Origin of the sequence: Streptomyces sp. NPDC006610 (assembly GCF_040611575.1) — a bacterium.
Taxonomy (GTDB): Bacteria; Actinomycetota; Actinomycetes; order Streptomycetales; family Streptomycetaceae; genus Streptomyces.
This window is the reverse complement of record NZ_JBEXOP010000043.1, coordinates 1-54,773: the sequence shown is the minus strand read 5'-3', so window position 1 is coordinate 54,773 and position 54,773 is coordinate 1. Positions and strand designations below refer to the sequence as shown.

Sequence of the window (54,773 nt, the reverse complement as noted above, 5' to 3'; positions counted from 1 at the left end):
GGGTTTTGAGTACGGCGGCGGTACGGCGGCGGTACGGCCGCCCGGCCGCACCGGCAGCGCTCAGCCGGCGCTGCGCCGCCGCGGGCCGGAGTCGTCGGTGGCGGCGCCATCGGCGCCGTCACCGGGTATGAGGGGCCCGGCGTCGGCGTCGGCGTCAACGTCGAAGCCGTTCTCCTTGCGGAACGACTCGTACACCTGGAGCAGCACCTGCTTCTGCCGCTCGGTCAGCGTCGGGTCGGCCAGGATCACGGCCCGGGTCTCGATCGCGTCCCGGTCACGCTCGGCGTCGAGGATCCCGGCCCGCACGTAGAGCGTCTCGGCGGAGATCCGCAGCGCCTTGGCGACCTGCTGGAGCACTTCCGCGCTGGGCTTGCGCAGCCCGCGCTCGATCTGGCTCAGATACGGATTGGACACCCCGGCGGCATCGGCGAGCTGCCGCAGCGACAACTGCGCGTTGCGCCGCTGTTCGCGCAGATACTCGCCGAGATTGCCGACGTTGAGCGATGCCATGCCTCCACCATGCCCCGTCGCGCTAACTATTGCAAGCAGGCGCTTGCAATAGTGCGTCCCCCGCTGCCGACGCGCCACCCGGCCGGACTCGGCCGAGGAGTTCGAGGTCGAGTAGCGGATGCGGCGGGCGTCCGTCGCCGAGGGCGCCGAGGGAGTGAGGACGCCACAGGACCCGAACCGGCGCGATCGCCCCTCGGGACGCCTTTCGCGGCCCTGCCCGAAGACCTCGCTGCACCGCGTTGACGACAGCGGCGCGGCGAGCGGCCGGGAGGGGGCGCGGAGCTGGCCGTCGAGGCTGCGATCGGGCCGGCCGTCCGGGCCAGTACCCGCATTCCCCCGTACGCGCGCCCCCTTCCCGCCCCCACGCGCCCGCCCCGTGTCACACCCGGCCGCGCTATGACGTCTGAAGGGCGAGAGGGATCGTGCGCATGGGGAGGAGGAAGATCATGCGGGTGTTCGTCGCAGGCGGCAGCGGGGTGGTCGGGCGCCGGCTGGTGCCCCGGCTGGTGGCCAGGGGGCATGTCGTGACGGCCACGACGACCCGCGCGTCCAGACTGAGCCTGCTGGAGTGCCTCGGCGCGGAGGCGGTCGTGATGGACGGGCTGGACGCGGTGTCGGTCGGTGAGACGGTGGCCAGGGCCCGGCCGGACGTGATCGTGCACCAGATGACCTCGCTGGCCGGGGTGCCCCACCTGCGGCACTTCGACCGCTGGGCCGCCACCAACCGGCTGCGCACGCAGGGGCTGGACCATCTGCTGGCCGCCGCCGCGGCGACCGGTGTGTCGTACGTGGTCGCGCAGAGCTTCGGCGCCTGGAACGGTGTGCGCGAGGGCGGCTGGGTGAAGTCGGAGGAGGATCCGCTGGAGCCGGGGACGGGCACGAAGCTGGCGGAGGTGACGCAGGCGCTCCGCCACCTCGAGGACTCCGTCGTCGAGGAGGGCGGCGCGGCCCTGCGCTACGGCCTCCTGTACGGCCCGGGCGCCCTGGACGACCTGGCCTGGCTCGTGCGCCGACGGGAGTTCCCGCTGGTCGGAGGCGGTCCCGGCCACACCTCGTGGGTGCACGTCGATGACGCGGCGGACGCCACCGTCGTGGCCGTCGAGCAGCGCCCCCGGGGCGTGTTCGGCATCGTCGACGACGAACCGGCGCCGGCCTCGCAGTGGCTGCCGCACCTGGCCGCGTGCGCGGGGGCGAGACCGCCGCTGCGGACGTCCCGGTGGCCGGCCCGGCTGCCGGCCGGCGAGGTGGCGGTGGCCATGACGACCCAGGGGCGCGGCTTCTCCAACGCCAAGGCCAAACGCGAACTGGGCTGGGAACCGCGCCACCCCTCGTGGCGCCAGGGCTTCAAGGAAATGGCGGCATGAGCCGTACCGAAACGTTCGAGGAACTGCGCCCGCTGTTGTTCTCGATCGCCTACCGCATCCTCGGCAGCGTGGCCGAGGCCGAGGACTCCGTCCAGGAGACCTGGCTGCGCTACGAGGCCACCCCCACGCGGCCCGCCTCGGCCAAGGCGTTCCTGTCGGCCGTGGTCACCCGCGTCGCCATCGACGTCCTGCGCTCGGCGCGGAGCCGCCGGGAGGAGTACGTCGGCCACTGGCTTCCCGAGCCGCTGCTCAGCGACCCGTACGACGACCCGGAGCGGTCGGCGGAGCTGGCCGACTCGGTGTCGGTGGCGGCCCTGCTGCTGCTGGAGCGGCTCAGTCCGCTGGAGCGGGCGGTGTTCGTGCTGCGGGAGGTGTTCGGGTTCCGCTTCGCCGACGTCGCCTCGGCGGTGGGCCGGTCGGAGTCGGCGTGCCGGCAGCTGGCGGTGCGCGCCCGGCGGCACATGGAGGCGGGGCGGCCCCGGTACGAGGCGGACCGCAAGGAGCGCGAGGAGCTGGCGGCGCGGTTCTTCGACGCGATGCGCGAGGGCGACGTCCACGGACTGCGGGCTGCGCTGGCCGCGGACGTCCATGTGGTCGGCGACGGCGGCGGCAACGCCCCGCAGTTCGCGCGCACCGTCGCCGGCGTCGAGAAAGTCATCCAACTGCTCCTCGCGTACGGCCCCGTGCTCGCCCGCGCGGGGCTCGGCTGGCAGCCGCACGAGGTGAACGGTCAGCCGGGGGCGGTCTTCCGGGACCGGGAGGGCCTGGTGTTCAACGTCTGGACGCTCGACGTGCTGGGCGGGCGGATCCAGTCGATCCGCGCGGTGCTCAACCCCGACAAGCTCGCGCACATGGGGCCGTTGGCGGACATCTGGGCGATCGACGCCGAGGTCAGGCGGGTCCGCCGGGCGGGGAAGTGACCGGGGCGTCGGCAGCGGGCCGGGCGTCGCCGTACGGCTCCGCCTCACGGCCGGGCGGGAACAACCCCGGCGTGCCCGTGACCGGGGGCTCGGCGGCAGGCCGCGCGACCGCGCGGGCAAGCGCCACGGTCCGAGCGAACGCCACAGTCCGAGTGAACGCCACGCTCCGGGCAAGCGCCACGCTCCGGCTCCCCGTCACCGCCGAGCGCACGCCGGCCGGGCCGCAGAGGGCGGCGTCGTACCAGGGGTCGGTGAGGTCGGAGCGGTGGACGCCGAAGACATCGCAGCCCGCGGCGAGTTCGAAGTGCCGTGCGCCGGCCGTGACGGCCGGGGCGACGGCCCCCGTGTCGGAAAGTGTACGGCCGGTGGCCTTTCCGCCCCTCGTGGCCGTGGCCGGTCGCCAGCACGATGAGGCCCATGCAGTCGAGGAGTGCTGGGAGCAGAGGGGACCACCATGGATGCGGGTCGCACGGTGACGGTGTTCGGGGCGTACGGGCACACCGGCCGCTTCGTCGTGGCGGAGCTGCTGGAGCGAGGGCTGACGCCGATCCTGGTCGGGCGCGATCCCGGCAGGCTCGGGGCGTTGCTGGTGACGCTCCCCATGGGCCTGGAGGCGCGGCCGGCGTTCGTGGAGGACGCGGACTCGCTCGACGCGGCGCTGTACGGCGCCACGGCCGTGATCAACTGCGCCGGCCCCTTCGCCGACACGGCCGCCCCGGTGATCGAGGCGGCGCTGCGGGCGAGGATCCCGTACGTCGACATCGCGGCGGAGATCGAGGCGGTGGCCGGCACCCTCGCGCACTTCGACGCGCGGGCCCGCGAGGCCGGGACGGCCGTGGTGCCGGGGATGGCGTTCCACGGCGGACTCGGCGACCTGCTGGCCACGGCCGCGCTCGCCGAACTGCCGTCGGCCGACGAGGTGTTCCTCGCCTACGCACTCAGCAGCTGGCACCCCACCCCCGGCACCCGCGCGTCCGGCAGGGTCTCCCGGCAGCGCCGCGGCGACCGGCGCCCGGTCTACACGGACGGCCGGCTGGAACTGCGCACCGGCCAGGCGCCCGCCGGCCGCTGGCGCTTCCCGGAGCCGGTCGGCGAGCGGGACGTGCTGGAGGAGTTCACCACCGCGGACAGCGTGACCATCCCGCACCACCTCACGGCCCCGGTGATCCACACCTGCATGACGGTGGAGGCGGTCAGGGACCTGGCGGCGCCGGACACCCCGCCGCCGACGCCGGCCGACGCGAGCGGGCGCTCGGCGCAGACGTTCCTGGTCGACGTCGTCGTGCGCTCCGGCACCGAGCGGCGGCGCGCGGTGGCCCGCGGGCGGGACATCTACGCGACCAGCGCGCTGCTGGCCGTGGAGGCGGTCGTACGGCTGCTCGGCGGGCGGATCCGGGACGGACGGGCCCACGCGGCCGGGGCGGCGTCGGCCGGGGAGATGTTCGACGCGGTCGGGTTCCTGCGGTCGCTGTCGGGGCGGCTGTCGTTCTCACTCGTGTAGACGGAGGGCGCAGGGCCGACGGGACCGACGGGGCAGCCGGCAACGCGGCAGCGGGGCCGGCGTACCCACTTTTTTGTGGGTACTTGGCACCGCACCTGACCGGCGGAAAGCTGGTCGCAGGTGGTCAGGAGGCCGGGACGGCCTCGGCGGCGAGCCGGTCCAGGCGGCGGTGTCCCCACGCGGAGAGGGGGGCCAGCGCCTCGGACAGGTCGCGGCCGAAGTCGGTCAGGGAGTAGACGGTCTTCAGCGGCAGCACGTCGTGCACCTCGCGGTGCACGAGGCCGTCCTCCTCCATCTCGCGCAGCGCCTGGGTCAGCACCTTCTCGCTGAGCCCGGGCAGCTTCCGGCGCAGTTCGCCGGGGCGGTGCGGGCCGGACTCCAGCAGCCACAGCAGGGACGTCTTCCACTTGCCGTCGATCACCGCGATCGCGGCGGTCACTCCGCAGACGTTCGTGTCGTGCGCACGACTGCGCGCCATGACCACCCCTTTCGTCACCACTCGCCACTTCTGTTCCCAGGCTATGCAAGGGAGTTGCCGCATGTCCACGCACTTCGCGCCGTCCTCCGACGGCGCTTCCGCCACCGTCACCGTGCTCGGTCTGGGCCCCATGGGACGGGCCCTGGCCGGCGCCTTCCTGGACGCCGGACTGCGGACCACCGTGTGGAACCGCACCCCCGGCCGGGACGCCGAGCTGGTCGCCCGCGGCGCGACCGGCGCGCACTCGGCCGAGGAGGCCGTCGCCGCGAGCGCGCTGACCGTGCTCTGCGTCGTCAACTACGACGCCGGCGACGCGATCCTGCGCCGGGACGAGGTCGCCGCCGCCCTCAAAGGGCGCACGCTCGTGAACCTCAGCGCCGACACCCCCGACCGCGCGCGCGACACCGCCGACTGGGCCGCCCGGCACGGCGTGCGCTACCTGGACGGCGCGATCATGACGCCGACACCGAGCATCGGCACGCCGGACGCGGTGTTCCTCTACAGCGGACCGGCGGACGTGTACGAGGAGCACCGGCCGGTCCTGGACGTCCTCGGCGGCTCCCACACCCACCTCGGCGAGGACGTGGGGCGGGCGGCGGCGTACGACGTGGCGCTGCTCGACGTCTTCTGGACGTCGATGGCGGGCTACGCGCACGCCCTGGCCGTCGCCCGGGCGGAGGGCGTCACCGCCCGCGAACTGACGCCGTACGCCCAGGGGATCGCCGCGATCCTGCCGCCGCTGATGGAGGAGTTCGCGGGCGACGTCGACAGCGGGACCTACTCGGGCGAGCTGAACCCGATCACCTCGGCGGCCTCCACCATGTCCCACATCGTCCACGCCTCGGAGTCCCACGGCATCGACGCGAGCGTGATGCGCGCGATCGAGGGCCAGGCCCGCCGGGTCGTCGCCCTGGGACACGGCACGGACGGGTATCTGAGGGTCACGGAACTCCTCGGCCGCCGCTGACGCCTCCGCCGCGGCCGTCCGCCCGGGGCCCGACGGCCGCGCGGGCCCGCCGCCCCCCGAGCGGGCGATCCGGCCCTCCCCGAACGGCCGGTCCGGCCCCCGAGTGGCCGTCGCGGGGGGCGGACCGGCCGCTCGGGGGCCCGACGGCTTGCCACGCGGGTCCGGCATCCCCTCACCGGGCTCGCGGTGACCTTCCCCAGGGCCCGGCAGACCTCCCCGCAGTCCGGCCCCACAGAACTCTCTCCCCCAGCCGGCCGCACTGCGGCCCGCAACCCCGGCCCTCACTGCGCCAAGTGCTCCCCACCGGGGTCCTGGGTGCGGCCGTAGACGTGCGGGGCGAAGCACTGCTCGAGCCCGCGCCGGGCCAGACACGCCCGCACCGCGCGCGGCGAGTTGTTGGTCGTGACCGCCAGCCGGACCCCCCGCCGCGCCCACCCCCGCACCACGGAGTCGGCGAAGGCGGTCGGCCGCGCGCTCACCGCCGCCCGCAGTTCCTCCTGGGTGAGCCGCTCCTCCAGGTCCACCACCAGTTCCCGTCGGGACTGCCGCCCGTGCACGGCCCGCAGCACGACCCGGGGTCCGACGACCACCGCTCCTCCTCGGTGAGCAGGCCGAGCGCGCCCCGCTCGGCCAGCAGCGCGACCAGCGCGCGCGTCACCCGCGTCGCGGAGTGCCCGGCGAACAGCCGGCAGACCGGCCCGTCGAAGTCGAGAAGCACACAGCGGGCACGCGTGATCAGTTCCTGGAGGTTCTCCGTGGTGTGCGTCGTCACCGGATCAGTTCGCGGCACACCGGGACGTGGCCGGGGCCGCCGGACGCAACGACGCTAGCCCAGCGTCAACTCCGTGGTGACGGTGTTCCACAGCGCCTCGAACCACCGCTCGGACTGTTCGACGAAGGCCGCGTCACGTCGGCCGACGCCCCGCTCGAAGGAGAACAACAGCGCCTGCGAGCCCAGGACGTCGTACATCTCCAGCCCCTCGCCCTCCTCCCCCTCCTCCTCCCGGCGGGTGACCAGGTAGTACGCCATGAGGACCTCGGTCCCGTTCAGCAGGTACAGCTTCACCGGCGGGGTGAAGGGCAGCGCGCGGAACGACACGTTCACCCGGATGCCGTGGGAGTGGCGCAGGCTGTGCAGGTTGTGCCGGATGACCAGGCACTGCGCGTTGCGCCGGGCCAGCCACCGGTCGTGGAGCGTCTCGTCGTCGTCCTCGCCGTCGACCGGGACCGGGAAGGCGAGGCTGATGTTGCGCGAGGGCACCAGGACGCGCAGGTCGATCGACTCGGGGCGGATGCGGCCCTCGTGGATCAGCCGCACCGGCTCGGTCAGGGCCAGCATCAGGGTCTGGGCGGTGAGCGAGACGGCGTCCATGCGGACGTGCGGGGCCGCGAAGGCCTCCGCGAGGCGCGGGGCCAGGGCGACCGTGGCCGGCTGCGGCTCGTGGTCCGTGCGGGGCGGCTCGGCGACGCGCGGAGGGCTGCCCCGGCCGGTGTTGGCGAGCATGCCGTCCGCGTGCAGGATGCGCAGCGCCTGACGGACGGCACCGCGCTCCACTCCGAAGCCGGCCGCCAGCTCAGCCTGCGTGGGCAGCCGCTCCCCCGCCTTCAAGTCCCCGGCCCGGATCCGCTGGCGCAGGGCCTCCGCTATCTCCCGGGGCGAACTACCGCTGCTGCCGGCCACCGCCGCCACCTCCTCCGCTCACGGGAAAACGGTATGCGTCCATCCCACTTGAGAGAGATGCCCCGGAGTTGTTTATTTACCGCCGCCAAGTTGGAACAACCTAGGGGAAGTTGGCACCAACTACTGCCAAGTCCCTGGAGGGGGGCACGCCATGCTGGAGACATCCCTCTCGCCGCTCGCGCTCCTGGTCGTCACCGTCGAGGAACTCGCCCGGTGGAGGTACGGCGCCACCGGCCTGATCGCCCTCGCGCTGCTGGCCCTGGGCATCAGGTTCCGCAACCACACGTGCAGCGCGATCGGCGCCGTCACGCTGAGCGCGCTGGTCACCCGGCCCGCGCTGTGAACCGCGAACGGTCAGTCGCGCAGCGACAGTTCGGTGCTGATGGTCTCCCACAGCGCGTCGAACCACCGCCGGGACTGCTCCACGAAGGCCCCGTCGCGCACCCCGCCGCCCGGCTGCCCGAAGCCGAACAGCAGGGTGGTGGCCCCCTCCGCCTCGTACGTCTCCAGGCTGCGGTGGTCGATCTCCTGCTCGCCGCGGCTGATCGTGTAGTAGGCGAACAGCGCCTCGGCCTCGTTGAGCACGTACAGCTTCACCGGCGGGGTGAACGGCAGGGCACGGAAGTCGACCCGTACGTCGATGCCGTGCGTGCGCCGCAGGGCCGTCAGGTTGTGCTCCAGGATCATGGCCTGGGCGTTGCGCAGCCCCAGCCAGTGCCGGTGCACGCGGTCGGCGTCGTCCGGCTCGACGGGCGTGGGGAAGGCGAGCGCGATGTCCCGGGACGGCAGCAGCGCCCGGACGCGCACACTGGCCGGTTTCGACTCCCCGGAGTGGATCCGGCGCAGCGGCTCGCCGATGGCCAGGGTGAGCGACATCAGGGTGTGGCACACGGCGTCGACCCGTACGTGCTCGGCCTCGAAGGCGGCCATGACCCGCGGCGGCAGCGCCACCATGGTGGGCTCGGGCCGGGCCGCGGGGCCGCTTCCGAGAGCGTCCCGGCGCTGGGCGACGGTCGCCGGCGCCCCTCGGGACACGTTGGTGAGCAGCCGCTCCGCCTTCAGGATGGCCAGCGCCTCCCGGATGGTGCCGCGCTCCACGCCGAACTCCTCCGCGAGGCCGGCCTGGGTGGGCATCCGCTGGCCCGGCCGCAGCTCACCGGACCGGATGCGCTCCCGCAGCGCGTCGGCCACCTCGCGGTGCGTCCTCTGGCCACGCGCCCGCCCGTCCACGGCAGTTCCTTCCGGCGTCACACACGAACCGTACAACTTTGAGCCATCTTAGGGCAGTTACTTAACAGGTGGTTCCCGGACACTTCAAAGAAGGCCCAACTGAGCATAAGTTGGCAACCAACTCAATCGACATGGTCACCCTTCACCAAGGTTGGTCGTCGTCGCGGAGGGAGCACCCCATGCCGGTCATCGCCCTCGTCGCCGCCGCGCTGCTGATCGGCGTGGAACAACTCGTCCAGTCCCGCTACGGAGCCATGGGGATCATCGCCTTCGTCGCCCTCACGGTCGGCGTCAAGGCCAGGAACACCATGGTCGGCGGCATCGGAGCGGTCATCCTCGTGATGCTGCTCGCCCAGTCCGGCTGACCGGGCTCCCTTCCGGAGGGGAGCCGGGAGCCCGGTCGGTCAGCACCAACAGCACCGCCACAACCGCATAGGCACAGCCACAACCGCATACGCACAGCCACAACCGCATACGCACAGCCGCAACCGAACAGCACGCTACGGATACGTCACCCGCCCCCGCCGGGAACCCCAGCCGGGACACCGGCGGGCCCTGACGAAAGGAGCCTCAGAACAGGTCCGGGCACCAAGGCCGCCTGGACGTGCGCAGCAGGGCGTCGGCCGACCGGGCGGCGCCCGCTCGTTCTTCCCGCACCCTCCCCAGCGCCGCCAGCCGCACCGCCGACTCGTCCCCGAGCCACAGCGCTGCCAGATCGGCCACGTCCAGCGCCAGGTCGGCGCTCCGCGCGGTCGGCGCGCAGGACCCACGCCCGCCCGCTCCCGGCGCCTCCAGCAGATACCGCCCGCCGGCGAACCCGCCCGCGTCGGCGACCTCCAGCACCAGTTCCCCGGCCCCCTCGTACGTCCGCGCCTCCAGGGCCCGTACGACGTCCAGGAGCCGCACCCACAGCCAGTCGGCCTGCGTGGTGACGCGGGCGGCGCGCGGGTCGGGCAGGAAGTGCGGGAGCAGGTCGTCCGGGGCCCGCCAGCCGGTCTTCACGTACGTGACCCAGTCGATGGAGCACAGATACCGCCACAGGGCCCGCTCGGCGGCCGGGGTCGCGCCGATCAGCCAGTTCACCTCGGCGGTGTTCAGCGGCTGCTTGCCGTCGCCCCACTTGTCGTCCGCCTCGTACGACACCATGCCCTCGACCTCGCCGGACGCCGACCGGTACACCGCGAAGAAGGGCTCGGTCCAGGAGGGACCGATGCGCAGGGCGCCGGTGTTGAGCTGCCACCACAGCTCACCGCGGTCGATGGCGCCGGGCTGTCCGCGGCGCACCCGCTCGTGCAGCCCCGGACCCAGCTCGCGGACGTCCTCGGCGTCGACCAGGTCGATCCGGCCGCCGCACTCGGGCGCGGCGCCGCGCGGGTCGAGGCCGGCCCGCGGCACGTCGATCGTCCACTCGGTGGTCCAGGTCGCCGGGCCGAAGCCGTAGCGCCCGTAGATCGGGTACTCGGCGGAGACGAGGGTGGCGACGACGTCGCCGCGTTCCTTCGCGGCGGCCAGGTCGTGGGCCATCATCCGGCTGAGCAGCCCCCGGCGCCGGTGGGTGGGCGACACGCTGACGTTGGTGACGGCGTCGGCGGCGACGGCGGCGCCGCCGACCGCGGTCAGCTGCTGGGCGAAGGAGCGGAACGTCGCCACGCAGCGTCCGCCGTCGAAGGCGCCGAGCAGCCGGCCGGGCTCGAACTGGCGGCGTCGGCCGTCGAGCTGCTCCTCGGAGGCGGTGGGCGGACGCAGGAAGCCGGTGTTGAGGGCGCGGATCCAGTCGCCGAGTTCGGCTTCGTCGATCGGCCGCACGGGCAGGGCGGCGTCGCGGTGGGTGCGAGCGGGAGGGGCGGGGCGGGGGGTCGTGGAAGTCACGGGGGTCACGGTAGGCAGGACACCGCGCGGGTGTCGCGCGGATTTCCCGTGACCCCTCCAAGGAGCCGGACGCTCACATCAGCAGGTCGTCGACCTGGGCCTCCCCCTCGCGGTAGCGGCGGGCGATCTCCGCGCTGCAGCCGTCGGCCGTGTGCTGCAGCCGCTGCCGGCGACGGGACACCTGCTGCTCGTAGCGCACGAGCCGGCCGAGGGCGGCGCTCAGCTCCTGGTTTGTGCGGGCGCCGAGGTCGGACAGTTCGACCTCGGCGAGCATGTCGGCGGCCAGCCTGGAGTACTCCTCGCTGTACGGGGTGCCGAGCGTGACGTGGCGGGCGGAGGAGCGGTGCCGGGCCGGGGCGTCGGTCAGGATCTCCGACAGCCGCTCGACCACGGAGCCCTGCCGCGCCTCGACGATCGCCGGTCCGGGGCCGCTGCCGCCCCCGCGTCGGGCGAGTTCCGCGCCGAGGATGTCGATGCGCCCCTGGAGCAGCCGCCGTACGTAACTGAGGTCGGCCTCGTCGCGCTGGGCGTCCCGGCGCAGGGCGCGCAGTTCGGGCAGGCTCAGCGCGGCGAGGTCGTGTTCGGGTGGGTCCCCGGGCAGCGGTGGGCTGTCGGTGCGCTGCGCGGGCGGGCGGAGCTGCTGCTCCGGGCCTCCCGCGTCGGTCAGCGACACAGCCCCGGGCAGCCGCCCGGCACTCGGTGTTCTCATGTGTCTCTCTACCGTCCCCTCGACCGGCGTGTGGCAGCATCGTCCCACCCCGAGTGGCCACTATGTGACCGAGTGCCCCCGATCGGCCCCAGATGGGGGGTTGGGGATCAAAAAGCGCCTTGGTACGGACCAACTGCGAAGCGGGTGGTCACCGCCCGGCATGATGGTCGTATGCGTGCAGTGGTGCAGAGGGTGGACGGCGCGAGCGTCGTCGTGGACGGCGAGACGGTGGGGGCGATCGAGGGCGAGGGGCTGTGCGTCCTCGTCGGCGTCACCCACGAGGACACCAAGGAGAAGGCGGCGCAGCTCGCCCGCAAGCTCTGGTCGATCCGGATGCTGGCCGACGAGCGGTCGTGCAGCGACATCGACGCGCCCCTGCTGGTGGTCAGCCAGTTCACCCTGTACGGCGACGCCCGCAAGGGCCGCCGTCCCACCTGGAACGCCGCCGCCCCCGGCGACGTCGCCGAGCCGCTGGTGGACGAGGTGGTCGCGCAGCTGCGCGCGCTGGGCGCGACGGTGGCGACGGGCCGGTTCGGCGCGCGGATGCGGGTGTCGCTGACGAACGACGGCCCGTTCACCGTCCTGATCGATATCTGAGCCGGGCCTGATCGAGAACCGAGCCGGGTGGCCCGATCGAGAGCCCAGCCGGGTGGCCCGATCGAGAGCCCAGCCGGGTGGCCCGATAGGGGAGCCGAGCCGGCTACGGCTCGACAATGACCTCCTGCGCGGCGGCCGTGTCCCCGGCGACCAGCCGGGCGTCCACGGGCACGTTCCGCTTGACCAGGCCGAGGGCGACCGGACCCAGCTCGTGGTGGCGCACGGACGTCGTCACGAAGCCGATCTTCCGGCCGTCCGGGCCGTCGTCCGCGAGCCGCAGCTCGGTGCCGGCCGGCGGCAGATGGACCTCGCTGCCGTCCAGGTGCAGGAAGACCAGCCGGCGCGGCGGCTTGCCGAGGTTCTGCACCCGGGCGACGGTCTCCTGGCCCCGGTAGCAGCCCTTCTGCAGATGCACGGCCGAGCCGATCCAGCCCAGCTCGTGCGGGATGGTGCGGTGGTCGGTCTCGAAGCCGAGGCGGGGCCGGTGCTGCTCGACGCGCAGCGCCTCGTACGCCAGGATTCCGGCCGGCGGCCCGGCCTGCTCGGCGAACGGCTCCAGCCGCTCGCGGGGCAGGAACAGGTCCCGCCCGTACGCCGTCTCGCGTACGACGCCGCCCTCGGGGGCCTCGGCGATGGACCCGGCCGGTAGGTGGACGACGGCGACGTCGGCGGTGCGGTCGGCGACGTCGACCTTGTAGAAGAACTTCATCGACTCCAGGTACGCGATCAGCGCCTCCTGGGTGCCCGGCTCGACGTGGGCCCAGACGGTCTCTCCGTCGTCCACCAGGTACAGCGCGTGCTCGACGTGCCCGTGCGCGGAGAGGATCAGCGCCTCGGTGGCCCGGCCGGGGGGCAGGTCGCTGACGTGCTGGGTGAGCAGCAGGTGCAGCCAGCCGAGCCGGTCCTCGCCGGTGACGGTGACGACACCGCGGTGCGAGAGGTCGACGAAGCCGGCGCCCTCGGCGAGGGCACGCTGCTCGCGGAACAGGTCGCCGTAGTGGGCGGCGACGCCTTCGTCCGCCCCTTCGGCGGGGACGGCGCCGGGCAGGGACAGCAGGGGGCTCTTCATGGCCCCAAGCCTACGACTCGCCGCTTGTCGTATTTGCATCCGCGCTCGCGCCCGCGTCCCCACGGGCGTGCCGACGGGAGCAGTCCTCGCACCGTCCGAAGATCGCGAAGTGCTTCAGGTCGGTGTCGAAGCCGAACGTGGAGCGCAGCTTGGCGGTGAAGTCGGCGGCCACTTCCAGGTCGGCCTCGATGACGTTGGTGCAGTCGCGGCAGACGAGGTGGATGTGGTGGTGCCGGTCGGCCAGGTGGTAGGTCGGCGCGCCGTGCCCGAGGTGGGCGTGCGAGACCAGGCCCAGCTCCTCCAGCAGCTCGAGGGTGCGGTAGACCGTGGAAATGTTGACCCCCGACGCCGTCTTCCTCACTTCCACGAGGATGTCGTCGGGGGTCGCGTGCTCCAGGGTGTCCACGGCTTCGAGCACGAGTTGCCGCTGCGGCGTCAGCCGGTAGCCGCGCTGCCTCAGATCGCTCTTCCAGTCGGTGCTCACCACACCTGAAGTGTAGGGGTCGCCGGCTGTGCGGTGGGGTCAGCGGAAGAAGGCGATCCCGTCGTCGGGCATGTCGTCCGGGAGGGCCTTCGCCCAGCGCTCGACGTCCTCCGGGGTGACGACCTTCTTCAGGTGGGCGGACATGTAGGGGCGCAGCTCGACGTCCGGGGTCTGCTTCTCGCCGACCCACATCAGGTCGCCCTTGACGTAGCCGTACAGCCGCTTGCCGCCCGTGTAGGGGCGGGAGGCGGCGGTGCGGGCCACGGCGTCCGTGACGAGGTCGATCTGGGGCTTCTGGTGGGCCATCTCGCCGTACCAGATCTCGATGACGCCGTCGTCGCGGGTCATCGTGACCTCGACCTTGCGGTTGCCGTCGATGCGCCAGAAGCCGTGCTCGGACTCGAGCGGACGGACCTTGTTGCCGTCGTTGTCGAGCACCCAGGTGTGCGAGTGGTACTCCAGGAAGTCCCGGCCGTCGTGGGTGAAGGTGACCTCCTGCCCGAAGTTGCACTTCTCGGCGCCGGGGAAGTCGTGCACGCCCGCGCCCGCCCAGTTCCCGAGCAGGAAGGCGAGGGGGACGAGGTCCTTGTGGAGGTCGGACGGGATCTCGATCATGATCGGCAGTTCCTAGAGGGGGGTCAGCGCTGGCCCTGGTACAGCTTCTTCACGACCAGCCCGGCGAACGCGAGAGTGGCCACGCAGACCAGCACCAACAGAATTTCGAAGAAGAGTGTCACGGGGAGGCTCCTCGGTGAGCGGGTCAGCTGTACAAGGCCGGACCCCAGCTTACGCGGCCGGGGTCCGCGCCTCGGTGTGAGGTCCGGCGCAGGCGGCGGTGAGCGGTGGGGAAGTGATTACGATGCGGGCATGGCGAAGAAGCTCGTGATCAAGGTGACGGCGGGGGCCGACGCCCCCGAACGCTGCTCGCAGGCGTTCACGGTGGCGGCGGTGGCCGTGGCGAGCGGCGTGGACGTCTCCGTGTGGCTGACCGGCGAGTCCGCGTGGTTCGCGCTGCCGGGCCGGGCCGCCGAGTTCGAGCTGCCGCACGCCGCCCCGCTGCCCGAGCTGCTCGACTCCGTGCTGGCCGCCGGCCGGCTCACGCTGTGCACCCAGTGCGCCGCCCGCCGGGACATCACGGAGGACGACGTCATCGCGGGCGTGCGGATCGCCGGCGCGCAGGTGTTCGTGCAGGAGGCGCTGGCGGACGACACGCAGGCGCTCGTCTACTGACGCGGCGGTCTCTTGCCGTCCAGCTCGTCCCACCACGCGTCGGACTGCGGGTCGCCGGAGGGGTCGTCCCACCAGCGGTCGTCGGGGCCCCGGCGGTTGGCGATCACGGCGGCGACGGGCGGGATGAGCATCGCGACCACGCACATGCCGACGGCCGCCCCGGTCGACCACAGGCGTACGACGGCCCATGCCAGGACGAACAGCACCAGACAGGCGCCCATCAGGGTGAAGTACACATGACGTCGCCGCGCGTACATGTGTCCAGCGTAGGCATGGCCGCGGACACGGTGAAGGGCCGCACCGCGGGCGTACTGCCCAGGAGTGCGGCCCTTGCGCCGTACGGGTCTGTCAGACCGCGATGGCGACCTCGGCCAGCGCGCCCTTCTCGGCCACGACGACCGTGCGGTCGGCGGTGCCGCCGGGAACGAGGGCGCGGACGGTCCAGGTGCCCTCGGCCGCGTAGAAGCGGAACTGGCCCGTCGCGGAGGTCGGGACCTCCGCGGTGAACTCGCCGGTCGAGTCCAGGAGCCGGACGTAGCCGGTCACCGGCTCGCCGTCACGGGTCACCTGGCCCTGGATGGTGGTCTCACCGGGCTTGATCGTCGAGGCGTCGGGGCCGCCGGCCTTCGCTCCACACATGTCGTACTCCTGAAGGGTGTTGAAAGGTCGGTCGGGGTGGCTACTTGGCGGCGCCGAGTTCGATCGGCACGCCGACCAGGGAGCCGTACTCGGTCCAGGAGCCGTCGTAGTTCTTGACGTTCTCGACACCGAGCAGCTCGTGCAGCACGAACCAGGTCAGGGCCGAGCGCTCACCGATGCGGCAGTAGGCGATCGTGTCCTTCGACAGGTCGACGTTCTCGTCGGTGTAGAGCTGCTTGAGCTCCTCGTCCGACTTGAAGGTGCCGTCGTCGTTGGCGTTCTTCGACCACGGGATGTTGCGGGCGCTCGGGACGTGGCCCGGACGCTGCGACTGCTCCTGCGGCAGGTGGGCCGGGGCGAGCAGCTTGCCGGAGAACTCGTCGGGCGAGCGCACGTCGACCAGGTTCTGCGTGCCGATCGCGGCGACGACGTCGTCGCGGAAGGCGCGGATCGCGGTGTTCTGCGGCTTGGCCTTGTACTCGGTCGCGGGGCGCTCGGGCACCTCCTCGACCAGCTCGCGGGCGTCCAGCTCCCACTTCTTGCGGCCGCCGTCGAGCAGCTTGACGCTGTCGTGGCCGTACAGCTTGAAGTACCAGTAGGCGTACGACGCGAACCAGTTGTTGTTGCCGCCGTAGAGGATCACCAGCGTGTCGTTGGCGATGCCCTTCTTCGACAGGAGCTTCTCGAAGCCCTCCTGGTCGATGAAGTCGCGCCGGACCGGGTCCTGGAGGTCCTGGGTCCAGTCGATCTTGATGGCGTTGCGGATGTGGTTCTTGTCGTACGCGGACGTGTCCTCGTCGACCTCGACGATCGCGATGTTCGGGTCGTCCAGGTGCTCCTGAAGCCAGTCGGCGTCTACCAGGACGTCGCTGCGGCTCATGCTCTTTCTCCTCCGGGGCAGTTACGGCGGGGCGTACGAGTGCGAGGTGTGCGGTGTGCGGGCGCGGGTCGTGCCGGTCCGGTCACGGCGCGGCGCACGGACGCCCTCGGCGGGGCGCGGTGGGTGAACGCGGGAGACGGGCTCCCGCTCAGAAGGTGCGACAGAGCATGGCGGCGACGCGGCACAGGTCTACTGCCCGCCGCTTCGTGAGATCCGCCTGTCGCTTCATGGGCTCGATCGTAGGGACGGACGGGCGGGCATGTCACCGGTGTGTCGTATATTGAGACGCGATCGTCCATGATGCGGGAATACGCGTCCCGTGGGCGCCGTTCGCCCACGGTTTCCGGGCGCTTTCGTTCCGCGTCGCATCTGCGGTGCGGACCATCCGTCTCACCCACCGGACAGCAGCCGGGCCCCGGGTGTTCCGCCGGGCCGGCCGGACGTGGCTCACATGGCCGACCGGAGGTCTCCCCGCCGGGCCGGCGGACGTGGCCCCCACCGGGGCCGGCCGGACGTTTCCTACCCGGCCAGCCGGACGTCGGAACCCTTCACCGAGATCTCGACGCCGTCCTTCGCCGCCTCGACCTTGTCCAGCTCGATGCCGCCGGGCAGCTCGTTGATCAGCTGCTCGAAGTCGGTGATCGACCGGATCCGGTCCTCGGCCACCTCGACGCCGCCCAGCGAGGGCAGCGAGTCCGCGCTCACCCGCACCTTGTCGTCCTCGACGGTCACCGTGCTCAGCACGTACACCGGACGCGGCAGCTTGGCGCCGAGGACCGACGCCTCCACCGCGACCCTGATCTTCCCGTCGCCGCCGTCGGACAGGCCCACGACCTCGGCGGTGATCCCGGGCGCGACCTCCGTGGGCTCCGACCGCGCGGCCTTGAGCAGCTCCTCGTAGGAGACGCTCGCGGTACCGGTGGCGGAGCGGGCCGTGGCGGAGCTGTAGTCGGCGGCGAAGTCGACGCCCTTCATGTTCGCCCGGAGGTCGTCGATGCGGATCGTCCCGCCCTTGCCCGACGTCGCCTCGTACGTGTCGATGCCGACCTCGACGTCGTCCAGCTCACCGCCGGCGACCTGGGTGAGGAACGGGAAGCCGTTGATGGAGACGTCCGGGGTGGCGGCCAGGTTCTCGTTGGCCCGCAGCCGGTCCGCGGCCTCGCCCTCGGCGAAGTGCACGGCGATGCGGTCCGCGGCGACGAAAAGGCCGCCGAGGACCACCACGACGATCAGAAGTATTCGCAGCGCGCGCATGTTCCCCCACCTCGGCGGTCTTCCAGTCCGAGGGTCACGGTAACCCCGCCGGGCCGACAGCTCGCCGGATTGTCGATCACCTGTGACAGGGGCGGCCCGCCGGACCCGCTCAGACCAGTACCCTTCCCAGCACCCACAGCACCGGCGCCGCCGCGCTCAGCGGGAGGGCCACGCCCGCCGTGAAGTGGACGAACCGGGAGGGGTAGTCGTAGCTCGCCACCCGGTGCCCGATCAGCGCGCACGCCCCGGCCGCGGCTCCCAGCAGCGCGCCCCCGGCGCCCGCCCCGGTCACCGAGCCGAGCGCCAGGCCCGCCCCCGCCGCCGCGAGCAGCGCGACGACCACGGAGACCGGCGTCGGCAGCGGCAGCGCCCGCGCGAGCACCGCGACGGCCACCGCGCCCGCGCCGACCGTGACCGCGTCCGCCTCGGCGGCCAGATGACCGGTGGCGACGATGGCCAGCGCGGCGGAGACGACGGTCGCCGTCAGGCCGTACATCCGCTCGTCCGGATCGGCGTGCGAGCGCAGCTGCAGGACCAGCGTCAGCAGGATCCACACCCCGAGGGCGCCGAGGATCGCGGCGGGCCCCTGGTCGCGCCCGACGACCAGCAGCGCCGCGTCGGCGGTCAGCGCGCCCGCGAACGCCAGCGCGATGCCCTGCCGGGCCGGCCACATGCCGTTCAGCCGGAACCAGCCGGCGGCGGTGACCGCCTGGAGGACGACGAGCGGCACGAGCAGCGCGTACGAGCCGAGCGCCGCCGCGCCGGCGAGCAGCAGGCCGAGCACCGCCGTCAGCGCGGCGGGCTGGAGACCGGGCTCGATGATCGGGGAGCGCCCTTCCAGGCGGGCGCGCTGGGCGGCGGTGAGGGGGGCGGCAGGCGCGGCCGGTTCCGGGGCCTGGGCCGCCTGCGGCGCGTAGCTCGTGTGCGGGGCGTGAGCCGCGGGGGCCGCCTCGGGCGCGTGCGCGTGGCCGTACGGCCCCTCGGCCGCCGTCGCCCACTGCTGCCCGGTCGCGTAGGCAGGCTCCTGCCACTGCTGCGGCTGCTGCGGGTACTCGGGGTGCTGGGCGGCGTACGGCTGCCCGTACTGGTCGTACTGCGCGTGCTGCCCGTACTGGTCGAACTGCTGCTGGTACTGCGCGTACTGCTGCTGGTACCCGGCGTCCTGCTGCTGGTACGGGTCGTAGGACCCGTCCCCCTCGGGCCCCTGGTACCCGTCGTGCCCCCGGTACCCCTCGTACGGCTGGTCGCTCATCGGCCCGGTCACCCTCCTGCGAACGGCGGGAGCACCTCGACCGTGCCGCCCTCGGTCAGCCGTACCGTCTCATGCCCGCGTGTGCCCACGGGGTCGCCGTCGATCAGGAACGAGCAGCGGCGCAGCACGCGCGTCAGCTCCCCGGGGTGCCGCTCGCGCACGGCGTCGAGCGCCTCGGCGAGCGTGGCCGCGTCGTACGCCTCCTCGGCCACCCCGGCCGCGGCCTTCGCGGCGGCCCAGTAGCGCACCGTGACCTTTGCCATCTCGTCCCTCAAGTCCATCGACGGTGAGCACCCAGGCTAGCCGTCCGCACCGACGGCCCGGACGGCCCAGTCCCCGATCCTCGCGAGCAGGTCGTCGGTGGCCGCGTGCTCCGCGTGGCCCATGCCCGGTTCCAGCCAGAGTTCGCCGTGGTCGCCGGCCGCGGCGGCGAGCATCCGGGGGTGGTCGACGGGGAAGTAGCCGTCCCGGTCGCCGTGGACGACGAGCAGCGGGACCGGGGCGATGCGGGGCACGGCCTCGACCGGGGAGAGCGGGACCGGGTCCCAGTGGCGGCGGTGGATGCGGGTGCGGAAGCCGTAGCGGCCGACCAGCCGGCCCGCGGGGCGGGTGACCAGCCAGTGCAGCCGGCGCATGGGGGCGGTGCCGCGGTAGTACCAGCGGGCGGGCGCGCTGACCGACACCACGGCGTCCACGTCCCCGCGGTGCAGCGCCGCGTGCCGCAGCACCACCGAGCCGCCCATGGAGAAACCGACGGTCACCACCCGCGCGTGCCCGAGCCCACGCGCCCGCTCGACGACCGCCGCGAGGTCCAGCACCTCCCGGTCGCCGACGGTCGAGTAGCCGCCGGAGGCCCCGTGCCCGCGGAAGGAGAAGGTGACGACGGCCCCGTACCGGGCGAGCGCCCGCGCCACCCGTCGGACATGCGGCCGGTCCGCGTCGCCGGTGAAACCGTGGGCGACGACGAACACCGGGTCACCGGAAAGTGGCGCGGAGGCGTCCGCGCAAGATTCGTATACGACCCCACCCGGTTCGTATACGAAATCGATCGGAATGCCGTCGGACGTGCGCAGAAACGTCCGCAAAGGGGTGCGGCTGCCCGTCTCAGCGTTCGGACGAACGGTGGAATGTGCCGCATGACCTGCCGGACCGTTGTTCATGTGGGCTATTCTGCTCGGCAGAGGACCTGGGCAGCGTGGCCCCCGGGTCCTTTTGTGCTTTCGGAAGCGTTGTATACGGAGCGGGAAACCGCCGGTGTACGGGGCCCCGGGAACGCAGAGCAATGCCGTAGAAGTCCTCGCAGGGACCGAGGAGGAACCAGACGTATGAGTTCTCTGCTGCTCCTGACCAACGCTCTCCAGCCGTCCACCGAAGTGCTCCCCGCGCTCGGCCTGCTGCTGCACAACGTGCGCGTGGCGCCGGCGGAGGGCCCCGCCCTCGTGGACACCCCGGGCGCCGACGTCATCCTGATCGACGGACGCCGTGACCTGCCGCAGGTGCGCAGCCTGTGCCAGCTGCTGCGTTCCACCGGCCCCGGCTGTCCGCTCATCCTCGTCGTGACCGAGGGCGGCCTCGCCGCCGTCACCGCCGACTGGGGCATCGACGACGTCCTCCTCGACACCGCGGGACCGGCCGAGGTCGAGGCCCGGCTGCGGCTCGCGATGGGCCGCCAGCAGATCGTCAACGACGACTCCCCGATGGAGATCCGCAACGGCGACCTGTCGGTGGACGAGGCCACCTACTCGGCCAAGCTCAAGGGCCGGGTCCTGGACCTCACCTTCAAGGAGTTCGAGCTCCTCAAATACCTGGCCCAGCATCCGGGCCGGGTCTTCACCCGCGCCCAGCTCCTCCAGGAGGTCTGGGGCTACGACTACTTCGGCGGCACCCGCACGGTCGACGTGCACGTACGGCGGCTGCGCGCCAAGCTCGGTCCCGAGCACGAGTCGCTGATCGGCACCGTCCGCAACGTCGGCTACCGCTTCGTCACCCCGGAGAAGGGCGAGCGCGCCTCCGACGAGGGCAAGTCCAAGGCGGACCGGGCGAAGTCCGCGGGGCGCGCGGAGAGCGCCGACGAGCCCGCCGCCGTGGGCGCCGCCGAGGTCGCGGCCGAGGCATGACGGCGGCGCGGACGCCCGGACGGGCGCGAAGAAGGCTCTGTACTCCCTGCCCAGGGGCGGTCCATCCGCGTAGACTCCGCGCGTGGCCAAGGTAACCAGGGATGACGTGGCGCGGCTGGCGGGTACGTCCACCGCCGTCGTCAGCTATGTCATCAACAACGGACCCCGGCCGGTCGCCCCGGCCACGCGCGAGCGCGTCCTCGCCGCCATCAAGGAGCTGGGGTACCGGCCCGACCGCGTCGCCCAGGCGATGGCGTCCCGGCGCACGGACCTCATAGGCCTGATCGTGCCGGACGCCCGCCAGCCCTTCTTCGCGGAGATGGCGCACGCCGTGGAGTGGGCGGCGTCCGAGCGCGGCAAGATGGTGCTGGTCGGCAACTCCGACTACGTCGGCGAGCGCGAGGTGCACTACCTGCGGGCGTTCCTCGGGATGCGCGTCTCCGGTCTGATCCTCGTCAGCCACGCGCTCAACGACCTGGCCGCCGCCGAGATCGACGCCTGGGACGCCCGGGTGGTGCTGCTGCACGAGCGGCCCGAGGCGATGGACGACGTCGCCGTCGTGATGGACGACCTCGGGGGCGCGCAGGACATCGTCGCCCATCTGCTGGGCCACGGGTACGAGTACGTCGCCTGCATGGGCGGCACCGCGGACACCCCGGCGGTCGGCGACCCGGTCTCCGACCACGTCGAGGGGTGGCGGCGCGCGATGGAGGAGGCCGGGATATCCACCGAGGGCCGCCTCTTCGAGGCCCCCTACAACCGGTACGACGCCTACCAGGTCGGCCTGGAGATCCTCGCCGGCCCGCGGCGCCCCCCGGCGATCTTCTGCTCCACCGACGACCAGGCGATCGGCCTGCTGCGCGCGGCGCGCGAGCTGCGCATCGACGTGCCCGGCGAGCTGGCGGTGGCCGGCTTCGACGACATCAAGGAAGCGGCCCTGGCGGACCCGCCGCTGACGACGGTCGCCTCCGACCGCTCGGCGATGGCCCGTGCGGCCGTCGACCTGGTCCTGGACGACGCCGTGCGCGTCTCGGGCTCGCGCAAGGAGCGGCTGAAGGTGTTCCCGTCGCGGCTGGTGGTGCGGCGGTCGTGCGGGTGCGAGTGACGCGGGGCTGAGAGCTGCCGGGCTGAGGGCTGCCGGGCTGAGGGCTGCACGGCTGGGGGCTGATGGCCCCGGGGCGTTCTCGGATCGCCCGGGGCGTCTTTTACATCGGGCATACGAGGTTCTGCCGGGCTTCTCAGGGGGCGCTCAGGGTGCTCTCATGGTCCGTCGACAGGCTCGGGGACATGACCGAGAGCCCGCGTTCCATGCACCCCGAGTGGCCGCCCCCGCCCGCCCACGAGCCGGCGTCCGCCCCTCCCCCCGCCCCGTCGCCCGCCGATCCCACCCCGCTGCTCGCCGAGCCCGTCGAGCACGACGCCCGCGCGGCGCACGCGACCCGCGCCTCCCGCCGCAGGCCCGCCCGGGGGGCGGGCGCGCTGCTCGCCGCCGTGGCCGTCGTCGCCGCGGCCGTCGGGGGCGGCACGGCGTACGGCATCCAGGAACTCAGCGGCAGCGACACGGTCGCCGCCGCCGGCAGCACCGGCGGCAGCACGAGCGTCGTGCCGTCGAGTCAGAAGGGGACGGTCGCCGGGGTCGCCGCCGCGGTCGGTCCGAGCATCGTGGAGATCAGCGCCACCTCCAATGCCGGCGAGTCCACCGGATCCGGTGTGATCATCACCAGCGACGGCGAGATCATCACCAACAACCACGTCGTCTCCGGCGCCTCCGAGATCACCGTGACGACCGGCGACGGCAAGGAGTACGACGCCGAGATCGTCGGCACCGACAGCGGCAAGGACCTCGCGCTCCTCGAACTGGCGGACGCCTCCGGGCTGGCGGCGGCCTCGCTCGGCGACTCCGACGGCGTCCAGGTCGGTGACACGGTCGTGGCGATCGGCTCGCCCGAAGGGCTGACCGGCACCGTCACCAGCGGCATCGTCTCGGCGCTGGACCGCGACGTCACCGTCTCGACGGACGAGAGCCCGCAGCAGCGGCAACAGCAAGGCGGCGGCTGGCCGTTCGAGTTCGGCGGCCAGGAGTTCAACGGCGACACCGGCTCGTCCACGACGACGTACAAGGCGATCCAGACCGACGCCTCCCTCAACCCGGGCAACTCCGGTGGCGCGCTGATCGACATGAACGGGAACGTCATCGGCATCAACTCGGCCATGTACTCGGCGAGCGGCTCGTCGTCGGCCGACGCGGGCAGCGTGGGGCTGGGCTTCGCCATTCCGATCAACACCGTCAAGTCCGACCTGGACAAGCTGCGGGCCGGTGCCACCGAGTGAGGAGCGGCGACCACATGATCAAGCGCACCGTCCACATCGTCCATACCGTCCACACCGTGCCCGCCGCCGACGCGGGCGCCGCGTCCGTCACGTCGGCGCTCAGGGTGGCGTACGCACTCCACGCACCCGGCGCTTCGACTCCCGCGCCTCCTCCCGCTCCCGCCCCCGCCTCGCGCGCCCAGGAGATCGCGACCGCCGTCTCCCGGCCCCCCGCCCCGGCCAAGGCGGCCCCGACCCCCGCCCCCGCCCGGCGCTCCGCGCGCAAGGCCGACCGCCGCCGGACCGTGCCCCCGCCCGCCGGGAACGTGCGACGCTGACAAGGTCAGACCGCTCCCGCCCACCGACACCCGAGGATTCCCGCCCATGAGCCCCGCCGAGGCCGACCGTGACCCCCAGCGCATCCTGATCGTCGACGACGAGCCGGCGGTGCGCGAAGCGCTCCAGCGCAGCCTCGCCTTCGAGGGGTACGACACCCGGGTCGCGGTCGACGGAGCGGACGCCCTGGAGCAGGCCGCCGCCTACCGGCCCGACCTGGTCGTCCTCGACATCCAGATGCCCCGCATGGACGGCCTGACCGCCGCCCGCCGCATCCGGGCCGCCGGCGACACCACCCCCATCCTCATGCTCACCGCCCGCGACACGGTCGGCGACCGGGTCACCGGCCTCGACGCGGGCGCCGACGACTACCTGGTCAAGCCGTTCGAGCTGGACGAGCTGTTCGCCCGCATCCGCGCGCTGCTGCGCCGCAGCTCGTACGCGGCGGCGGTGGCGGGCGGGGCGCCCCAGGACGACGCCCTCACCTTCGCGGACCTGCGGATGAACCTGGCGACCCGGGAGGTGACACGGGGCGGGCGGCCGGTGGAACTGACCCGCACGGAGTTCACGCTGCTGGAGATGTTCATGGCGCACCCGCGTCAGGTCCTCACCCGTGAGCAGATCCTGAAGGCGGTGTGGGGCTTCGACTTCGAGCCGTCGTCCAACTCCCTCGACGTGTACGTGATGTACCTGCGCCGCAAGACGGAGGCGGGCGGCGAGCCGCGCCTCGTCCACACCGTGCGGGGCGTCGGGTACGTCCTGCGGCAGGGCGGCGCCGAGTGAACGGCGTCGCCCGCCGCGTCCGCACCCTCCCGATCCGCTCCCGGCTGGCGCTTCTGGTGGCGGCGGCGGTGGCGTTCGCGGTGGCGGCCGTGTCGGTGACGTGCTGGTTCGTGGTGCGCGGGAAGCTCTACGACGAGATCGACACCGACCTGAAGTCGTCGGTCGGCGCCGTGCAGCGCATCAACGTCGCCGCCGCGCTCGCCGCCTGCGGCCAGTCACCCGACTCCGGGCCGCTCGGCCCCGGCTCCGACAGCTACATCCAGATCGTCACGTCGGACGGGGAGGCCTGTCCCTTCCCCGGCTCCGGGGGGACGGTCACCGTCACGGACGCGGACCGGGACATGGCCCAGGACCCGCGGGGGGAGTCCCGGGGACCGCGCGACGGCAAGGACAGCGACGGCACACCGGTGCGCGTGCTGACGACGGCCCTCTGGGTGGAGGACCGGGGCAACCGCTACCTCGCCGACGACTCCGCGCTCGTCCTCGCCGTCTCCCTGAAGGGCACCCGGTCCACCCTCAACGAACTCGCCCTGCTGCTCCTGCTCGTCTCCGGCATCGGGGTCGTCGGCGCCGGCGCCGCCGGTCTCGCCGTCGCCCGCGCCGGGATGCGGCCCGTCGACAAACTCACCGAGGCCGTCGAACACGTGGCCCGCACCGAGGATCTCGCCATCCGCATCCCCGTGGAGGACGACAGCGAGGACGAGATCGCCCGCCTCTCCCGCTCCTTCAACTCGATGACGTCCTCCCTGGCCAGCTCCCGCGACCTGCAGCAACAGCTGATCGCCGACGCCGGCCACGAACTGCGCACCCCCCTGACCTCGCTGCGCACCAACATCGAACTCCTCTCCCGCAGCGAGGAGACCGGCCGCCCCCTCCCCGAGGCCGACCGCAAGGCGCTCCTCGCCTCGGTGAAGGCCCAGATGACGGAACTGGCCGCGCTGATCGGCGACCTCCAGGAACTGTCGCGCTCGGAGGGCCAGCGCGGGGAGCGCGTCCAGGTGGTCTCCCTGGAGGACACGGTCGAGTCGGCCCTGCGCCGCGCCCGGCTGCGCGGCCCCGAGCTGACGATCACGGCCCACCTGGAACCGTGGTACGTCCGGGCGGAACCCGCGGCGCTGGAGCGGGCGGTGGTCAACATCCTGGACAACGCGGTGAAGTTCAGCCCGGAGGGCGGCACGATCGAGGTGCGCCTCACCGACGGCGTCCTCACGGTCCGCGACCACGGCCCCGGCATTCCGGCCGAGGAACTCCCCCACGTCTTCGACCGCTTCTGGCGCTCTCCGTCGGCCCGCGCCCTCCCCGGCTCCGGCCTCGGCCTGTCCATCGTGGCCCGCACGATCCACCAGTCGGGCGGCGAGGTCACCCTGACCCACGCCGAGGGCGGCGGCACGGTGGCGACGATCCGCCTGCCGGGGGCGGGGGTGCCGCCGCCGGAGACGCCGTGAAGTGAGCCACCGTTCACCTCACTGCCGGAAGAGTCCCGCCACCACGATCTGCGGAGCTTCGGCTCGCCCGACGGCAACCTTTCCCCCGCCCGCGCCGACCCCTTGGTGTCCCCGCACTCCAAGGAAACGGAACCCGCACATGCGTGAGAACCGCAGCAAGCCCCGCCACCGCCGCGGGCGCACCGCGTTGTCGGTCGGTCTCCCCCTGGCGCTGACCGCCGCCGGGACGTTCGCCTACGGCGGCGACCTCGGGGTCTTCGGCGAGGACGTCCAGCGGACCGCCTCCGCCGCTGCCGCCACCTGGGCCGACGACGTCGCCGACGGCTTCGCGTCCGTCAACTCCCTCGGCCAGAACGGCACCTACGGCGGGCGCGGCGGCAGGACCGTCACCGTGCGCACCCTGGCCGACCTGGAGAAGTACGCCACCGCAGCCGAGCCCTACGTCATCGTCGTCGCCGGGACGATCACCATGAACCCGGTCGGCAAGGAGATCAAGGTCGCCTCCGACAAGACCATCGTCGGCTCGGGCACCGCCGGTCAGATCGTCGGCGGAGGCTTCTTCCTCGGCACGGGCGTGCACAACGTCATCATCCGCAACCTCACCATCCGGGACTCGTACCAGGGCGTCTGGAACGACAAGGACCACGACTTCGACGCGATCCAGATGGACGGCGCCCACCACGTGTGGATCGACCACAACGACCTGCGGCACATGGCCGACGGGCTCATCGACGTCCGCAAGGACAGCACCAACGTCACGGTGTCCTGGAACCGGATGAGCACCAACAACAAGACGTTCGGCATCGGCTGGACCGAGAACCTGGTCACCGACATCACGGTCCACCACAACTGGATCCGCGAGACCGAGCAGCGCAACCCCTCCACGGACAACGCCGCGCACGCCCACCTCTACAACAACTTCCTGGAGGACACCCCGGGGACGGACATCACCTCGTCCTACGGCAACTACGCGCGCGGGCGCACCAACATGGTCCTGGAGAACTCCTACTTCCAGGGCTTCCGCAACCCCGTCATCCGCGACGCCACCGCCACCCTCGTCCAGCGCGGCAACGTCTTCTCGGGGACCAGCGGACGCAACGAGAGCGGCGGGACGGCCGCCTCCTTCGATCCGAAGGCGTACTACGCGTACACCCTCGACAAGGCAGCCGACGTCCCGGCGGTCGTCAAGTCCGGGGCGGGTCCCCGGAGTTCCCTGGGCACGGCCACCGCCACCTCCACGTCGGCCGACGCGGCCACCACCCTCACCGTCGCCAAGGACGGCACCGGCCGGTACTCCACCGTCCAGGCCGCCGTGAACGCCGTGCCCGTGAACAACCCCGCCCGCGTCGTCATCGCCGTCAAGCCGGGCACGTACCGCGAGCCGGTGAAGGTGCCGGCCAACAAGCCGCACGTCACCATCCAGGGCACCGGCGCGAGCCGCAAGGACACGGTGATCGTCTACAACAACGCCTCGGGCACGCCGAAGCCGGACGGCTCGGGGACGTACGGCACCGGGGGCAGCGCCACCGTCGCCGTCGAGGCCGACGACTTCCAGGCCCGCAACCTGACCATCTCCAACGACTTCGACGAGGCGAACAACCAGCACATCGGCGGCCACCAGGCCGTCGCCCTGCGCACCGCCGCCGACAAGGTGTTCCTCGACGGCGTGATCGTCACCGGCGACCAGGACACGCTGCTGCTGGACACGGCCGCCAAGGACCGGCTGGGCCGGGTCTACATGACCGACTCCTACGTCGTCGGCAACGTCGACTTCATCTTCGGCCGGGCCACCGCCGTCATCGACCGCTCGGTGATCACGCTGAAGAAGCGCTGGAACGGCACGTCGGCCGGTTACGTCACCGCCCCGAGCACGGCCGCGAACCGCAAGGGTTTCCTCATCGCCAACTCCACGGTGAACGGCGACGTCTCCGACCGCACCTTCTACCTCGGCCGCCCCTGGCACGCCGGCGGCGACGCCACCCTCGACCCGCAGCCACGGTCCGCAACAGCACGCTCAGCGCCGCGATCCGCACCGCGCCGTGGACCGACATGAGCGGCTTCTCCTGGAAGGACGACCGGTTCGCGGAGTACAGGAACACCGGCGCGGGCGCGGGCGCCGCGAGCGCCGACCGCCCGCAGCTCACCGACGCACAGGCCGCCGACCAGGAAGTCGCGGACTGGCTGGCGGGATGGACGCCGACGGCGTCCTGACCGCCGTAAGAAGAGAGGAAAGAGGAAAGCGCCGCGTTTCCCGGGACCCCGGGGAACGCGGCGCTTTTCCTGCTTGTACCGCTACTGCCGACTTACTACTGCTACTTGACGATCGTGATGCGGTTCGTGACCGGCGGTGCGATCGGCGCGGTGGCCGAGGAGTTCGCCGTCAGGTAGCGCTCCAGAGCGGTCAGGTCGTCCAGGCCCACCAGGTCGTTGTCGCCCGTGCCCAGCGTCGGGAAGCCGTCGCCGCCGCCCGCGAGGAAGCTGTTCGTCGCGACGCGGTAGGTGGCGGCCGGGTCGATGGCCGCGCCGTTCAGGCGGATCGAGTCGGTGACGACGCGGTCGGCGCCGGTCCTGGTCAGGTCCAGCGTGTACGTCAGGTTGGCGGACGGCTGGAGGATCTTCGGGGAGGCCGTGTTGGCGCCGCTCACCTGCTCCTTGAGGACCTGGATCAGCTCGGCGCCGGAGAAGTCCTGGAGGTTGACCGTGTTGGCGAACGGCTGGACCGTGAAGCCCTCCGCGTACGTCACCACGCCGTCGCCCTCGGTGCCCTTGGCCGCGTAGGTCAGGCCGGCCCGGACGCCGCCCGGGTTCATCAGCGCGACGTCGGTCTCCGGGTCGAGCTCCTTTCCGTACGCGAGCTGCGCGTCGGCGATCAGGTCGCCCATCGGGGACTCGGTGCCGGTGTTGGGGATGTCGGCGGAGATGTAGCCGATGGGACGGTTGCCGATGGGCGCCGCGAGGGCGTTCCACCTGCCGATCAGGTCGGTCATGTCGGGCGCCTTGGGGACGTCCCGGGTGACCACGTGGTTCGCGGAGGTGACGGCCGTACGGGCGATGTCACCCGTGAAGCGGTCGTAGGTGAGCGTGGTGTCCGTGTAGAGGCGGCCGAAGGACGAGGCCGAGGTGACCGTGCGCGGGTTGCCCGCCGGGTCGTCGATCGTGCACACGTACGCGTTGTGGGTGTGGCCGGTGACCAGCGCGTCCACCTGCGGCGTGACGTTCTTCGCGATGTCCACGATCGGACCGGAAACGCCGTCGCCGGCGCCCGGGGAGTCGCAGTCGTAGTTGTACGCCGACGAGGCCGGGAAGCCGCCCTCGTGGACCAGCGCGACGATCGACTTCACGCCCTGCTTCTGGAGCACCTTGGCGTACTTGTTGATCGTCTCGACCTCGTCCTTGAAGGTGAGGCCCTTGACGCCCTCGGCGGAGACGATGTTCGGGGTGCCCTCCAGGGTCACTCCGATGAAGCCGATCTTGACGTCCTTCTTCTTCCACACCCAGTACGGCTTGAGGATCGGCTTGCCGGTGTCCTCGCCCAGCACGTTCGCGGCGAGGTACGGGAAGTCGGCGCCCGCGAACTCCTCGTCCGTGTAGCAGCCCTCGACCGGGTGGCAGCCGCCGTTCTGGAGCCGGGCCAGTTCGCGCGCGCCCTCGTCGAACTCGTGGTTGCCGACCGCGCTGACGTCGAGGTCGAGGCCGTTGAGCGCCTCGATGGTGGGCTCGTCGTGGAAGAGGCCCGACAGCAGCGGGGAGGCGCCGACCATGTCGCCGCCGGCCGCGGTGATCGAGTACTTGTTGCCCTCGCGCGCCTGGCGCAGGTGGGTGGCGAGGTACTCGACGCCGCCCGCGTCGACGGTGCGGGTGGTGCCGTCCTCGTGCAGCTCGGTGACGCGGCCGGAGGAGCCGGACGGAGGCTCGAGGTTGCCGTGCAGGTCGTTGAAGGACAGCAGCTGCACGTCCTGGTAGCGGCTCCAGCCGCCGCCCTTGGTGTCGTCGGCGGCCGTCCCGGCGGTTGCGGGCAGCGCGGCGGCCAGGGCGCCGACGGTCGCGATCCCCGCGGCCACCGCGAGGACGCGGGTCGTGCGGCGTCGGCGGTGGACGCGCGGCTGAGGTGTGGCAGGCATGTGCCCCCCTGTGGGTGTGCTGAGGTTCTGTGACGTGGCTTGGCTCCGTCCGGGCGCAGCCTAAAGTCAACGCGCGTAGCGCGACAGGGGTATCCGGGTTACATCATGGTTTCCCTTTGCCCCCGCGCCGCACCCCCTGCCCTTTACCCTCGATCACATGACCAGCGACGACATCGCACGGCCGGGCCATGCCCGCTCACTCCAGACCCTCACCGCCCTTTCCCCGGAGCAGATCGAGGCGGTTCTCGGACTGCTCGCCGAGGCAGCGCGCGCCGACGGCCGGCAGGCGGTGTCCGAACAGGGCCGGCTCCAGCTGAGCGGCGGCGAGCGCGAGGGCGTCTCCCACCTGCTGCTCTCCGAGGACGGCGAACTCGTCGGGTACGCCCAGCTGGAGGACACCGACCCGGTCGAGGCGCCCGCCGCCGAACTGGTCGTCCACCCCGCGCACCGCGGGCACGGGCACGGACGCGCCCTGGGCGCCGCCCTGCTGGCGGCCACCGGCAAGCGGCTGCGGGTGTGGGCGCACGGCGGCCACTCCGCCGCCCGGCACCTCGCCCAGGTCCTCGGCCTCACCCTCTTCCGCGAACTGCGCCAGATGCGCCGCCCGCTGACCGGCCTCGACCTGCCGGAGCCGGTGCTGCCCGAGGGCGTGACCGTCCGCACCTTCGTGGCCGGGCAGGACGACGCCGAGTGGCTCGCCGTCAACGCCGCGGCCTTCGCGCACCACCCGGAGCAGGGCTCGCTGACCCAGCGGGACCTGGACGACCGCAAGGCCCAGCCGTGGTTCGACCCGGCCGGGTTCTTCCTCGCCTTCCGCGACGGCGAACTCATCGGCTTCCACTGGACGAAGGTGCACGCCGAGGAGCAGCTCGGCGAGGTGTACGTCGTCGGGGTCGCGCCCGCCGCGCAGGGGCTCGGCCTCGGCAAGGCCCTCACCACGATCGGGCTGCGCCATCTCGCCGCCCAGACGCTGCCGACGGCGATGCTGTACGTCGACGCGGACAACAAGGCGGCGGTGGCGGTGTACGAGCGGCTCGGGTTCCGGACGTACGAGACGGACCTGATGTACCGCAGCGAGACGTGAGGCACCGCGGCGGGACGTGAGACAAGTCCCCGTACACCCGTCGGAAGCGGGTGGCCGGCGACGGACGAGGGGGCGGCGATCTTGACGCCGCCCCTTCCTTGCACCACCCTTTCACTACTTGATTAGTGAAAGGGTGGTGGTCCGGGTGGTCGCGTACCGCATCGACCGGCGCAGCGGCGTCGCCACCTACGTGCAGATCGTCCAGCAGACCAAACAGGCCCTGCGCCTCGGTCTGCTGCAACCCGGCGACAAGCTGCCCACGGCCCGCGAGGTCGTGGAGGCCACCGCCGTCAACCCGAACACCGTGCTGAAGGCCTACCGCGAACTGGAACGCGAGGGCCTGGTCGAGGCCCGCCGCGGCCTCGGCACCTTCGTCCGCAGAACGCTGGGCGCCGCCGCCGCGGACTCCCCGCTGCGCGAGGCGCTGCACACCGACCTGCGGGCCTGGGCCGACCGCGCCCGGCAGGCCGGCCTGGACCGGGACGACGTGACCGCGCTCTTCACCTCCGTACTGGACGAGCGCTTCCAGGGGAACCCGGCATGACCGACACCGCCCTCGATGCGGCTGACCTGGGCAGCAGATTCGGCCGGCGCGGCCGGCGCCCCGCCCTGGACGGCTGCGCCTTCGCCCTCCCCGCCGCCCGCGTCCGCGCCCTGGTCGGCCCGAACGGCGCCGGGAAGTCCACCCCGCTCGCCCCCCACCGAGGGCGCACCGAGGGCGCCGTCACCGTTCTCGGCACGACCCCGGCGGCGGCCCGCGAGCGCCTCGCGTACGCCGCCCAGGGCAAGCCCCAGCACCCGCAGCTCAGCGTTGCCGGCGGGGAATCGTCCTGGCCCTGACGGCGGCGCTCCTTTTGCTGCACCGCGCCACGGGCGGCCGTGCCTGACGACGGCGGCGGCGGTGGGGAGGCGGCCCCTCCGGTCCGGCCATTTCCGCCCCCATGACACGCCCCTCCCCGCCGCCCCGCGCCCTGTCCCCGCCCGCCGCCTTCCGCCTGCTCCGCCGCCGTACCGGCTGATTTGCCGCTCACCGGCAACCCCGGCGGGCCGTGCCCCGCTATCCCGCACGTCATGTCGCCGTAACCATTGATTCAGACTGGCTTGCGACGCTCGGCCAATGACTCCCGCCGTGCCCGAGCCTTCGCGGCCCCCCACCGAGGGCGCCGAGTGGAACGGAGCCGCCGTGCTCCCGCCCGCCCGCTCCGACGCGCCTGTATCGCTCCCGGCGCGGAACAATGGAGCCATGAGCCAGAACGCCGAGGCAGACGCCACGAAGGTCCAGCACCACCAGCCCTCCGTGGGCTCCATAGCCGCCCACCGCCCGCACACGGTCTCGGCCACCGTCTCCGACCTCGAACCGGACATCGACGCCGACCTCGACGCGTACGAGGAGGCCGACCACCCCGGCGAGCCGCTGCCGCAGGGCCGGTTCCTGGACCGGGAGCGCAGCTGGCTCGCGTTCAACGAGCGCGTCCTGGAGCTCGCCGAGGACCCCAACACGCCCCTGCTGGAGCGCGCCAACTTCCTGGCGATCTTCGCCAGCAACCTGGACGAGTTCTTCATGGTCCGGGTGGCCGGACTCAAGCGCCGCATCGCCACCGGCGTCGCCACCCGCTCCGCCTCCGGCCTCCAGCCCACCCAGGTGCTGGAGATGATCTGGGCCCGCTCCCGCGAGCTGATGGCCCGGCACGCCGCCTGCTTCCACGAGGACGTCGCCCCCGCCCTCGCCGACGAGGGCATCAACCTGGTCCGCTGGAGCGAGCTGACGGACAAGGAGCAGGCCCGCCTGTTCACCCTGTTCCGGCACCAGATCTTCCCCGTCCTCACCCCCCTCGCCGTCGACCCGGCGCACCCCTTCCCGTACATCTCCGGCCTCTCCCTCAACCTGGCCGTGGTGGTGCGCAACCCCGTCAGCGGCCACCGGCACTTCGCCCGCGTCAAGGTCCCCCCGCTGCTCTCCCGCTTCCTGGAGAGCTCCCCGGGCCGGTACGTCCCCATCGAGGACGTCATCGCCGCGCACCTGGAGGAGCTGTTCCCGGGCATGGAGGTGCTGGAGCACCACGCCTTCCGCATCACCCGCAACGAGGACCTGGAGGTGGAGGAGGACGACGCCGAGAACCTCCTCCAGGCCCTGGAGAAGGAGCTGATGCGCCGCCGCTTCGGGCCGCCGGTGCGGCTGGAGGTCGAGGAGTCCATCGACCGCGAGGTGCTCGACCTGCTGGTGCGGGAGCTGAAGATCACCGAGGCCGAGGTGTACCCGCTGCCCGGCCCCCTGGACCTCACCGGCCTCTTCCGCATCCACGGCCTGGACCGGCCTGAGCTGAAGTACCAGAAGTTCGTCGCCGGCACCCACCGCGACCTCGCCGAGGTCGAGTCGGCCTCCGCGCCCGACATCTTCGCCGCCCTGCGCACCCGGGACGTGCTGCTGCACCACCCCTACGACTCCTTCTCCACCTCCGTGCAGGCGTTCCTGGAGCAGGCCGCGGCCGACCCGGACGTCCTCGCCATCAAGCAGACCCTGTACCGGACCTCGGGCGACTCCCCCATCGTGGACGCGCTGATCGACGCCGCCGAGTCCGGCAAGCAGGTCCTCGTCCTGGTGGAGATCAAGGCCCGCTTCGACGAGCACGCCAACATCAAGTGGGCGCGCAAGCTGGAGGAGGCCGGCTGCCACGTCGTCTACGGCCTGGTCGGCCTGAAGACGCACTGCAAGCTGTCGCTGGTGGTCCGTCAGGAGGGCGACACGCTACGGCGCTACAGCCACGTCGGCACCGGCAACTACCACCCCAAGACGGCCCGCCTGTACGAGGACCTCGGCCTGCTCACCGCCGACCCGCAGGTGGGCGCCGACCTGTCCGACCTGTTCAACCGGCTCTCCGGCTACTCCCGCCGGGAGACCTACCGCCGGCTGCTGGTCGCCCCCAAGTCCCTGCGCGACGGCCTGATCTCACGCATCGACAGGGAGATCCAGCACCACCGCTCCGGCCGCCCCGCCTACGTCCGCATCAAGGTCAACTCGATGGTGGACGAGGCGATCATCGACGCCCTGTACCGGGCGTCCCAGGCGGGCGTGGCCATTGACGTCTGGGTGCGCGGCATCTGCGCGGTGCGTCCCGGCGTGACCGGCCTGTCGGAGAACATACGGGTCCGCTCGATACTCGGCCGCTTCCTCGAACACTCCCGCGTGTTCGCCTTCTGCAACGGCGGCGAACCGGAAGTGTGGATCGGCAGCGCCGACATGATGCACCGCAACCTCGACCGCCGCATCGAGGCCCTCGTCCGCGTCGTGGACCCGGCGCACCGCGCCACGCTCAACCGGCTTCTGGAGACCGGCATGTCGGACTCCACTGCCTCCTGGCACCTGGGCCCGGACGGCGAATGGACCCGGCACGCGGTGGACGGGGACGGCGGGCCCCTGCGGAACATCCAGGAGATGCTCATAGACGCCCGGAGGCGCCGGCGTGGCACAGCAACACCTTGACCCCACCGACCCCCTGGCGGGCCCGGTGACCGGTGAGGCCCTGGCGGGCTATCTGCGGGCGCAGGCCACGGAGTTCCTCCGCGCCCTGCGCCAGCACCGGGAGACCGGGGGCGGCGGGGCCGCCCACCACAACGGCACGGACGAGACGGTCGACGCGGCGCGCGCACTGCGCCGCTCGGCCCGCCGGATCAGCGCCAGCCTGCACACCTTCCGGCCGCTGCTGGACGCCGACTGGGCCGAGGGCATGCGCCCCGAACTGGCCTGGCTGTCCGGCACGCTGGCCCTGGAGCACGCGTGCGCGGCCCGGCTGGAACGCCTGCTGCAGGCGCTGCACCGGCTGTCGGGCTCGGCGCCCTTCCCGGCGCAGGCCACGCTGCCCGCGTCCGGCCGGACCCGGGTCGCCGTGGCCGAGGAGACCGCTCCCGCGGCTCGGACGGCGACCGCACCGGAGCGCGGCAACCTCACCGTGGGCGCCGCGAAGGCGGGCGCGCTGCTGGAGCGCCAGCTGACCCTGGCCCGGACACGCGCCCACTCCAGCGCCCTCCAGGCGCTCGGCTCCAGCCGCTTCCACGCCGTCGCCGACAAGGTCGCCTTACTGGCCAGCGAGGTGCCGCTCACCCCGGCCGCGGTCACCGCCGACCTGGGCCCGCACGCCGCGGCGGCCGAGGAGCGGCTCACCGACGCGGTCGCCGCGCTGCCGCTGGTCACCGCGGGCAACCCGTACAACGCCGAGGCCCTGATCCACGGGCTGTCCCCGGAGGCGGCCCCGCATCCGCAGGACGCGCCCTGGCACCAGGTCCGGCTGCTGCTGCGCCTGCACCGCTACGCCCGCGAGGTGATCGAGGGGCAGGACGCGCCCGTCGACGTGCGCCTGCTGGCGGCGGGACAGGCCCTCAACCGGCACCGCGACGCCTCCGAGGCGGCAGCGGCGGCGGCAGCGGCGGCCCGCACCCCGCGCATCGCCCCCGCGACGGCGTACGCCCTCGGCGTCCTGCACGCCGACCAGCGGCACGAGGTGGAGGCGGCGCGGTTCGCGTTCCAGCAGTCGTGGCAGAAGCAGACGGTGGGCACGCCCTGACCGCGGCGAAAGGACGGTGACCGAACCCATGACCGACGAGGAGCAGCCCGTACTGGCGGCGGGCTGCGTGCTGTGGCGCCGCTCCCCCGCCGACGGCGGGCTGGAGCTGTGCGTGGTCCACCGTCCGAAGTACGACGACTGGTCCCACCCCAAGGGCAAGCTGAACCCCGGCGAGGACGCGCTGGCCGGGGCGCTGCGGGAGGTCGAGGAGGAGACCGGCTACACCGCGGCGCCCGGCCCCGAGCTGCCCACGGTCCACTACCTCACGGGCGGCCGGCCCAAGCAGGTGCGCTACTGGGCGGCCGAGGCGGTCTCCGGCGGCTTCACCCCGAACTCGGAGGTGGACCGCATCCTGTGGCTGCCGCCCGCGGCGGCCCGCGACCGCCTCACCCAGCCGCGCGACCGCGAACTGGTGGACGAACTCCTGACGGCGCGGCGCCACCCGAGCCGCTAGTCGGGACTCCCCGCGTGCCCGGCCGCGTCGGTGCGCGCCTGACTGCGCGCCCGGCGGGCGGGCCCCCGCCATCCACAGCTGCACCGCGCGATGCAGAACGACCCCTGCTCGACCATGGTGGTCCGGTGCTCCACCTGTTCCCCACCCGGGACGAAACGCTCCTGCTGCGTCACGCCGACAACGTTACCCACCCCAGGTGAACAACAGGATCCCCGTGCCCCCCGCGCCGCGCGTGACGGTGCAACCTACCGGTCGTTAACCGACACGAAGGGGGCCCGAGACGGACGGACGGCTGGGGGTAGGCAGGCGATGGCGGAGCGGCAGCACGGCAGGGCGGGCGGAACGGTCCTCACGGCGGGACTGATCGCCTGCCTGTGCCTCGGCGGCTCCGGCTGCCAGAACACCGGCGCGGCGGCGGACGACGCCCGCCCCGCCGACCCGGTGCGCACCCTGCACCGGGCCGCCGACGCCCTCGAGGAGGCCGGCAGCTCCCGGGCCCGCACATCGATGGAGATGGCCACCGGCGGCACCCGTGTGACCATCCACGGCGAGGGCGTCTACGACTTCGCCCAGCGGCGCGGCCGGCTCACGCTGCTGCTCCCGCAGGACCCGGCGGGCACCGCGCACCGCCCGATCACCGAGCTGCTCACCCCCGGCGCCCTGTTCATGAAGAACCGCGGCGCGGGCGTCCCGGCGGACAAATGGGTCCGCGTCGACACGGCCACCCTGTCCGACGGCAATCTGGTCACCGGCGGGGCCACCGACCCGTTCACCGCGGCGGAGGTGCTGCGCGGCACCCACACCGCGACCTACGTCGGCACCACCAGGCTCGACGGCACGGAAGTGCGCCACTACCGGGGCACGGCGAACCTCTCCCGCGCGGCGAAGCACGCCTCCACGGACGGCCGTGCCCCGCTGACGGCGGCGGCGAAAGGGTTCGCCACGGCCGAGGTCCCCTTCGACGTCTTCCTCGACACCGAGGGCCGCATCCGCAAGCTGGAACACCGCTTCAGTTTCGTCAACGGCAGCAGCAGAAACAGCGTGGCGGTCTCCTCCACCACGTTCCTCTACGACTTCGGCGCCCCGGCCGACGTGACGCTGCCGCCCTCCGAGCACATCTACGCGGGCCGCATCGCCGAGAAGTGACCGGCTGGAACTAGCCCGTCCGTGCCATGCGCGGTGCGCGGGCCGCTCCCTACTCTAGGAAGCCGGTGACGGCAGGGATGAGGTGACGCACGTGGCTCCGGTCGGCGGTACGGCAGTTCAGGACCACGTGGCCCTCGCCGAGATAGAACTGTGCGGCGAGCTGATCATCGCCGCCTCCGCCGCGAAGGACCGCCTCAGCCTGGAGAGCATCGACGAGGTCCTCCGCGTGGCCGAGGAACGCGACCGCCCCCGGCCCTGACCGCTCAGGTCCGCAGCAGCCGCCCGATGGCCTTGGTGGCCTCTTCCACCTTCGCGTCGACCTCGTCCCCGCCCTTGACCGCGGCGTCCGCGACGCAGTGCCGCAGATGCTCCTCCAGAAGCTGCAGCGCGAAGGACTGCAGAGCCTTGGTCGAAGCTGACACCTGGGTGAGTATGTCAATACAGTAGACATCCTCTTCGACCATCCGCTGCAGCCCCCGGATCTGCCCCTCGATCCGCCGCAGCCGCTTCAGATGCTCGTCCTTCTGCTTGTGATACCCGTGCACCGCCTGGTCCGCGGCCTCCGCTCCGGCCTCGATGGCAGTCATCGCACCCTCCAGACATATACCCCCAGAGGGTATATGGTAGCGAACTTTCCTGGGTATAGCCCTCTTGGCCACTGTCCGGAACCCGACCCCGTGCCGAACGCGGAATTTCATGGGCGACACTGGACGACGGCCCCTTAGCCGTGGCCGGATGATGCGCCTAGCATCAGCCTGACCGAAACCGAAGCACCCCGAGGACCCCACGTGCGCTTTCGTCTGACCCCCAGGGAGACGAGCTTCTATGACATGTTCGCCGCATCCGCGGACAACATCGTCACGGGCTCGAAACTCCTGATGGAACTGCTCGGGGCGGACGCTTCCGCCCGGGCCGAGATCGCAGAGCGTATGCGGGCAGCCGAACACGCCGGTGACGACGCCACGCACGCGATCTTCCACCAGTTGAACTCCTCGTTCATCACGCCCTTCGACCGCGAGGACATCTACACCCTCGCGTCCTCCCTCGACGACATCATGGACTTCATGGAAGAGGCCGTCGACCTCGTCGTCCTCTACAACATCGAGGAACTGCCCAAGGGCGTCGAACAGCAGATCGAGGTCCTGGCCCGCGCGGCCGAGCTGACGGCCGAGGCCATGCCGCACCTGCGCACCCTGGACAACCTCACCGAGTACTGGATCGAGGTCAACCGCCTGGAGAACCAGGCCGACCAGATCCACCGCAAGCTCCTCGCCCACCTCTTCAACGGCAAGTACGACGCGATCGAGGTCCTCAAGCTCAAGCAGATCGTGGACGTCCTGGAAGAGGCGGCCGACGCCTTCGAGCACGTGGCGAACACGGTGGAGACCATCGCCGTCAAGGAGTCCTGACCCGTACATGGACACCTTCGCCCTGGTCGTGACCATCATGGTCGCCCTGTTCTTCACCTACACCAACGGCTTCCACGACTCGGCCAACGCGATCGCCACCTCCGTGTCGACCCGCGCCCTGACCCCCCGCGCCGCCCTCGCCATGGCCGCCGTCATGAACCTGATCGGCGCCTTCCTCGGCAGCGGCGTGGCCAAAACGGTCAGCGAGGGCCTGATCGAGACCCCCGAGGGCTCGACGGGCATGGGCATCCTCTTCGCCGCGCTCCTCGGCGCGATCACCTGGAACCTCATCACCTGGTACTTCGGCCTGCCCTCCTCGTCCTCCCACGCCCTGTTCGGCGGCATGGTCGGCGCGGCGCTGGCGGGCGGCACCCAGGTCTACTGGCACGGCGTCTTCCAGAAGGTCATCATCCCCATGTTCGTCTCCCCGATCGTCGGCCTCCTCGCCGGCTACCTGGTGATGACGGCCATCATGTGGATCTTCCGCCGCTCCAACCCGCACAAGGCCAAGCGCGGCTTCCGCATCGCCCAGACGGTCTCCGCCGCCGGCATGGCCCTCGGCCACGGCCTCCAGGACGCCCAGAAGACGATGGGCATCGTCGTCATGGCCCTGGTCATCGCCGACGTGGAGGACTACGGCGACCCCATCCCCATCTGGGTGAAGATCGCCTGCGCCGTCATGCTCTCCCTGGGCACCTACGCGGGCGGCTGGCGCATCATGCGCACCCTGGGCCGCAAGATCATCGAACTCGACCCCCCGCAGGGCTTCGCCGCCGAGACGACGGGCGCGTCGATCATGTTCACCACGGCGTTCCTCTTCAAGGCCCCCATCTCCACGACCCACGTCATCACCTCGGCGATCATGGGCGTGGGCGCGACGAAGCGCCTGAACGCCGTCCGCTGGGGCGTGGCCAAGAACATCGTCCTGGGCTGGTTCATCACGATGCCGGCCGCGGGCCTGGTGGCGGCGGCCGCATTCGGCGTCGTACACCTGGCGTTCCTGTAGCGAGGGCGCCGTCCCGGCAGCCGGAACGCCGGAACACCCGCGTACGGCGGAAAGCCGCACACGGCGCCGCCACACACCCGGCCTTCCCGCAGCCACGATGGCGGGTAGGCCGCGTACGACGCACCCCCCACCCAGCCTTCCCGCAGCCACGATGGCGGGTAGGCCGCGTACGACGCACCCCCCACCCAGCCTTCCCGCAGCCACGATGGCGGGTAGGCCGCGTATGGCGGGAAGGGGACGGGCCGGGGGTGTCCGCCCGCAGCGGTTGGCGCGTCAACACGGGTACCTCTTGCAACAGACCGATTCCGCGCCGTTCCGAGGACGGACACCCCCGGCCCGTCCCCGACGAGGCACCAGGCGACAGCGCCACCGCAACCGAGAACCCACCCCGACAGGCCGCCGCAGGCAGAAAACCGCACCCGCACCCCGACACGGCGGACCCCCACCCGCGAACCCGGCGACGACGCAGCCACGCCACCACACCACCCCCACCCCACCCCACACCACACCATCCCGCCCCGCCCGCACCGAAGCCCCCCGGACATGACGGGGGCCCGCCCCCGGGAGCCAGGGGCGGGCCCTTTTCGACCTCGCGGTGGCACCGCCATGCAGCACCGCGAGGAGTCCGTATCGATCAGCCGAACCGGCCCGAGATGTAGTCCTCGGTCGCCTGGACGGACGGGTTGGAGAAGATCCGCTCCGTGTCGTCGATCTCGATGAGCTTGCCCGGCTGCCCCACGGCGGCCAGGTTGAAGAAGGCGGTCCGGTCGGAGACACGCGCCGCCTGCTGCATGTTGTGCGTCACGATGACGATCGTGAACCGCTCCTTCAGCTCGCCGATGAGGTCCTCGATGGCGAGCGTCGAGATCGGGTCGAGCGCGGAGCACGGCTCGTCCATGAGCAGGACGTTCGGCTCCACGGCGATCGCCCGGGCGATGCACAGCCGCTGCTGCTGACCGCCGGAGAGCCCGGAGCCGGGCTTGTTCAGCCGGTCCTTGACCTCGTTCCAGAGGTTCGCGCCCTTGAGCGACTTCTCGACGATGTCGTCCAGCTCGGACTTCTTCTTCGACCCGAGGAGCTTCAGACCCGCGGCGACGTTGTCGTACACGGACATCGTCGGGAACGGGTTCGGCCGCTGGAAGACCATGCCGACCTCACGCCGCACGGACACCGGGTCGATCCCGGCGCCGTACAGGTTCTCGTCGTCGAGCATGACCTTGCCCTCGACCCGGCCACCGGGGGTGACCTCGTGCATGCGGTTGAGGGTCCGCAGGAAGGTGGACTTGCCGCAGCCGGACGGGCCGATGAAGGCCGTCACGGAGCGGGGCTCGATCGTCATCGAGATGTCCTCGATGGCGCGGAACGAACCGTAGTAGGCGCTGAGGCCGCTGACATCAATGCGCTTGGCCATGGAAATCACTGCTTCTTTCGGAAATTCGGTCGCTGAGATGGCCGCGTCAGCGACCGGTCTTCGGAGCCTTCCAGCGCGCGATGCCGCGGGCCAGCAGGTTCAGGATCATCACGAAGGCGATCAGCGTCAGGGACGCCGCCCAGGCACGGTCGAACGCCGGCTCCGCGCCCGCGCTCTGCTGGTACTGCTGGTAGATGTACAGCGGCAGCGAGGCCTGAGCGCCTTCGAACGGGTTGTTGTTGATGAACGGGTTGCCGAAGACCAACAGCAGCACGGGAGCGGTCTCACCGGCGATACGGGCGACCGACAGCATGATGCCGGTGGTGATGCCGCCGATCGCGGTGGGCAGGACGATCTTCAGGATCGTGCGCCACTTGGGCACGCCCAGCGCCAGGGACGCCTCGCGCAGCTCGTTCGGGACGAGCTTGAGCATCTCCTCCGTGGAGCGCACCACGACCGGCATCATCAGGATCGCCAGCGCCAGCGACCCGGCGAAGCCGAAGGGCTGCATCTCGAACATCAGCATGATCGAGAGGATGAACAGACCCGCGACGATCGACGGGATGCCCGTCATGACGTCGACGAAGAAGGTGACCGCACGGGCGAGGTGACCGCGCCCGTACTCGACCAGGTAGATCGCGGTGAGCACACCGATCGGCGCGGCGATCAGGGTGGCGAGGCCGACCTGCTCGAGGCTGCCGATGATGGCGTGGTAGATGCCGCCGCCGACCTCGCGGTCACCGACGACGCCCATCGAGTGGGTGAGGAAGTAGACGTCGAGGACCTTCGTGCCGCGCTCGACGGTCGCCCACACGAGGGAGGCGAGCGGGACGACGGCGATCAGGAAGGAGACCCAGACCAGCGAGGTGGCGACGCGGTCCTTGGCCTGCCGCTTGCCCTCGACGGAGGTGGCGATGGCGAACGTGCCGAGCACGTACAGGATCGCGGCGATCAGACCCCACTGCACCCGGCTGTGCAGCCCGGCGGCGAGTCCGATGCCGATCCCGACGGCGACCGAGCCGGCGGCGATCGCGTACGGCGCCCACTTCGGCAGGGTGGCGCCGCGCAGCGAGCTGGGGCGCTTGTCGGTGAGGACGTGGCTCATGCGTTGGCCCCCGAGTACTCCTTGCGGCGGGCGATGATCGCGCGGGCCGCACCGTTGACCAGCAGGGTGATGACGAACAGGACGAGACCGGAGGCGATCAGCGCGTCGCGACCGAACTCGTCCGCCTCACCGAACTTGGCGGCGATGTTCTGGGCGAAGGTGCCGCCGCCCGCGTCGAGCAGGCTGACCTGGATGTCGAAGCTGGGCGAGAGCACGGTGGCGACGGCCATCGTCTCGCCGAGCGCGCGGCCGAGACCGAGCATCGAGGCGGAGATCACGCCGGAGCGGCCGAAGGGCAGCACCGCCATGCGGATGACCTCCCAGCGCGTGGCGCCGAGGGCCAGGGCCGCCTCCTCGTGCATCTGCGGGACCTGGCGGAAGACCTCGCGGCTCACGTTGGTGATGATCGGCAGGATCATGATCGCGAGCAGGATGCCGACGGTGAGCATCGAGCGCGCCGGGCCCTCTTCCCACGAGAAGATGCCGGTCCAGCCGAAGTACTCGTCGAGCCAGGAGAACAGCCCGTCCATCTGAGGCACGAGGATCAGCGCGCCCCACAGGCCGTACACGATGGACGGCACGGCGGCGAGCAGGTCGATCACGTAGGCGATCGGACCGCCCAGCTTGCGCGGGGCGTAGTGGGTCAGGAACAGGGCGATGGCCACCGAGACGGGGACGGCGATGGCCATGGCGATGATCGAGGAGACCACGGTGCCGAAGGCCAGCACGGCGATGCCGAAGACCGGCGGCTGGCTGCGCGTCTCCCACTCGAAGGTGGTGAGGAAGTTGCCCTCGTTCTCGCTGATGGCGAGGGTCGCCCGGTACGTCAGGAAGACGGCGATCGCGGCCATGACGGCCAGCAGCAGGATGCCCGACCCGCGGGACAGGGCGAGGAAGATCTTGTCACCGGGCCGGGTGGCGCCGCGCGCGGCGGCCTTCTGCTCGGCCACGCTCGGCGTTGGCAGGGGAGGAGGTGTGTCGGTGTGCTGTGTGGTTATGTCCATCGGGTTCTCCGGTCTGCGGAGCCGGACGTGGCGTACGGCTCCTGGCGGCGGTGCACCGGACGGTGTGCGGCCCCGGTCCCCTGCGGTGGGAGCGGGACCGGGGCCGCACACTCAGGTCAGCTCAGGCCCTGGATGGTGGTGCGGACCTTGGCGATGATCTCGTCGGGGATCGGGGCGTAGCCGGCGTCGGCGAGCAGGCCCTGGCCCTCCTCGCTGGCGATGTAGTTGAGGAACGCCTTCGTGGTGGGCAGCGTGTCCGCCTTGTTGCCCTTGTCGCAGACGATCTCGTAGGTGACCAGGGTGATCGGGTACGCGCCCTCGGCCTTGGTCTTGTAGTTGATCTCGAGCGCGAGGTCCTGGCCCTGGCCGACGACCTTGGCGTCCGCGATGGCGGCGGTGGCGGAGTCGGTGGAGGCCTTCACCGGCTCGGCGGCACCCGTGTCGATGGCGACGACGCCCATGCCCTCGGCGTAGGACAGCTCCATGTAGCTGATGGCGCCGGAGACCTGGGAGACCTGCTGGGCGACACCGGAGGAGCCGGACGCCGACTGGCCGCCCTTCGCCTGCCAGGCCTTACCGCCCTCGTACTTCCAGTTCTCGGGGGTGGTGGCGATCAGGTACTTGGTGAAGTTGTCCGTGGTGCCGGACTCGTCCGAGCGGTGGAACGCCTGGATCTTGAGGTCGGGCAGCTCGACGTCGGGGTTGAGCTTCTTGATCGCGGCGTCGTTCCACTTGGTGATCTTGCTGTCGAAGATCTTCGCGATGGTGGGGGCGTCCAGCACCAGGTTGTCGACACCCGGGATGTTGTACGCCAGCGCGATCGGGCCGCCGACCATGGGGAGGTCGATGCCCTGACCGCCCTTGCAGACCTCCTTGGAGGCGGCGATCTCTTCCTCGTCCAGCGCGGAGTCGGAGCCGGCGAAGGCGACCTGGCCCTGCGTGAAGGCGGTGATGCCGGCGCCGGAGCCGCTGCCCTTGTAGTTGATCTGCACGCCCTTGCAGGCAGCGGTGAACTGCTTGACCCAGGCGTCGATCGCGTTCTTCTGCGCGGACGAGCCGTCGGCCAGCAGCTGGCCGGTGGCGCCGTCACACTTGATGGAGCCGGGGGCGGCGGCGCTCGCCGACGACGACTCCCCGTCCTTGGCGCCGGTGTCGTCCGAGCCGCACGCCGTGAGGGCCAGGGCGCCGGAGACGGCGAGAGCACCGAGGGTGAGGGCCCGCCGGTTCATGCGCTGAAGCTTCACTTTCGGGAGTTCCTTCCAGGAGCCGCCGTCCTGAATCCGGCGGCGTGCGAGGTCTGGTCGACGCGGACGCAACGGGAATTGCGCTCGTCATCAGGTAAGGCCGAAATTAGGCAGATCAGGTGAAGCCACCTATGGCCGTAAGTGAACGGAGGGTGAACCCCTGTGGTCGGTGTGGTTAGGTCACGGAATGCTTACGGGGAGAGCACGCAGAGGTTCCGGTCCAAGGCCCGCCCGGCCGGATCACCTACCGCCTGGCCCAACCGGAACCGGGTGACGGATTTCCGCCCCTACAGCCTGCGACCGAACCTCCGTCCCCAAGCGGACCAGCCGCCCTGGGGCCCCGCAACCAAAACCGCCGTAAACCGCCGCACGGGTACCCGGACAGCCGCCGTCGCACCACCGGCCCGACCCGGTCACCGCGCCGGCCTGCGACCGGACCGCCACCCGGTCCGGGAAGCCGCCCCGCCCGACCAGCGGACCGCCACTCGAAGCAGAGGCCACCCCGCCCGACCACCGGACCGGAAGCCCTCCGCAACGGGCGAGGCAGGCACGCTCCTGGGCGACCGTCAGGCGGCCAAGTCCCTCTCCTCCGGCCCCGTGGCCTCCGTGCGCGCCCCCGGGATCCGGGCCTCCCGGCTCGCCACGGACGAACGCCGGCGGATCAGCCGCCCCGCCCGCGGTGACCGCTCGACCGCCTTGGCGACCGGCGTGAGCAGCGCCATGGCGAGCGGCGAGAGCAGCAGCGCGACCGCCGTGCCGAGGGCGAAGCCGCCGATCACGTCCGTCGGGTAGTGCACGCCCATGTAGACCCGGCAGAACCCTTCGAGCAGGGCCAGGCCTATGCCGACGAGCCCGAACGTCCGGTGGGCGACGAAGAGTCCGACCCCGAGGGCCATGGCGATGGTCGCGTGGTCGCTGACGAAGGAGAAGTCGGTCTTCCCGCCGATCAGCACGTCGAGCCCGTGATGACTCCGGAAGGGCCGGGGCCGCTCGACGAACCCGCGTATCGGCACGTTCACCAGCACCGCGACGCCCGCGGCCAGCGGCGCCCAGACCAGCGCGGCCACGGACCCGGCCGCCTCCTCACCGCCCCGCCGCCGCACGGTCCACCAGCAGCCCAGCACCAGCAGCACCAGCGCCACCAGCAGCCCGTACTCGCCGACATGGGCCACGACCCGGTCGAACCAGCCCGGCGCGTCCTTGGCCAGGCCGTTGATGTCGTACAGCAACTCGACGTCGGGGTTCGACCCGGATTGCGCGAGTCCAGCCATGGTGCAGCGGCCCCTTCGTCGTCGTCTCGCCGGCACACGTCTGCGTGTGCCGTCCGCCACCCCCGTGGTCCTCGTGGAGCCGCGCTCGTCGGCCCGTTCACTCGGCTACGTCACCAGGAACGCACGACCACGGTCCCCGCGTTCCGCATTCCACGGAATGATCACGCAGACGTTATCGAAGAGAGATACATCGTCGCAGCTCAGGGCTGTGGTTCACGATCGGTGAAGGGCGATTTCACACCCTCGTGGGGAGCGCTTTTGCGCCATCTTCGGTGACCCGCGTGGCCCCGAAGTAGTCCGGGGTGTCGATGGGCGTGAACCGGATCACCGCACCCGTCCGCGGCGCGTCGATCATGTACCCGCCGCCGACGTAGATCCCCACGTGCCGGATGGCCCGGGAGTTGGTCAGATCGTCAGAGAAGAACACCAGGTCCCCCGGCAACAGCTCCTCGCGCGAGGGATGCGGCCCGGCGTTGTACTGATCGTTGGCGACACGCGGCAGCGTGATCCCCACACTCTCGTACGCCGCCTTGGTCAGCCCGGAGCAGTCGAACCGCCCGCCGTGCTCGGGCGTGCCGTTGCCGCCCCACAGATACGGGGTCCCCAGCTTCTTCTGCGCGAAGTGGATCGCCCCGGCGGCCTGCTCGGACGGGTCCACCCGCCCGACGGGAGCGGCGAAGCTCTCCTGGAGCGTCGTGATCGTCTTGACGTAGTTCTGCGTCTCCCGGTACGGCGGCACGCCCCCGTACCTGATCACCGCGTACGCGCCCGCGTTGTACGCCGCGAGCATGTTGTGCGTGGGATCGCCGGGGACGTCCTTGACGTACTTCGCCAGCTCGCAGTCGTAGGACGCCGCCGACGGAATGGCGTCCTTCGGGTCCCACACGTCGCGGTCGCCGTCGCCGTCGCCGTCGACGCCGTGCGTGGCCCAGGTCCCGGGAATGAACTGAGCGATCCCCTGCGCCTGCGCCGGGCTCTGGGCCCGCGGGTTGAAGCCGCTCTCCTGGTACAGCTGCGCGGCGAGCAGCGCGGGGTTGATGGCCGGGCACAGATTCCCCCACCGCTGCACGAGCGTCTGGTACGCCGCCGGCACCGACCCCTTGGCCAGCGTCCGGCTCGCTCCGCCCGCACCGCCCGCCACGTTCCCCGCGACGACGTAGACCCCGACGACCAGCACCATCACGAACGCGACCCCGCCCCCGAGGGCGGCGCCCGCCACGATCCAGGCCTTACGCACCGTCAACCGCCCCTCACTGCCCGGGAGTCCGCCCACGTCAGTGTAGAGGGTGGGGCTAGCCTTTACCCGGCAGCGAGAAAAGGCTCAACGACGGAACCACACAGCAGGTTCCGCTTCCACCTCGTTGCCCGGCGCAACCTGCCGTGATACACAGAGTGACGATGTGAGGTATTCGTACGAAACCCGCCACGCAATGACGTCAAGTCGACATACGACGGCGGCATTGTCGGCGAGAATGAGGCCTGACCTCTGCGCACGGCAGGGGGACTGCGGAACTACCCAACAGGGGCGGTGACTTACATGCTCTTTGCGGCCGACGAGGGAGACATCAACACCATCATCGGCGGGATCGCTCCGGACTGGGGCCCCTTCGGCAGCCTGGGCACCGAGGCCAAGGTGATGATCGAGGTGGTGATGGCCGTCGCCATCCTCATCTGCCTGGGGATCGCCATCTGGGGCGCCGCCAAACAGCGGATCGGCGCGACGGCCCTGCGGGACACGTTCAGCGCCGAGCAGGGCAAGGGCCTCATCATCGCCGGGCTGACGGGCGTGTTCATCATCGGCTCGCTCGGCACCCTCTTCACCATCGTGTACGGCATGGCCGTGTAACCGCCTCCAGCCCGCTCCGGGCGCGCCCGGTCCCACCCGTCCACCCGCCCGTCGTGCCCCACCGGCTGAGGTTGCGTTTCCCTGATGTCCAGTCACCACACCGCGCCCGCACGGCAGCCGGCCCGGCTACCGTCGTACTTCCACGCGTCGTACAACGTCGAGGGGGCGTACGCGGCATGAGTCTCGGGGACGAGCCAGGACCCTCCGGCGGTTACGGAGGATCGGGCCACACGCGCACCCACCTGCCGGACACGGGCGGCGACCCACGCCGACCCGCCCGTTCGTCGTCCCGCAGCCTGGTCACGGTGGTCGGCGTGGTCGTCCTCCTCGTCGCCGCGATCGCCTTCGCGAACCGCGGCGACGACGACACGACCACGAACACCCCGGCCACGGACAAGCCGGCCCCGGCTGCCACGGCAGCGACGGGCGAACGTCCGGTGGGCACGGGAGGCGAGGGCATCCCGACGGGGTTCGCGCATGACGAGCAGGGGGCGCAGAGTGCGGCGGCGAACTATGCCTCCCTGCTGGGCTCCGACGGCATGTTCAACACAACCAGGCGGCACGAGATCGTTCAGGCGATCGCCGATCCCAGTGCCGTGAACAGACTTCAGTCAGGCTTCGACGCGGACTATTCGGCGGACTTCCTGAAGTCGATCGGTCTGAATGACGACGGCAGCGCGCCGAAGGACACCACGTTCGTCAACCGCACGATGCCGGCCGGCACCAAAGTCACGTCCTACGACGCGGGAGCGGCAACCGTCGAGGTGTGGTGCACCGGCCTCTTCGGGCTCGCAGGCGATGGCTCGACGAAGCCCGTCACTAGCGGGTGGTTCACGGTGACCATGAAGCTGCGATGGAACGGCGACTGGAAGGTCCTGGAGACCAGCCAGAAGACCGGCCCGACACCCGTCAACGGGGACAATCCCGTTTCCGGTGCCGACGAGATCGGCAAGGCGGTCAACGAGTTCGGAGGGTTCACGTATGCCCGGTAGCTGGCACCACCTGCTCAAGCTGACCGGCTTCGTGGCCGCCGCTCAGGCAGCTGCCCTGATGCTGGCCGCACGGGCCGTCGCGGCACCCACCCCCAGTCCCACGCCAACGCCGAGCCCGACGGACAGCAGCGATCCTTGCGCGCTCATCGCCGGCCCCGCCAAGGACTACTGCGAACGAGGCTCCCGCACCAAAGACGGCGACAACCGCACCCTCACCGACCCCACCTCCACCCTCGACCCCCTCTCCTCCCTCGCCCAGGGCTGCGCCGACGCCGCCGCCTGGACCGTCGACCAGCTCGCCAAGGCCGTCGACGACTTCGCGGACGTCGACTTCACCAACCCCACGTTCCTCCAGCAGTACGCCGTCGTCTTCGCCGCCTCCACCGTGCTCACGCTCCTGCTGTGGCTGCTGGCCGTGGCCAAGCGGGCCGTCCGCGGCGTGCCGCTGAGCACCGCCATCGGCGAGGCCATCGGCTTCCTCTGGCTCACCGTCCTCGCCTCCGCCTTCACCCCCCTGATCCTCTACACCGTCGTCTCGGCGACCGACGGCATCAGCGAGGTCCTCGCCAAGAGCACCGGCGACCAGACCGACACCTTCTTCGGCAACTTCTCCGCCGCCCTGGAGAAGGGCGACGACATCGGCGGCGGCCCGATCATGCTGATCGTCGTGTCGCTGGTGTCGATCCTCGCCGCCGGCGTCCTCTGGCTGGAACTGGTCATCCGCGCCGCCCTGCTCTACGTCGGCGCCCTCCTCGGGACCGTCGTCTACGCGGGCCTGGTCGACAAGAACCTCTGGGGTCACGTCCGCCGCTGGGCCGGCATCATGATCGCCGTCATCCTGGTCAAGCCGGTCATCGTGATCGTCCTCGGCCTCGCCGGCGCGCTCTCCGCAGACGACGGCCCCGACGCCTTCTCCGCCGTCGTCTCCGGCCTCGCGATCATCCTGCTCGCCATCTTCGCGTCCGCGATGATCTACCGCTTCGTCCCCGGCTTCGGCGACGAGATCGCGAACTCCCGCAACAACCGCATCATGCAGGGCGCCGAGGGCAAGGCCGCCGCCGTCATCAGCTCCCCCGCCACCCTCGTCGCCCAGGGCATCAAGACCCACAGCACCCGGGCCGACAACAACGGCGGCGGCGCGCCCCGCCCCGCCAACCAGGCCTCCGGCGGCGTCGCCGCGCACAGCTCGCGCGCCTCGAACGCGGGCGGCGGCACGGTCCCCTCCGCCGCCCCCGCACCGCGCTCCCCGAGCCCGGTGAACTCCCCGCACGCCGGCAACACCCGCAACAGCAGTACCAACCGCACGGGAGGTGAAGGGCGTTGACGACCGAGTCCCATCTGTCCCATCCGGTCACGCCCCGCCGTACGTATCTCATCGGCCGCGCCCGGCCGAACGCGATCATCGGCCGCAACCGCGAGACCGGTGAGATCGCGCTGATCATCGTGGGCGCGTTCCTGGGGATGATGTGCGGGCTCCTCGTCCCGGTTCTCACCCTGCGCATCGCCCTGCTGATGGGCTTCCCGATGATCGCGCTGGCCGCGGTCTACGTGCCGTACAAGCACCGCACGTTCTACCGCTGGTTCGAGATCAACCGCAGCTACAAGCGCACCGTCCGCAGCGGCGCCACCTACCGCTCCGCCGCCATGGAGGCCGGCACCCGGCTCGACGGCCAGGAGATCGAGGTCGGCCCCCCGCCGGGCATCGGCCGGATCACCTGGCTCGCCGCGCCGTTCGGCCCCGACGAGATCGCCGTCCTGCTGCACGCCGACCGCAAGACCGTCACCGCCGCCATCGAGATCGAGGGCCCCGGCGTCGGCCTGCGCGACTCCGAGGACCAGGAAGCCCTGGTCGACCGCTTCGGCACCCTGCTCAAGCACGTGGCCAACGGCGACGGTTTCGTCACCCGCATCCAGATGCTCGCCCGCACCCTGCCCGCCGACCCCGACGCCCACGCCAAGGACGTCGCCGTCCGCGGCAACGACCGCGCCCCGGTCTGGCTCCAGGAGTCGTACGACCAGCTGCAGTCCATGGTGTCCACCAGCAGCGAGCAGCACCGCGCCTACCTCGTCGCCTGCATGCACTACACCCGCGAGCTGGCCGCCGAGGCCGTCGCCATGGCCCGCGCCGCCCGCCCCCGCGGCGGCAAGGTCGACCGCGACGCCGGCCTCGCCGTCGTCATGGCCCGCGAGCTGACCGACATCTGCTCCCGGCTCCAGGAGGCCGACATCCGCGTGCGCCAGCCGCTCGGCCAGGGCCGGCTCGCCTCGCTGATCCACTCCATGTACGACCCGGACCACCCCATCGACCACATCCAGGCGATGACCAAGCGCAACGCCTGGCCGGCCGAGCTGGACGCCATGGAGCCGACGTACCTCCAGGCCAAGACCCGCGAGTCCTCCACCCGCGCCCCCTGGTGCCACGCCACCGCCTGGGTGAAGGAGTGGCCGATGACCCCCGTCGGCGTCAACTTCCTGGCCCCGCTCCTCGTCCACACCCCCGACGTGATCCGCACGGTCGCCGTCACGATGGACCTCGAACCCACCGAGGTCGCCATCGAGCGCATGCTCACCGAGAAGACCAACGACGAGGCCGAGGCGTCCCGCGCCGCCAAGATGAACCGCACCGTCGACCCGCGCGACATCGCCGCCCACTCCCGACTCGACCAGCGCGGCGAGGACCTCGCCAGCGGCGCGGCCGGCGTGAACCTGGTCGGCTACATCACCGTCTCCTCCCGCTCCCCGGAGGCGCTGGCCCGCGACAAGCGCACCATCCGGGCCTCGGCCGGAAAGTCGTATCTGAAGCTGGAGTGGTGCGACCGCGAGCACCACCGGGCCTTCGTGAACACGCTCCCGTTCGCCACCGGAATCCGAAGGTAGGGGTTGATGCCCTGATGCGGGACCCGCTGTCCGTCGTCACCGAGGCCTTCACGTCCTTCCTGTTCGGGAAGGTCGAGACCACCCGGCTCCCGGTGCGCACCTCCACGGGCCAGGCACAGGCGGTCTACCTCCCGACCGCCGCGCCCGGCCTGGGCGACTCCGGCGTGATCATCGGCCGCGAGGTGTACTCCGGCAAGGGCTACATCTACGACCCCTTCCAGCTGTACGGCCAGCAGCTGCCCGCCCCCCACTGGCTGGTCCTCGGCGAGTCCGGCAACGGCAAGTCGGCGCTGGAGAAGACGTACGTGCTGCGTCAGCTCCGCTTCAAGGACCGCCAGGTCGTCGTCCTGGACGCGCAGGGCGAGGACGGCGTCGGCGAGTGGAACCTCATCGCCCAGGAGCTGGGCATAACGCCGATCCGGCTGGACCCGATGGCCGCCCTGGACCACGGCATCCGGCTCAACCCCCTCGACCCGTCGATCACCACGACCGGCCAGCTCGCCCTGCTGCGCACGATCATCGAGGTCGCGATGGGCCACGGCCTGGACGAACGCTCCGGCTTCGCCCTGAAGGTCGCCCACGCGTACGTCAACGAGACGATCGTCGAGCGCCAGCCCGTCCTGTCCGACATCGTCGAGCAGCTACGGCACCCCGAGCCGGAGTCGGCCGAGGCGATGAACGTCGACATAGACGACGTACGGGCGTGGGGCCTGGACGTGGCGCTGGTGCTGGACCGGCTGGTCGACGGCGACCTGCGCGGCATGTTCGACGGCCCGACCACGGTCGGCATCGACCTGGACGCCCCGCTGATCGTCTTCGACCTCTCCCACATCGACCGCAACTCCATCGCCATGCCGATCCTGATGGCGATCGTCGGCGTGTGGCTGGAGCACACCTGGATCCGTCCCGACCGCAAGAAGCGCATCTTCCTGGTCGAGGAAGCCTGGCACATCATCAACAGCCCGTTCGTCGCACAGCTGTTCCAGCGGCTGCTGAAGTTCGGACGCCGGCTGGGCCTGTCCTTCGTGGCGGTCGTCCACCACCTGTCCGACGTGGTCGACGGGGCGGCTGCCAAGGAGGCGGCGGCGATCCTGAAGATGGCGTCGACACGGACGATCTACGCCCAGAAGGCCGACGAGGCCAGAGCCACCGGCCGGGTCCTCGGTCTGCCCCGCTGGGCCGTGGAGATCATCCCGACGCTCACTCCCGGCATCGCGGTATGGGACGTCAACGGCAATGTCCAGGTCGTCAAACACCTGGTCACCGAGACCGAGCGCCCCCTCGTCTTCACCGACCGCGCGATGACCGAGTCCTCGGCCGACTACAAGGAGGACGACGCCCTGCGCGCCGCCGAACGGGAGGCGGAGGAGCGGGCCGCGGCCTTCATGGAACAGCACCTCGGCGACTCCGAGTCGACCGTGGCGTAGAGGAGGGCGTACGACGTGAGACCGGACGACCGGCAGCGGGAGGGCCAAGGCGGCATCCCGGACGGGCTGCTGATCGGCATCCTCGCGTTCCTGCTCGGCGCGACGACCCTGGCCTGGACGGCGACGGGCCTGGCCGGCGTGTTCGCGCACGGCGGCTGGCCCGAGGACGTGACCTTCACCCGCACCCCGCTCGCCATGCGCCATCTCGTCGCCGAGCCCCACGACATCGCCGGCGCCTGGCCGGACACCCCGGAGACGGCCCTCTCCGGGTACGGCCTGTTCTGGGGGCTGTTCATAGGGCAGCTGATGGTGCTCCTCGTCCTGACCGTGTTCGTCATGGGCACCCTGGCCCGCTGGAGGGCCGTACGACGCCACGGACGCGCCACCCGGACGCCGCCGGCAGCCGCCCCGCCGGCGCCGCCGCCCCTGGACGAGGTCCCGGCGCCCCGCACGGCCCCGGAGCCGCACAAGCGCCTCCACCACCCCGCCCCCACCGAGCCCGCAGCTCCCGCGCCGGAGGCCGTCACCGTCGGGTTCGCCGGAGAACGCGACCCGCTGGCCGGCGGCCGGGACGCCCTCGTCGTCTCTCCGCGCGAGAGCCGCCGCACCACGGCCGCCCAGGCCATCCGCGACGCCGAGGGCCCCGCCCTCGTCCTCACCTCCAACCCGGCCGTCTGGCTGGACACGAAGGACGCCCGCGCCAAGCTCGGCCCGGTCCACCTCTACGACCCCACCCACCTGTGCGACACCCCGTCCCGCCTGCACTGGTCCCCCACCACGGGCTGCGAGGACAAGCGGACGGCCACCGCCCGCGCCGGCGCCCTCCTCGCCCCGGTCCGCCCGACCGCCCGGCTGGACGAGGCCCTCGCCGACACCGCCGAGACCCTGCTGCGCAGTTACCTCCACGCCGCCGCCATCGACGGCCGCACCGTCCGCCACGTCCACCGCTGGGCCCAGGGCACCCAGGTCCAGGAGGCGGTGCGCACCCTCCGCACCCACCCCAAGGCGGCCCCGGGAGCCGCGGGGGAGCTGGAGGCGGCCCTCACCGCTCACCCCGAACGCCGCGACATGGCCCACGAACTGACGGGCCGTGCACTGTCCGCACTGTTCACCGTCAACGTCCGCGAGGCCTGCACGCCCAACCGAACCGATGCGCTCGCCCTGGATTCCTTCGTCGCCGAAGGGGGCACGCTTTATATGGTCGGTGAGTCCATCGAGGACCCCCGGGCGAATCCGGGCGCGATGCCCCTGCTCACCGCGCTCGCGTCCAGCGTGGTCGAGCGCGGCCGGCGCATGGCCGAACGGTCATCCTCCGGTCGCCTCGACCCACCACTCACCCTCGTCCTGGACGACATCGCGGCCGTGGCCCCGCTCCCCCTGCTTCCGGCCCTCCTGGCTTCGGGCACCGACCTGGGGATGCCCACCCTGGCCCTCCTGCGCTCCCGCGAACAGGCCCGCAGCCGCTGGCCGCACGACGAACTCCCGGTGTGACCCGGACGCGTGGGCGTCAGCGCTCGAGCACGTACTCCAACTCCAGCTCGTCCCCGTCGCCGAGCGGCACCAGCACCCCGCTCGGCACGAACCCGGCCCGGCGGTAGAAGGCCTGCGCCCGCCCGTTGTCCTCGTGCACGATGAGCCGCACCCGCTCGCCCCCGCGCCCCCACGCCCATTCGATCCCGGCGTCGAACAGCACCTCGGTGAGCCCGATCCCCCGGCACTCGGGCCGCACATACACACCGACGACATGCGCCTGCCGTCGCTCGACCCGACAGCCGGCCCAGTCCTCCGTCCCGGCCTCCTCGATCAGCACGGTCAGCGACCCGACCCATTCTCCGTCCGGCGCTACGGCGACGATCTGCTGCACGTCCGACGCCCCCTCGGCCGCCCGCGCCGTCCGCTCCCGCCAATAGGAGTCGGGCCGGGCAACGGCCTCCTCGTACGTCTCCAGGAAGGCGAGGTGAGCAATCGGATCCTGCAGCGCGAGCAGCCGCAGCGCCTTCACCGCCGGCCACTCCTCCGGACGCACGGACCGGATCACGTAGTTCATACGGGCTACGGTACCCGGCCACGAAAAAACCCCCGCATCGGCCCGATGCGGGGGTTTTCTCAAAGATTGTTCGGCGGCGTCCTACTCTCCCACAGGGTCCCCCCTGCAGTACCATCGGCGCTGTAAGGCTTAGCTTCCGGGTTCG

At 71.7% G+C, this 54,773-nt stretch carries 56 protein-coding genes, 1 rRNA gene and 3 pseudogenes; 31 read left to right on the top strand and 29 right to left on the bottom strand.

Annotated features, from left to right (window positions below):
- Positions 1–60: 60 nt before the first annotated feature.
- On the bottom strand, positions 61–510 hold the full coding sequence (locus ABZY13_RS27955) for a helix-turn-helix transcriptional regulator (protein WP_356635501.1): 450 nt from the start codon (positions 508–510) through the stop codon (positions 61–63).
- 446 nt (positions 511–956) lie between these two features.
- Here ABZY13_RS27955 and ABZY13_RS27950 point away from each other — a divergent pair, with 446 nt between their 5' ends.
- From ABZY13_RS27950 to ABZY13_RS27940, 3 genes are all read left to right on the top strand, one after another.
- Positions 957–1,874: an NAD(P)-dependent oxidoreductase gene (locus ABZY13_RS27950; protein ID WP_356635499.1), complete on the top strand. Its 918-nt coding sequence runs from the start codon at positions 957–959 to the stop codon at positions 1,872–1,874.
- Positions 1,871–2,794 (top strand): RNA polymerase sigma-70 factor, encoded by a 924-nt coding sequence (locus ABZY13_RS27945; protein ID WP_356635497.1) that lies wholly within the window; start codon positions 1,871–1,873, stop codon positions 2,792–2,794. The genes ABZY13_RS27950 and ABZY13_RS27945 overlap by 4 nt, the downstream gene beginning before the upstream one ends.
- Before the next feature lie 454 nt (positions 2,795–3,248).
- A complete protein-coding gene (locus tag ABZY13_RS27940; protein WP_356635495.1) occupies positions 3,249–4,295 on the top strand; it encodes a saccharopine dehydrogenase NADP-binding domain-containing protein in 1,047 nt (348 codons plus the stop codon).
- Between the two features lie 124 nt (positions 4,296–4,419).
- Here ABZY13_RS27940 and ABZY13_RS27935 read toward each other — a convergent pair whose 3' ends face one another.
- Positions 4,420–4,773 carry a helix-turn-helix domain-containing protein gene (locus ABZY13_RS27935; protein ID WP_356635493.1) on the bottom strand — a complete coding sequence of 118 codons (354 nt, stop codon included), beginning with the start codon at positions 4,771–4,773 and terminating at the stop codon, positions 4,420–4,422.
- A gap of 61 nt (positions 4,774–4,834) precedes the next feature.
- Here ABZY13_RS27935 and ABZY13_RS27930 point away from each other — a divergent pair, with 61 nt between their 5' ends.
- Positions 4,835–5,740 (top strand): NAD(P)-binding domain-containing protein, encoded by a 906-nt coding sequence (locus ABZY13_RS27930; RefSeq protein ID WP_356635491.1) that lies wholly within the window; start codon positions 4,835–4,837, stop codon positions 5,738–5,740.
- Positions 5,741–6,048: 308 nt separating this feature from the next.
- Here the strand turns inward: ABZY13_RS27930 and ABZY13_RS27925 are convergent.
- Positions 6,049–6,512, bottom strand: a pseudogene (locus ABZY13_RS27925) (HAD family hydrolase); the annotation flags it as partial.
- Positions 6,513–6,566: 54 nt separating this feature from the next.
- The gene (locus ABZY13_RS27920; RefSeq protein ID WP_356635489.1) at positions 6,567–7,421 is read right to left on the bottom strand and encodes a GntR family transcriptional regulator; all 855 of its coding nucleotides are present in this window, start codon (positions 7,419–7,421) and stop codon (positions 6,567–6,569) included.
- Between the two features lie 151 nt (positions 7,422–7,572).
- Here ABZY13_RS27920 and ABZY13_RS27915 point away from each other — a divergent pair, with 151 nt between their 5' ends.
- On the top strand, positions 7,573–7,764 hold the full coding sequence (locus tag ABZY13_RS27915; RefSeq protein WP_356635487.1) for a hypothetical protein: 192 nt from the start codon (positions 7,573–7,575) through the stop codon (positions 7,762–7,764).
- A gap of 11 nt (positions 7,765–7,775) precedes the next feature.
- Here the strand turns inward: ABZY13_RS27915 and ABZY13_RS27910 are convergent, their stop codons facing one another.
- Positions 7,776–8,672, bottom strand: coding sequence for a GntR family transcriptional regulator (locus ABZY13_RS27910; protein ID WP_356635485.1), 897 nt, complete (start codon positions 8,670–8,672; stop codon positions 7,776–7,778).
- 158 nt (positions 8,673–8,830) lie between these two features.
- Between ABZY13_RS27910 and ABZY13_RS27905 the strand changes: the two genes are divergently transcribed.
- Positions 8,831–9,016: a hypothetical protein gene (locus tag ABZY13_RS27905; RefSeq protein ID WP_356635483.1), complete on the top strand. Its 186-nt coding sequence runs from the start codon at positions 8,831–8,833 to the stop codon at positions 9,014–9,016.
- A gap of 205 nt (positions 9,017–9,221) precedes the next feature.
- On the opposite strand, the gene ABZY13_RS27900 is transcribed toward ABZY13_RS27905, so the two are convergent.
- Both ABZY13_RS27900 and ABZY13_RS27895 read right to left on the bottom strand, forming a co-directional pair.
- Positions 9,222–10,463 (bottom strand): GNAT family N-acetyltransferase, encoded by a 1,242-nt coding sequence (locus ABZY13_RS27900; protein WP_356635524.1) that lies wholly within the window; start codon positions 10,461–10,463, stop codon positions 9,222–9,224.
- A gap of 130 nt (positions 10,464–10,593) precedes the next feature.
- Positions 10,594–11,229, bottom strand: coding sequence for an aerial mycelium formation protein (locus tag ABZY13_RS27895; RefSeq protein ID WP_356635481.1), 636 nt, complete (start codon positions 11,227–11,229; stop codon positions 10,594–10,596).
- 171 nt (positions 11,230–11,400) lie between these two features.
- Between ABZY13_RS27895 and dtd the strand changes: the two genes are divergently transcribed.
- Positions 11,401–11,826 carry a D-aminoacyl-tRNA deacylase gene (gene dtd / locus ABZY13_RS27890; protein WP_356635479.1) on the top strand — a complete coding sequence of 142 codons (426 nt, stop codon included), beginning with the start codon at positions 11,401–11,403 and terminating at the stop codon, positions 11,824–11,826.
- A 103-nt stretch (positions 11,827–11,929) separates the two neighbouring features.
- Here dtd and ABZY13_RS27885 read toward each other — a convergent pair whose 3' ends face one another.
- From ABZY13_RS27885 to ABZY13_RS27875, 3 genes are read right to left on the bottom strand one after another with little or no spacing between them, the layout of a single operon-like run.
- Complete coding sequence (locus ABZY13_RS27885) at positions 11,930–12,895, bottom strand: folate-binding protein (RefSeq protein WP_356635477.1); 966 nt, start codon at positions 12,893–12,895, stop codon at positions 11,930–11,932.
- Positions 12,896–12,905: 10 nt separating this feature from the next.
- The gene (locus ABZY13_RS27880; RefSeq protein WP_356635475.1) at positions 12,906–13,382 is read right to left on the bottom strand and encodes a Fur family transcriptional regulator; all 477 of its coding nucleotides are present in this window, start codon (positions 13,380–13,382) and stop codon (positions 12,906–12,908) included.
- 36 nt (positions 13,383–13,418) lie between these two features.
- Positions 13,419–13,994, bottom strand: a complete 576-nt coding sequence (locus tag ABZY13_RS27875; RefSeq protein WP_356635473.1) for an FABP family protein — start codon at positions 13,992–13,994, stop codon at positions 13,419–13,421.
- 252 nt (positions 13,995–14,246) lie between these two features.
- Here ABZY13_RS27875 and ABZY13_RS27870 point away from each other — a divergent pair, with 252 nt between their 5' ends.
- Positions 14,247–14,609, top strand: a complete 363-nt coding sequence (locus ABZY13_RS27870) for a DsrE family protein (RefSeq protein ID WP_356635471.1) — start codon at positions 14,247–14,249, stop codon at positions 14,607–14,609.
- Here ABZY13_RS27870 and ABZY13_RS27865 read toward each other — a convergent pair.
- The 8 genes from ABZY13_RS27865 to ABZY13_RS27830 form a co-directional block, all read right to left on the bottom strand.
- Entirely contained in the window at positions 14,603–14,866 is a 264-nt protein-coding gene (locus tag ABZY13_RS27865; protein ID WP_356635469.1) for a DUF3099 domain-containing protein, read from the bottom strand. The genes ABZY13_RS27870 and ABZY13_RS27865 overlap by 7 nt on opposite strands.
- Positions 14,867–14,957: 91 nt before the next feature.
- Complete coding sequence (locus ABZY13_RS27860; RefSeq protein ID WP_043502058.1) at positions 14,958–15,248, bottom strand: DUF1416 domain-containing protein; 291 nt, start codon at positions 15,246–15,248, stop codon at positions 14,958–14,960.
- 40 nt (positions 15,249–15,288) lie between these two features.
- Positions 15,289–16,128: a sulfurtransferase gene (locus ABZY13_RS27855; RefSeq protein ID WP_356635467.1), complete on the bottom strand. Its 840-nt coding sequence runs from the start codon at positions 16,126–16,128 to the stop codon at positions 15,289–15,291.
- Between the two features lie 148 nt (positions 16,129–16,276).
- Complete coding sequence (locus tag ABZY13_RS27850; protein ID WP_350310325.1) at positions 16,277–16,357, bottom strand: putative leader peptide; 81 nt, start codon at positions 16,355–16,357, stop codon at positions 16,277–16,279.
- A gap of 290 nt (positions 16,358–16,647) precedes the next feature.
- A complete protein-coding gene (locus ABZY13_RS27845; protein WP_356635465.1) occupies positions 16,648–17,382 on the bottom strand; it encodes a DUF2993 domain-containing protein in 735 nt (244 codons plus the stop codon).
- A gap of 109 nt (positions 17,383–17,491) precedes the next feature.
- A complete protein-coding gene (locus tag ABZY13_RS27840; protein ID WP_356635463.1) occupies positions 17,492–18,634 on the bottom strand; it encodes a hypothetical protein in 1,143 nt (380 codons plus the stop codon).
- Positions 18,635–18,642: 8 nt separating this feature from the next.
- On the bottom strand, positions 18,643–18,897 hold the full coding sequence (locus tag ABZY13_RS27835) for a MoaD/ThiS family protein (RefSeq protein WP_356635461.1): 255 nt from the start codon (positions 18,895–18,897) through the stop codon (positions 18,643–18,645).
- Between the two features lie 36 nt (positions 18,898–18,933).
- Complete coding sequence (locus ABZY13_RS27830) at positions 18,934–19,794, bottom strand: alpha/beta fold hydrolase (RefSeq protein ID WP_356635459.1); 861 nt, start codon at positions 19,792–19,794, stop codon at positions 18,934–18,936.
- A gap of 165 nt (positions 19,795–19,959) precedes the next feature.
- Between ABZY13_RS27830 and ABZY13_RS27825 the strand changes: the two genes are divergently transcribed.
- From ABZY13_RS27825 to ABZY13_RS27795, 7 genes and pseudogenes are all read left to right on the top strand, one after another.
- On the top strand, positions 19,960–20,751 hold the full coding sequence (locus tag ABZY13_RS27825) for a response regulator transcription factor (RefSeq protein ID WP_356635457.1): 792 nt from the start codon (positions 19,960–19,962) through the stop codon (positions 20,749–20,751).
- An 82-nt stretch (positions 20,752–20,833) separates the two neighbouring features.
- On the top strand, positions 20,834–21,856 hold the full coding sequence (locus ABZY13_RS27820; RefSeq protein ID WP_356635455.1) for a LacI family DNA-binding transcriptional regulator: 1,023 nt from the start codon (positions 20,834–20,836) through the stop codon (positions 21,854–21,856).
- Between the two features lie 182 nt (positions 21,857–22,038).
- Positions 22,039–23,082 carry a trypsin-like peptidase domain-containing protein gene (locus tag ABZY13_RS27815; RefSeq protein ID WP_356635453.1) on the top strand — a complete coding sequence of 348 codons (1,044 nt, stop codon included), beginning with the start codon at positions 22,039–22,041 and terminating at the stop codon, positions 23,080–23,082.
- A 14-nt stretch (positions 23,083–23,096) separates the two neighbouring features.
- Entirely contained in the window at positions 23,097–23,399 is a 303-nt protein-coding gene (locus ABZY13_RS27810) for a hypothetical protein (protein WP_356635451.1), read from the top strand.
- Between the two features lie 46 nt (positions 23,400–23,445).
- Positions 23,446–24,180 (top strand): response regulator transcription factor, encoded by a 735-nt coding sequence (locus ABZY13_RS27805; protein WP_356635449.1) that lies wholly within the window; start codon positions 23,446–23,448, stop codon positions 24,178–24,180.
- Positions 24,177–25,625 (top strand): HAMP domain-containing sensor histidine kinase, encoded by a 1,449-nt coding sequence (locus ABZY13_RS27800; RefSeq protein ID WP_356635447.1) that lies wholly within the window; start codon positions 24,177–24,179, stop codon positions 25,623–25,625. The genes ABZY13_RS27805 and ABZY13_RS27800 overlap by 4 nt, the downstream gene beginning before the upstream one ends.
- A gap of 139 nt (positions 25,626–25,764) precedes the next feature.
- Positions 25,765–27,836, top strand: a pseudogene (locus ABZY13_RS27795) (pectinesterase family protein).
- Positions 27,837–27,937: 101 nt separating this feature from the next.
- Here ABZY13_RS27795 and ABZY13_RS27790 read toward each other — a convergent pair.
- Entirely contained in the window at positions 27,938–29,746 is a 1,809-nt protein-coding gene (locus ABZY13_RS27790; protein WP_356635445.1) for a bifunctional metallophosphatase/5'-nucleotidase, read from the bottom strand.
- Between the two features lie 157 nt (positions 29,747–29,903).
- Here ABZY13_RS27790 and mshD point away from each other — a divergent pair, with 157 nt between their 5' ends.
- The 6 genes and pseudogenes from mshD (at position 29,904) to ABZY13_RS27760 (ending at position 35,843) form a co-directional block, all read left to right on the top strand.
- Positions 29,904–30,830 (top strand): mycothiol synthase, encoded by a 927-nt coding sequence (gene mshD, locus ABZY13_RS27785; RefSeq protein ID WP_356635443.1) that lies wholly within the window; start codon positions 29,904–29,906, stop codon positions 30,828–30,830.
- A gap of 145 nt (positions 30,831–30,975) precedes the next feature.
- Complete coding sequence (locus ABZY13_RS27780; RefSeq protein WP_356635522.1) at positions 30,976–31,374, top strand: GntR family transcriptional regulator; 399 nt, start codon at positions 30,976–30,978, stop codon at positions 31,372–31,374.
- Positions 31,371–31,646 (top strand): annotated as a pseudogene (locus tag ABZY13_RS27775) (ABC transporter ATP-binding protein); the annotation flags it as partial. The gene ABZY13_RS27780 and the pseudogene ABZY13_RS27775, both read left to right, overlap by 4 nt.
- Before the next feature lie 301 nt (positions 31,647–31,947).
- Entirely contained in the window at positions 31,948–34,311 is a 2,364-nt protein-coding gene (locus ABZY13_RS27770) for an RNA degradosome polyphosphate kinase (RefSeq protein WP_356635441.1), read from the top strand.
- Entirely contained in the window at positions 34,292–35,389 is a 1,098-nt protein-coding gene (locus ABZY13_RS27765; RefSeq protein WP_356635439.1) for a CHAD domain-containing protein, read from the top strand. The genes ABZY13_RS27770 and ABZY13_RS27765 overlap by 20 nt, the downstream gene beginning before the upstream one ends.
- 28 nt (positions 35,390–35,417) lie before the next feature.
- Positions 35,418–35,843: an NUDIX hydrolase gene (locus tag ABZY13_RS27760; RefSeq protein ID WP_356635437.1), complete on the top strand. Its 426-nt coding sequence runs from the start codon at positions 35,418–35,420 to the stop codon at positions 35,841–35,843.
- On the opposite strand, the gene ABZY13_RS27755 is transcribed toward ABZY13_RS27760, so the two are convergent.
- On the bottom strand, positions 35,840–36,016 hold the full coding sequence (locus ABZY13_RS27755) for a hypothetical protein (protein WP_356635435.1): 177 nt from the start codon (positions 36,014–36,016) through the stop codon (positions 35,840–35,842). The genes ABZY13_RS27760 and ABZY13_RS27755 overlap by 4 nt on opposite strands.
- 136 nt (positions 36,017–36,152) lie before the next feature.
- Between ABZY13_RS27755 and ABZY13_RS27750 the strand changes: the two genes are divergently transcribed.
- Complete coding sequence (locus ABZY13_RS27750) at positions 36,153–36,989, top strand: hypothetical protein (protein ID WP_356635433.1); 837 nt, start codon at positions 36,153–36,155, stop codon at positions 36,987–36,989.
- A gap of 82 nt (positions 36,990–37,071) precedes the next feature.
- Positions 37,072–37,248: a hypothetical protein gene (locus ABZY13_RS27745; RefSeq protein ID WP_356635431.1), complete on the top strand. Its 177-nt coding sequence runs from the start codon at positions 37,072–37,074 to the stop codon at positions 37,246–37,248.
- Between the two features lie 4 nt (positions 37,249–37,252).
- Here the strand turns inward: ABZY13_RS27745 and ABZY13_RS27740 are convergent, their stop codons facing one another.
- Positions 37,253–37,576 carry a metal-sensitive transcriptional regulator gene (locus ABZY13_RS27740; RefSeq protein WP_356635429.1) on the bottom strand — a complete coding sequence of 108 codons (324 nt, stop codon included), beginning with the start codon at positions 37,574–37,576 and terminating at the stop codon, positions 37,253–37,255.
- Between the two features lie 201 nt (positions 37,577–37,777).
- Between ABZY13_RS27740 and ABZY13_RS27735 the strand changes: the two genes are divergently transcribed.
- Together ABZY13_RS27735 and ABZY13_RS27730 are read left to right on the top strand one after the other, a co-directional pair.
- On the top strand, positions 37,778–38,398 hold the full coding sequence (locus ABZY13_RS27735) for a DUF47 family protein (RefSeq protein ID WP_141313930.1): 621 nt from the start codon (positions 37,778–37,780) through the stop codon (positions 38,396–38,398).
- Positions 38,399–38,405: 7 nt separating this feature from the next.
- The gene (locus ABZY13_RS27730; protein WP_356635426.1) at positions 38,406–39,404 is read left to right on the top strand and encodes an inorganic phosphate transporter; all 999 of its coding nucleotides are present in this window, start codon (positions 38,406–38,408) and stop codon (positions 39,402–39,404) included.
- A gap of 634 nt (positions 39,405–40,038) precedes the next feature.
- Here the strand turns inward: ABZY13_RS27730 and pstB are convergent.
- The 6 genes from pstB to ABZY13_RS27700 all read right to left on the bottom strand — a co-directional run bounded on the left by pstB (position 40,039) and on the right by ABZY13_RS27700 (position 46,682).
- Positions 40,039–40,815: a phosphate ABC transporter ATP-binding protein PstB gene (gene pstB, locus ABZY13_RS27725; RefSeq protein WP_356635424.1), complete on the bottom strand. Its 777-nt coding sequence runs from the start codon at positions 40,813–40,815 to the stop codon at positions 40,039–40,041.
- A 46-nt stretch (positions 40,816–40,861) separates the two neighbouring features.
- Positions 40,862–41,920 (bottom strand): phosphate ABC transporter permease PstA, encoded by a 1,059-nt coding sequence (pstA, locus tag ABZY13_RS27720; RefSeq protein ID WP_356635422.1) that lies wholly within the window; start codon positions 41,918–41,920, stop codon positions 40,862–40,864.
- Positions 41,917–42,924, bottom strand: coding sequence for a phosphate ABC transporter permease subunit PstC (gene pstC, locus ABZY13_RS27715; protein ID WP_356635420.1), 1,008 nt, complete (start codon positions 42,922–42,924; stop codon positions 41,917–41,919). Before pstC ends, pstA begins: the two co-directional genes overlap by 4 nt.
- Before the next feature lie 116 nt (positions 42,925–43,040).
- Positions 43,041–44,168, bottom strand: a complete 1,128-nt coding sequence (pstS, locus tag ABZY13_RS27710) for a phosphate ABC transporter substrate-binding protein PstS (RefSeq protein ID WP_356635418.1) — start codon at positions 44,166–44,168, stop codon at positions 43,041–43,043.
- Between the two features lie 566 nt (positions 44,169–44,734).
- Positions 44,735–45,439, bottom strand: a complete 705-nt coding sequence (locus tag ABZY13_RS27705; protein ID WP_356635416.1) for a phosphatase PAP2 family protein — start codon at positions 45,437–45,439, stop codon at positions 44,735–44,737.
- A gap of 235 nt (positions 45,440–45,674) precedes the next feature.
- Positions 45,675–46,682 carry a bifunctional lytic transglycosylase/C40 family peptidase gene (locus ABZY13_RS27700; protein ID WP_356635414.1) on the bottom strand — a complete coding sequence of 336 codons (1,008 nt, stop codon included), beginning with the start codon at positions 46,680–46,682 and terminating at the stop codon, positions 45,675–45,677.
- 294 nt (positions 46,683–46,976) lie between these two features.
- Between ABZY13_RS27700 and ABZY13_RS27695 the strand changes: the two genes are divergently transcribed.
- The 6 genes from ABZY13_RS27695 (at position 46,977) to ABZY13_RS27670 (ending at position 54,072) form a co-directional block, all read left to right on the top strand.
- Positions 46,977–47,285, top strand: coding sequence for a hypothetical protein (locus ABZY13_RS27695; RefSeq protein ID WP_356635412.1), 309 nt, complete (start codon positions 46,977–46,979; stop codon positions 47,283–47,285).
- Between the two features lie 176 nt (positions 47,286–47,461).
- A complete protein-coding gene (locus tag ABZY13_RS27690) occupies positions 47,462–48,277 on the top strand; it encodes a hypothetical protein (RefSeq protein WP_356635409.1) in 816 nt (271 codons plus the stop codon).
- Positions 48,267–49,601, top strand: a complete 1,335-nt coding sequence (locus tag ABZY13_RS27685; RefSeq protein ID WP_356635407.1) for a hypothetical protein — start codon at positions 48,267–48,269, stop codon at positions 49,599–49,601. Before ABZY13_RS27690 ends, ABZY13_RS27685 begins: the two co-directional genes overlap by 11 nt.
- Complete coding sequence (locus ABZY13_RS27680; protein WP_356635405.1) at positions 49,598–51,154, top strand: SCO6880 family protein; 1,557 nt, start codon at positions 49,598–49,600, stop codon at positions 51,152–51,154. The genes ABZY13_RS27685 and ABZY13_RS27680 overlap by 4 nt, the downstream gene beginning before the upstream one ends.
- Before the next feature lie 14 nt (positions 51,155–51,168).
- Positions 51,169–52,581, top strand: coding sequence for an ATP-binding protein (locus tag ABZY13_RS27675; RefSeq protein WP_356635403.1), 1,413 nt, complete (start codon positions 51,169–51,171; stop codon positions 52,579–52,581).
- 15 nt (positions 52,582–52,596) lie between these two features.
- On the top strand, positions 52,597–54,072 hold the full coding sequence (locus tag ABZY13_RS27670; protein WP_356635401.1) for a type VI secretion protein: 1,476 nt from the start codon (positions 52,597–52,599) through the stop codon (positions 54,070–54,072).
- Positions 54,073–54,088: 16 nt separating this feature from the next.
- On the opposite strand, the gene ABZY13_RS27665 is transcribed toward ABZY13_RS27670, so the two are convergent.
- Complete coding sequence (locus tag ABZY13_RS27665) at positions 54,089–54,628, bottom strand: GNAT family N-acetyltransferase (protein WP_356635399.1); 540 nt, start codon at positions 54,626–54,628, stop codon at positions 54,089–54,091.
- Between the two features lie 68 nt (positions 54,629–54,696).
- A 5S ribosomal RNA gene (rrf, locus tag ABZY13_RS27660) occupies positions 54,697–54,773 on the bottom strand; the annotation flags it as partial.

What these genes read in the sequence shown, in the direction of transcription:
- ABZY13_RS27705 (WP_356635416.1), bottom strand. Translation starts at nt 45,439, where the DNA reads ATGGCTGGACTCGCGCAATCCGGGTCGAACCCCGACGTCGAGTTGCTG.
- dtd (WP_356635479.1), top strand. Translation starts at nt 11,401, where the DNA reads ATGCGTGCAGTGGTGCAGAGGGTGGACGGCGCGAGCGTCGTCGTGGAC.
- ABZY13_RS27815 (WP_356635453.1), top strand. Translation starts at nt 22,039, where the DNA reads ATGACCGAGAGCCCGCGTTCCATGCACCCCGAGTGGCCGCCCCCGCCC.
- ABZY13_RS27845 (WP_356635465.1), bottom strand. Translation starts at nt 17,382, where the DNA reads ATGCGCGCGCTGCGAATACTTCTGATCGTCGTGGTGGTCCTCGGCGGC.
- ABZY13_RS27750 (WP_356635433.1), top strand. Translation starts at nt 36,153, where the DNA reads ATGGCGGAGCGGCAGCACGGCAGGGCGGGCGGAACGGTCCTCACGGCG.
- ABZY13_RS27855 (WP_356635467.1), bottom strand. Translation starts at nt 16,128, where the DNA reads ATGAGCCGCAGCGACGTCCTGGTAGACGCCGACTGGCTTCAGGAGCAC.
- ABZY13_RS27770 (WP_356635441.1), top strand. Translation starts at nt 31,948, where the DNA reads ATGACTCCCGCCGTGCCCGAGCCTTCGCGGCCCCCCACCGAGGGCGCC.
- ABZY13_RS27895 (WP_356635481.1), bottom strand. Translation starts at nt 11,229, where the DNA reads ATGAGAACACCGAGTGCCGGGCGGCTGCCCGGGGCTGTGTCGCTGACC.
- ABZY13_RS27950 (WP_356635499.1), top strand. Translation starts at nt 957, where the DNA reads ATGCGGGTGTTCGTCGCAGGCGGCAGCGGGGTGGTCGGGCGCCGGCTG.
- ABZY13_RS27760 (WP_356635437.1), top strand. Translation starts at nt 35,418, where the DNA reads ATGACCGACGAGGAGCAGCCCGTACTGGCGGCGGGCTGCGTGCTGTGG.
- pstA (WP_356635422.1), bottom strand. Translation starts at nt 41,920, where the DNA reads ATGAGCCACGTCCTCACCGACAAGCGCCCCAGCTCGCTGCGCGGCGCC.
- ABZY13_RS27860 (WP_043502058.1), bottom strand. Translation starts at nt 15,248, where the DNA reads ATGTGTGGAGCGAAGGCCGGCGGCCCCGACGCCTCGACGATCAAGCCC.
- ABZY13_RS27810 (WP_356635451.1), top strand. Translation starts at nt 23,097, where the DNA reads ATGATCAAGCGCACCGTCCACATCGTCCATACCGTCCACACCGTGCCC.
- ABZY13_RS27915 (WP_356635487.1), top strand. Translation starts at nt 7,573, where the DNA reads ATGCTGGAGACATCCCTCTCGCCGCTCGCGCTCCTGGTCGTCACCGTC.
- ABZY13_RS27695 (WP_356635412.1), top strand. Translation starts at nt 46,977, where the DNA reads ATGCTCTTTGCGGCCGACGAGGGAGACATCAACACCATCATCGGCGGG.
- ABZY13_RS27665 (WP_356635399.1), bottom strand. Translation starts at nt 54,628, where the DNA reads ATGAACTACGTGATCCGGTCCGTGCGTCCGGAGGAGTGGCCGGCGGTG.
- ABZY13_RS27865 (WP_356635469.1), bottom strand. Translation starts at nt 14,866, where the DNA reads ATGTACGCGCGGCGACGTCATGTGTACTTCACCCTGATGGGCGCCTGT.
- ABZY13_RS27685 (WP_356635407.1), top strand. Translation starts at nt 48,267, where the DNA reads ATGCCCGGTAGCTGGCACCACCTGCTCAAGCTGACCGGCTTCGTGGCC.
- ABZY13_RS27690 (WP_356635409.1), top strand. Translation starts at nt 47,462, where the DNA reads ATGAGTCTCGGGGACGAGCCAGGACCCTCCGGCGGTTACGGAGGATCG.
- ABZY13_RS27930 (WP_356635491.1), top strand. Translation starts at nt 4,835, where the DNA reads ATGTCCACGCACTTCGCGCCGTCCTCCGACGGCGCTTCCGCCACCGTC.
- ABZY13_RS27675 (WP_356635403.1), top strand. Translation starts at nt 51,169, where the DNA reads ATGCGGGACCCGCTGTCCGTCGTCACCGAGGCCTTCACGTCCTTCCTG.
- ABZY13_RS27935 (WP_356635493.1), bottom strand. Translation starts at nt 4,773, where the DNA reads ATGGCGCGCAGTCGTGCGCACGACACGAACGTCTGCGGAGTGACCGCC.
- ABZY13_RS27940 (WP_356635495.1), top strand. Translation starts at nt 3,249, where the DNA reads ATGGATGCGGGTCGCACGGTGACGGTGTTCGGGGCGTACGGGCACACC.
- pstC (WP_356635420.1), bottom strand. Translation starts at nt 42,924, where the DNA reads ATGGACATAACCACACAGCACACCGACACACCTCCTCCCCTGCCAACG.
- ABZY13_RS27835 (WP_356635461.1), bottom strand. Translation starts at nt 18,897, where the DNA reads ATGGCAAAGGTCACGGTGCGCTACTGGGCCGCCGCGAAGGCCGCGGCC.
- ABZY13_RS27875 (WP_356635473.1), bottom strand. Translation starts at nt 13,994, where the DNA reads ATGATCGAGATCCCGTCCGACCTCCACAAGGACCTCGTCCCCCTCGCC.
- ABZY13_RS27730 (WP_356635426.1), top strand. Translation starts at nt 38,406, where the DNA reads ATGGACACCTTCGCCCTGGTCGTGACCATCATGGTCGCCCTGTTCTTC.
- ABZY13_RS27870 (WP_356635471.1), top strand. Translation starts at nt 14,247, where the DNA reads ATGGCGAAGAAGCTCGTGATCAAGGTGACGGCGGGGGCCGACGCCCCC.
- ABZY13_RS27905 (WP_356635483.1), top strand. Translation starts at nt 8,831, where the DNA reads ATGCCGGTCATCGCCCTCGTCGCCGCCGCGCTGCTGATCGGCGTGGAA.
- ABZY13_RS27945 (WP_356635497.1), top strand. Translation starts at nt 1,871, where the DNA reads ATGAGCCGTACCGAAACGTTCGAGGAACTGCGCCCGCTGTTGTTCTCG.
- ABZY13_RS27885 (WP_356635477.1), bottom strand. Translation starts at nt 12,895, where the DNA reads ATGAAGAGCCCCCTGCTGTCCCTGCCCGGCGCCGTCCCCGCCGAAGGG.
- pstB (WP_356635424.1), bottom strand. Translation starts at nt 40,815, where the DNA reads ATGGCCAAGCGCATTGATGTCAGCGGCCTCAGCGCCTACTACGGTTCG.
- ABZY13_RS27805 (WP_356635449.1), top strand. Translation starts at nt 23,446, where the DNA reads ATGAGCCCCGCCGAGGCCGACCGTGACCCCCAGCGCATCCTGATCGTC.
- ABZY13_RS27825 (WP_356635457.1), top strand. Translation starts at nt 19,960, where the DNA reads ATGAGTTCTCTGCTGCTCCTGACCAACGCTCTCCAGCCGTCCACCGAA.
- ABZY13_RS27955 (WP_356635501.1), bottom strand. Translation starts at nt 510, where the DNA reads ATGGCATCGCTCAACGTCGGCAATCTCGGCGAGTATCTGCGCGAACAG.
- ABZY13_RS27850 (WP_350310325.1), bottom strand. Translation starts at nt 16,357, where the DNA reads ATGAAGCGACAGGCGGATCTCACGAAGCGGCGGGCAGTAGACCTGTGC.
- ABZY13_RS27790 (WP_356635445.1), bottom strand. Translation starts at nt 29,746, where the DNA reads ATGCCTGCCACACCTCAGCCGCGCGTCCACCGCCGACGCCGCACGACC.
- ABZY13_RS27840 (WP_356635463.1), bottom strand. Translation starts at nt 18,634, where the DNA reads ATGAGCGACCAGCCGTACGAGGGGTACCGGGGGCACGACGGGTACCAG.
- ABZY13_RS27740 (WP_356635429.1), bottom strand. Translation starts at nt 37,576, where the DNA reads ATGACTGCCATCGAGGCCGGAGCGGAGGCCGCGGACCAGGCGGTGCAC.
- ABZY13_RS27830 (WP_356635459.1), bottom strand. Translation starts at nt 19,794, where the DNA reads ATGAACAACGGTCCGGCAGGTCATGCGGCACATTCCACCGTTCGTCCG.
- mshD (WP_356635443.1), top strand. Translation starts at nt 29,904, where the DNA reads ATGACCAGCGACGACATCGCACGGCCGGGCCATGCCCGCTCACTCCAG.